Below are 47,193 nucleotides of genomic sequence, written 5' to 3' on the forward strand. Positions count from 1 at the left end.
GGTAATTTTTCCATTACATCGTCGATATCGGGCGCACCAATCGTCAAGTCATGCACATAACAACGTTCCATTCCCAATTCGTCGTATTTTTGACGAAGGCTGTTCGAATTTTCCTCAACGGCCTCGAGAATATTGTTTTTTTTGCTGGAAACCTTAACATTCACTATGCGGCCATCATTGGTTTTGAAGCGCGGCGGGTATTGGTTCACGTAAGAAATCTTCATGGTGATCCCTCTTTTCTGAAATCAAAACTGAAGATACACATGGGATGTAAAAATCCTTAGAATTAATCAGCTTAAAATGGCCGCTTAGCGAATATAATGAAATTTTCCGGGATCAGGAACGAACTCCAGAGCGGACGCATACAAGGGAATCCGGAGAGAGCTTGAATGTTCAGTATGGTCGCTCAACGACAAGCTGACCGAAATCAACCTTTGATTGAAGTGACATGCTAACTGGACCTTCCTAGAATTAGGCCGAATGTCCGCAAATGGTCATCAAGCGACTTGCTGCATCCACGAAGCTATGTGCTCCGTTCAATGTCAGTAAAAGGGTTCTCAATAACTCTCGCGAGCTAATTTGACCGGCAAGTGTTGGCACTTGGCGGTCAACCTGCCCTAGGTTTCAGGGTGACACTTTATTCTCATCTGACATGCGTAGGTAAAGTTGTCGATTGAAGTTACGGATAGAAGCGAAGCTGAATATCTTATGCGTCAGATATTGCGCATAATGTAGAAATGTGTGCTATATTAGGCTCATAGAAGGCACGCGTTTGCAACAGGCCGCTTCACCTCCATGAGTAATACGAGAATTTCATAAAGCCAAGCCGTCTATTCTTGTACTTAAAGCTCTCAAAAAAGCTGGGTAGTGATATCCATATCGCTCGCCGAAAGCGCAAGTTATCGGTTCTGATTTTGCGGAACGCATTGATGTGTCAAGAGCAACAGTCTCACGCTTGGAACGTGGGGACCTCGGTGTGAAGATCGAAACGTTGGTTGGTGTGCTACATATTCTCGGAGAGATAGAGAAGGTCACTAATCTGCTGGATGTAAGTCGCGATGCCACGGGTATGCTGTTGGATTTGCAGGGCCTTCCTAAACGTATTGCCTCTGAGAAAAGCCGCGCGAGAGTAAGAGCAGATGGGCCGATTGATCCAAAGGGGCTAGCCTTTTAAGAATGTATACTGACCTGCTAGAGCAGGAAAATGGCAGTAGTTTTAAGAACCAGCTTACCTAACTTCATCCACATTTGCATCACTGGTCAACAAAAATGGTATGGCACATGTAAAGGTCGCGAATGTAGCGTTTGAACCGTCCCAGGTTTGCCAGAGGTCGTTTTGTTAAAGTTATGCAGCTATGATAGGCTGATTCAGCATAGCATAACAGCGCTCTTCGGCTTTTGCTGGCGGAATGCCGCTTTCTCCTTGCTTCAAAGTCGCAATGATCTGTGCATCGCTGAAACGAGATTTCTTCGTAAAAATAGTCTTCAATATGATGCAGTAATATCTCTACCGTTGAACTCGATCAACATACGGGAGGATTGCTACCTATTGCCCTTATGTGCATGAGATTGTTCAACTTGTTTGAATAGAATGAGCAATATTGCTGAAGGGGTGAACACTGATTGTCAAAGTTTCTTATTCTTGGGAATGTTGCGCTAGTAATAAGATACATGCAACGGGCACTGCGCGTGGCCCTTTCGGCCTACGACATTTAGGGTCTTCGGCCTACAGGGTCACGCGCAGTGCCCGTTGCAATTGATGTTGACTGTTGTAACTATTGAACCTGACACAGCACACTTTCATGCCGGGGTGGAAATGAGTTCTAGTATTTGGATAACAGATAAGCTTGGACATTATGCTACGAAAATCGTCAGGGGTGACAAGGCTTTGACGTGAAGGTAATGCGCAAAATCGTTTCCTTGCGTAAACGCAAGCCGCATGAGCGTGAAGAAGAAGAGGCAATCCTCGATCTTTACCTGCATGCTCTCGGCATGGCAGGCCCAGTAATGGAAGACGCATAAGCGCTCCAACTGGTGAGAGCAACGCGTGTGTATGCGCGAGCTGCTTCTTAGCACGAATTCTGAAAGAGGCTCCTTACTGCGGTGAGGGGCCTTTTTTGTGTTTGCGAGGGGGCGTAGTTGAGCAGTACCTGAACGGGCAGTGCTGATTGGCTTTGTTGATATAGGCTGGGCTAACTGAGGGCGGGGGAATGCTTTCACGGCATTTAGATGCCGCGCTGCCGAGCATTCATTACAACGTGATTCCTATCTGGAGGAGACTTTCATCTCGCCTGTGTAGATTGAGTCCAGCCATGCGATTGCTGATCCGCGGTTGATCCGTTTGCGAATTGAGCGATATGGCGTTTGGGTCAGAGCGTCCTTTAAAACCGTTGTTACAGGGCTCATCAGAACTGCCAGTTGGTTCTGGTCTGGGTGCTGCATCGTGATGGTACGACGGTTTCTTGCTGTCCATGTTGGATCAAGCATCAGCACTGCGTTTGGCTCTGGAGCTGAATGGAAACCTACCAACGGTGATCCGTAGACCGGGGCCTTTGTCACAACAGTTTGTTGAGCTGGTTGTGATTTCGGCATCAAATCTGGCAGACGCTGCTCTGCGAAGAGTGCCTGTGCAGTGAGTGCAGTTTTTTTGTTGAACTTGCTCTTTGGTAGATCTGCAGTTGCGGCAGGAGAGGCGTAGGCAAGCTGTGCGCCTACAAGAGGACGTAGGCTGTCAGGTGTTTGCTCGCCAGTTGCTGCAATGATCGCTGCAATACCATCCTTTGGTGTTTCCACTTTTGGTGGAATGACTCGAGCCCGCTTTTGAACTGCAGGGGTGGCCGCCGGCAAAGCGGCGACCTGAAGGATTTGTTGCGGTTTTATGCGCGGACGAGCGGAGGCAAACAGATTGAGATTCTGCTCCGTTGGTGCAGGCGTAGCCTCACTCTCATCCTGTGGCTTTGCATATGGTGTTGCTGAAGCCAAAACAGTAGGAGAAGCTGCTTCTGGAACCGGGCTTGCTGCTGGCTGAGTTGCTAGCAATGCCACTTTAGGCTGCGGAATAGCGTTGAACTCGGTTTCTACCCGGCGGCTTGGATCTGGCTCACGCACTTTTGGTGCTTTTGTTGCCGGAGTTGGTGCCGGTTTGCTTTCTTCGTTACTGCCTGAATTGCTGAACAGGCGGGAGAAGAAGCTTCCGCCACTGTTGGACGAGCTTGCCCGGGCACTTGCTTTTGACGATGACGTGGAACGACTGGCAACGCTGGTTGAGCGGCCTGAATCTTTCCGTTTTACAGCAGCAAGTGTCTGCTTGTAACGCGCCATTGGTTTTCCATCGGAAGGGACATGAATGGTGTCACCCTTTGGAAATACCTTTGCCAGTTGAGAGCGACTCATGCGTGGCCAATGGCGTACAGAGCCGGTGTCCATGTGAACAAACGGCGTGTTTGAGCGCGGGTAGTAGCCAACGCCGCCAACATGCTGACGCAAACCAAGCGCACGTAGTTTGGCTGTGCTTACACCGGGAATGAAGAAGTCCATTGCGCGGCCTCTGGTGTGCTGGCTGTTTTTAGCCACACCGCTGGAGCGCTTACGGAGCATATTGTTGGTTTTAGGCGACCGATAAGCGGAGACAACATGGATGTACTTGCTTGTGCCTGCTTTCTGGTAAACTTCCCAGATGAGGTCAAACAGTTCAGGATCCATTTTCGTTGGCTCTTTTTGGCGCCAATCCCGAAGGAAATTGTTGAGCTTGCGAAGGCCTTCTTTGTCATAGCGGCCATTCCGCTTGAAGGTGATTTCCGCCCGCTCTTTCGTGTGGGTGAAGTACAGCTTGAGCGTGCGTGTGCTCGCACTGGCCGAAGCAATTGAGGTGAGGAAGAACGCACAAAGAACCGCTGCGACCAGCACTGAAATGCCAGGCAGACGTTTACCAAAGTCCGAGCGCCCGAATGCAATCATGTCACGCAATTGAATCTCGCTTTCGCGTTATCGGCTAAAACCTTACCCCAGAGCCCCACCTCTTTATCTAGTGCGGACAAGGTTAATGAGCCTTTACTTTAGTTACAATTAACGCGAACTAGTGACTTCACGGCAACAATCCAAGTTTTTTGCCAGAATCCGCTATTTACATGCGACAAATGCGCGCGAATCCGCACGCATAAGTCGTCATATTACTGTGGATACATGTGGATAGTGACAATTTTAAAGATTCAGAGCGTCGATCGTCGCCTGGTTATGTCCGTAGATATCCGGACGTCTTTGCAGCTTTCCAGCTTCATCCACAAATGCGGTGAAGTAGGAGATATGCACCGGGATATCCCTTTGCAAATTCACCTGGGTCTGCTTCTTGCCGACAAGTGAGCGGATGTAATTACCTGTCATCGTGTTTTGCGTGGCCATCAAGGCGTCAGCAAACTCAAACGGGTTCTGCACGCGGACACAGCCGTGTGAGAAGGCGCGCTCAGACCGGTTGAACAGCGATTTGGACGGTGTGTCGTGCAAGTACACGTTGTGCTTGTTCGGGAACATGAACTTGATTTTGCCTAGCGCGTTGCCGCGTCCCGGACGCTGACGGATGCGGATCTGCTTGAAGGTCACGGCATCCCAGTTCACACGGCGAGGATCAACGATCTTGCCGCCATACACGATCTCGTAGTTGCCCTTTTGCAGGTAGCTTTGTGGGTTGCTTGCGCGCAGTTCCGGCAAAAGCTCTTTTGATGCGATGGAGTATGGGACGTTCCAGTATGGATTTACGATCACATGCTGCATCTTGTCTGAAAAGACCGGTGTTTTGTTGGAGCGTTTTCCAACAACGACGCGGGTTTCATAAAGAACAAAGCCATCCATGTTCAAACGAACCATGAACTCTGGAATATTCACGCGCAGATGGGTTTCGCCCAGCTCGCGCGGCATCCAGCGCCAGCGTTCCATGTTTGCAATAACGTCATTGATTGGGTCACCGCTAACGCGCCCATTGAGGGCAAGCAGTGTGCGTGGGCCAACCGCGCCATCTGGATGCAAGCCGTTTGCAGCCTGGAAGGCTTCAACGGCATAAGCCAGATCCTGCGTATAGACGTTCATTTGAGATTCAACTGTCGGAACACTCAGGCGTTCGCGAAGAACGGCAACGCGGGAGCTTTTTACTCCAACTTTCAGGACTTTGCCGGCTGGAATGACAACTTGCTTTTCAAGGCTGCCATTTTCAGTGTGTTCTCTTAGTTCGGCAAGCTGCTTTTTCAGCGCTTTGTATTCTGGATGCGGAGGGTTGAAGGCCGCAAGAGTTTTTGCCGGAGCAACCGAGTGCGCTATGGATGTCAGCGCTTCAATCGGGTCTGGCCTTTCCGGACGAAGGGTAATGTCCTCGGAAATCGCATAGGGGCTGACGCGGCCAGCCTGGGCATCCTCTGCGTATTTGAGGATCGAGTGGGTCAGCTCAAGTTCTGCTTCCGCGATTTGCTCTGGGGTTGCTTTGCCATCTGCATTGAAGCCTGCTGCTGGCACCGGGTAGTCGGCGGCGTGCAGGCCTTCTTTATCGGCTGATTGCAGAGTTTCCATAACGGACAAAGCACTGGTGGAGAGCTTGCCTTTCAGGACCCAGGCGGGCTGGAAGCTTCTGTTTTCGTAGAACAGTTTTGCGGCAGCTGCTTCGCGTTTTGCATGGAAGTTCTGGCGGCGGTGTTTTTTGCTAAGCGCCTGCTGAATTTCCTGCGCAACAGGATTTGACTGAGCGAGGTTTACTTGCTCGAGCTGCTCGTCAAAATTGTCAGGAATTGCGGCTTGCGCAGAATACATAGTTGACGAAAGCGCAATAACTGCCCCTGCGAGCAATGCTGATGTGCTCGTTCTACCAAACATTTATGACTACCCACCTGATAACTCTTTGATCTTTATAGGCACAAGAAGAGTGCCTCAAAAATTAAGAGTGTTGTTTTGCCCAAACTTATATTTATTACGCATATACACTAATGCGTTTTGAGATAGCACGACAGCGTGATGTTTTAAATTCAAGGATCAGTGATATGAACTTAAACCCACGGTTTTTTGTTAGTCGCTATGCTTTATCGATTTATTGAGATGCACGCGTGCCTGTGGCTTGCGCGAGGCTTACTCATTCGCTTCCAACCATCCTGCAAACTAAGCTTTAGTGCGCAGTTTTGCTTTCCGGAGTTTCTTCCAGACCATATTCCTTCAGCTTGCGATAAAGCGTTGAGCGCCCGATGCCCAAACGCTTGGCAACCTCGGTCATGCGGCCTCCGTAATGGGAGATTGCTGTCCGGATCATTTCCTCTTCAACACTGATGAGCGTACGCACGTGGCCCTCGCCATCGAGTGATCGCATATATCCAAAGGGAGGTTGCTCCGCGTCGAAGGCTGAAACGGCCTCGACCTGAAGAAATCGTTCGTCCTGCTGTTCCTCCCATTTACTCGCTACACTTAGGGATGAAGAATAGACGTCAGCTTGCGGTTCTTTGTTTCCGGCAGGCGGTGCTGCCGCGTAACTCATTGGCGTATCAGTCGCTTGAGCTATTTGCGGGAAGTCATCGCATGTCAGGCTTGGACCATCGCACAGGACAACGGCGCGGAATACTGCGTTTTCAAGTTGGCGAATGTTGCCAGGCCAGTCATAACTCTTAAGCATATTGACCGTGTTAGATGTGATGCCCGTGACTTGAGGCTTGCTTTCTTCTGCAGCAAAACGCGCAAGGAAATGACGGGTAAGCTCAGGAATATCCTCACTACGATCTCGTAGGGGAGGGATCCAAATTGGGAAGACGTTGAGGCGATAATACAGATCTTCCCGGAACTTACCTTCTTTTACCTGATCGATCAGACGTCGGTTTGTTGCTGAGATCAGGCGGAAATCTACTTTTATCGGTTTGCGCGCACCAACTGGGTCAACTTCCCCTTCTTGCAGCGCGCGCAGGAGTTTTACCTGTACTTCCAGTGGGAGCTCGCCGACTTCGTCTAAGAAGAGAGTCCCGCCGCTGGCTTCCTGAAACTTGCCCATGTGTTTATCGACAGCGCCGGTGAATGCACCTTTCTCGTGACCGAAGAGAATGGATTCCACCAGATGATCTGGAATAGCGCCGCAGTTTACGGTGACAAACGGCTTGGACCGGCGCTCGCTGGAACCTTGAATAGCGCGCGCAATCAGCTCTTTACCAACACCAGACTCGCCTTCAATGAGGATCGGAATGTTGGAGGAGGCAGCTCTTTCGCCCAGCCGCAGGACACGATCCATCGGCTCAGACCGCGTGACGATATTATCGAAGGTGAGGGTGCCTTCTGTGTGCTTGCGGATGCGGGTGAGTTCACCTTCCAGCGTCGCAACTTTGAGTAGGTTGGTGATGGACACCTGCAAGCGCTCAGGACGGCTTGGTTTTACAACGAAATCCTGTGCACCAGCACGCATAGCTTCAATGACAGTTTCAATGCTGCCGTTGGCTGTTTGAACAATGACAGGTACTGCATTCTTAGCGTCGCGGGTTTCTTTCAGGACCTGAAAGCCGTCCACTTCTGGCATCATCAGATCAAGGATAACCAGATCGATTTCTGATTGGGCAGTTCCTGTAAGGATTTCCAGCGCTTCGCGACCATCGACACAGCTTTTGGAGCGGTATCCGAACCGCTTTACGGCTTCTTCCAGCAAGCGGCGTTGGACCGGATCGTCATCTACGATCAAAATGCGCTGTGCCATGGGAAATCCCTTCAAATCGATTGGGCAGTAATGCATAGTGTGCCAATTCAGGTCATCCTGCACCTAATTTGGTAAACAAATTGCCCACTTCATTTTGGGGATCTTGTTAAAAGACGCCATTGCATGTGTAAGGATTGGACGCATATTAAAACAGTGTACTGCAGAACTTGTTTTGCAGACCTCAGGTTTCTTTTCTGGCGCAATGCCATCCCATAATCGGACGCTCATATGACACTCAAGCACGTCACTCCATTTTCCATCACCTATCAAAGCGCTGATGCAGCCACGGCAGGCTCTGCCCTTGGTGAACTGCCGGAGTGGGACCTTTCAGTTTTTTACAGCTCTATTGATGATCCTGCGATTGATCAGGATATGGCGCGTGCGAAAGAACTGGCAGAGCAGTTTGAAGCAGACTGCAAAGGCAAGCTTGCTGAAATTGCAACACGTTCTGGCGATGAGCTCGCCGAAATTGTGCGTCGTTATGAGGAACTTGAAGATCTGATGGGGCGTATCGGCTCTTTTGCCGGTCTGGCTTACACCAGCATCACAACAGATCCAGCTCGTCAGAAATTTTATGGCGATGTGCAGGAAAAACTGACGACTGCGAGCCTTCATATGCTGTTCTTCTCGCTTGAGATGAACAAGATTGAAGACGAGGTTCTGGAAAAAGCGCTGAACTCTGAAAAGCTGGCGTATTATCGCCCCTGGCTGGAAGACCTGCGCAAAGAACGCCCGCATGAGCGCAGTGAGGAAATTGAGCAGCTGTTTCATGAGAAGCACGTGACCGGTGCTGCCGCCTGGAACCGGTTGTTTGATGAAACAATTTCTGGTTCTCGTTATGAGATTGATGGTGACGAGCTTTCCATTGAGCAGACCTTGAACTTGCTGCAAGGACCTGATGGGGACATGCGCAAGAAGGCTGCTGAAGCGCTTGCGAAAACGTTCGGCAAAAATCTGAGCATCTTTACGCTGATCATGAACACGCTGGCGAAAGATAAAGATACTTACGACCGCTGGCATAACTTTGATGATATTGCTGACAGCCGCCACCTTGCCAACCGTGTTGAGCGTGAAGTTGTTGATGCGCTGGTTGATGCAGTCCGCGCTGCTTATCCGCGTTTGTCGCACCGTTATTATGCGATGAAAGCCAAGTGGCTTGGCGTTGAGAAAATGAACTTCTGGGATCGTAACGCCCCGTTGCCGCAAGCTGATACGCGCGATATTCCATGGGATGAAGCAAAAGGCACGGTTCTGGACGCTTATGCGAAATTCTCGCCGGAGCTTTCTGAAATTGCAGGGCAGTTCTTCAATAAAAACTGGATTGATGCTGCATCCCGTCCGGGTAAGTCACCTGGTGCGTTTTCTCATCCGACCGTGCCAAGCGCACACCCGTTTGTGCTGATCAACTATCAAGGCAAAATTCGCGATGTGATGACACTGGCGCATGAACTTGGACATGGTGTTCATCAGGTTCTTGCAGCGCCAAATGGTGCGCTGATGGCGCCGACCCCGCTGACACTGGCTGAGACTGCTTCCGTGTTTGGTGAGATGCTGACCTTCAAGGACCTGCTCGCAAAGGCTGAGACACCTGAAAAACGTCAGATCATGCTGGCTGCCAAAGTGGAAGACATGCTGAACACGGTTGTGCGTCAGATTGCATTCTATACTTTTGAACGTCAGGTGCATGAGCTGCGTAAGGAAGGCGAGCTGACCGCTGAGCAGATATCTGCGATCTGGATGGGTGTTCAGGAAGAAAGCCTCGGTGAGGCGATTGACCTGGAAGGCGGCTATGAGAACTTCTGGACCTACATTCCGCATTTCATCCATTCGCCGTTCTATGTTTACGCCTATGCCTTCGGTGATTGCCTCGTGAACTCGCTCTATGCGGTTTACGAAGAAGCTGAGGATGGCTTCCAGCAGAAGTATTTTGATCTGCTGAAAGCGGGCGGCACCAAGCACCACAGTGAACTGCTGGCGCCATTCGGTCTGGACGCAACCGACCCAGCCTTCTGGCAGAAAGGCTTGGCAGTGATCGAACGGTTCATTGATGAACTGGAAGAGATGGATAAGGCCTAAGCTAAAACATTAAAGGTCATTTGTGCGGGAGATTTTTTGTCTCCCGTTACTTCATTAAAAGGTAGGTTATGACCACTAGCCCTGTTGATAGTCTAATCTTAAGTCAAGAACAAAGGGACTTTCTAAAAAATCTACTCGTAGAAAAAGAGCTGTCGTCCTTAGTTTTGAAGGACATCATTGGATATTTGAATACAAACAATTGCTGTATTAAACGCAAGAACGGACGATGGGTGATCTATGTCGGAAGCTCTTCGCGTACAGATCAGGAAGCTCATCAACTATTCACTGAAGTGCAGTGTTATCTAATTTCAATTCTTACCTGCTTGAAAAAACTGCAGAATGCAGAGTTGATTTTTTTTATTATCCGCTTCAAACGAACCCAAATAAAAAGGAAGATGGTTTTAGATTCGGGCAAGAAATTCAGTTTGATGGGCAGCATACGCCTCAATACCAATATGAGTCTGAGGTGTCCGATGAAGTAATTTCTCAGTTTTTTGAAGATTTATGTGATGCAGTTGCATATTTAAGTCCAGAGCTTAAGGAATATATTTCCGAAGGATTTGAAACTAAGAAAGAAAAACAATATCGTTTGCAAAGATTATTTACTGTTTTAGCATTAATTGCGGCATTTATTGCTCCATTGTGGATCGTATTTGTCGATGTCAGTGGGTTTACCGTGCAGACAATGCGACTGGATGAGCCGATTAGATTTGATCGCGACCAAATCTCGAAGAACAACTCAAAGCTAATAAGTGATATTGAAGGGCTCCTAACAAGTGGTTTGATTGCTACAACGCCAAGGCAGAGCATTTTTTTAATCAAAGATGAGTTGGTATGCGTTCGTAAAGATTAGCTTGCCAAAACCTCCGCTATATAAAGAATTTTCAGTTTGAGTTGTAGGTTTGTCGGGCGTTGAGAGAACTGCATATTGTGTTGTTTTGCAGAGTGTTAACCCATTAAGAAAGTGGTGGGATCCTGCAACGCCCTGCTATTGAGTCAACCTACTGGTGCAATGGTCTCGCATTGATTGAACGGCTGATTGATAAGCTGTAAGAAATGGAGCGGGCTTAAATTTTCTTAGGATGAGTTCTAAAGGCGGACCTTTGGCTTTCGCTTTTTTGCATGCCGAGACTTTCCTCTGTAAGACTGTAACATGAGAGATTGGTCGCCTAACTTAAGCCTTCACCTATTATTGGCTCAGCGCCCTTTCCCAGCTTCATTGCTGAACGTCGGCTCTGCCGCGGACGGACATCATGGTGCCTGATAGCGTGGCGACTTTCTTTTCAGTGCCGTCCTTGATTGCGTAGGCGGTGGCGTTGACGAAGGTGATTGTGCGGCCTGGTTTCTCGACCTTTGCGCGGAATACAAAATGCTCACCTGCAGCAGGGTTCATCAGATTGGTTTTAAGCTCGATTGTAAGCACGGCGGCGTCTTCGTCCATCAGCGAGAAGGCTGCGTATCCGGCTGCGCTGTCGAGGGCTGTGGTGACGATGCCAGCGTGAAGGAAGCCGTGTTGCTGGGCAAAATCTTTGTTGTACGGCATGGTCAGCTCGACGATGCCGGGTTCTACTCTGGCGATTTCAATACTCAATGAGGCCATGGCTGGCTGGCGGGCAAAGCTGTCTCTTACTTTCTTCTCATAGCCTGCAAACCGAGGCGTAAACTCACTCATTTTATCTCCGAAAATGTTTATCTGAATGTGTCAGATGGCGATTATGCCAAGTCTTAATGCGTTATGTTCGAACCGTAGCGAAGTATAGGGAGAGGCGGAATTGACCTTGCTTTGGGCAGAGAAGATTCCATCGTCGTGGATGAAAAATGTACTTTCGATGAAATGCGCTTGCCTGTCCGGGGTGTCGGACTCCAGGTAACAGGCTTTGGTATTGGCTAATTCACTTGAAGGCACAGTCACTCACAAACCTCACTGGATTATTGAGAGGAGTTTAGAGGGAACTGAGTAGCTTACTGAAGCTCAACGTTTGTCGGAGTTATAATATGACTTTGCTGGCTCTCTTGTTTGCTGCTGACCCTTTGCCCACTAGCGGTGTTGGTCTATCAGGATAGGGTTTCCATCCGGATCAATCACAGTGAAGCTCGCTGGACCTGATGTGGTCTCGTCTGCTTCTTGTCCGTGAACTTCAATGCCATCAGCTTTCAATCGCTTTTGGAGTTCCCTCACATCGAGGAATTTATCGAGGGCTTGTGCTTGCTGATCCCAGCCTGGATTGAAGGTGAGCATGTTCTTTTCAAACATTCCCTGAAACAGCCCGATGATTGTCTCGCCATTTTTCATGATCGCCCAGCCATCTGTACCATCACAACCGGGATCGCATGCGAAGCCGAGCTTTTGATAGAACGAGATTGATGCTTTGATGTCTTTAACCGTCAGGCTGATTGAAAATGCACCCAGTTGCATGTGACTTCCCCCTCAAGAACCACTTTGAAACGTCTTAGATGCTCAGCATAAGGAAAGTTTTGCAGAGCTCAAGTTGGTTATAAATTAGTATGCAACAGATGCCACCCAAGGGGGATTTCCATTCTGGATTTGATTGTGTTTCGTTGCAGACAAGTTGACTGAAAATTGCAGGTTCTTTTTTCGGGTGATGAAGAAATATTCATAGTGCGCATAGCAACGTTGAATTCTCTAAAAAACGCGTTTTTTCGGCATTGCCGGAGCTTTCTGGCATTGTTCTAGAGAGCCTGTCCTGCTACATCCTGCGACAGAATTGTAACGCATACGAGGACTGGCATGATCCCGCGCTATTCGCGTCCTGACATGGTCGCTATTTGGTCTCCTGAAACGAAATTCCGCATCTGGTTTGAGATTGAAGCTCATGCTTGTGATGCTCTGGCAGAGCTGGGTGTGATCCCAAAAGAATCTGCTGAGAAGATTTGGGAGAAAGGTGGTCCAGCTACCTTCGACATTGCGCGGATTGATGAGATCGAGCGTGAAACCAAGCATGATGTGATTGCGTTCCTGACGCATCTTGCTGAAATCGTTGGTCCGGAAGCACGCTTTGTGCACCAGGGCATGACCTCTTCTGACGTTCTGGACACTTGCTTCAACGTTCAGCTGGTTCGCGCTGCAGACCTTCTGCTGGCCGACATGGAAAAGCTGCTGGCTGCTTTGAAGCGCCGTGCTTATGAGCACAAAGACACCGTAACTATCGGTCGTTCCCACGGTATTCATGCTGAACCAGTGACCTTTGGTCTGAAAATGGCGCAGGCGTATGCTGAGTTTGACCGTTGTAAGAAGCGTCTTGAATTGGCTCGTGAAGAGATCGCGACCTGTGCTATTTCCGGTGCAGTTGGCACATTTGCAAACATTGACCCGCGTGTTGAAGAGCATGTTGCTGAGAAGCTGGGCCTTGGTGCAGAACCTGTTTCCACTCAGGTTGTTCCTCGTGATCGTCATGCCATGTTCTTCGCAGTTCTGGGTGTGATTGCGTCTTCCGTTGAGCGTCTGGCGACTGAAGTTCGTCATTTGCAGCGCACAGAAGTTCTGGAAGTTGAGGAGTTCTTCTCCAAAGGCCAGAAGGGTTCTTCTGCTATGCCGCATAAGCGGAACCCGGTGCTGACCGAGAACCTGACTGGTCTTGCTCGTATGGTTCGCTCTTACGCATTGCCAGCGATGGAGAACGTTGCACTGTGGCATGAGCGCGATATCTCGCACTCTTCCGTTGAGCGTATGATCGGTCCTGATGCGACTGTAACGCTGGACTTTGCTTTGGCACGCCTGACAAACGTTATGGAAAATCTGATGGTTTACCCAGAGCGTATGATGGGTAACATGGATCGCCTTGGTGGTCTGGTGCACTCACAGCGCATTTTGCTAGCACTGACTCAGGCCGGTGCGTCTCGTGAAGACAGCTATCGTCTTGTTCAGCGCAATGCGATGAAGGTCTGGGACAGCTATCAGGTTTCTGGTGATGCTAAGGTGGACTTCCTGACTGAATTGCTGGCGGATGAAGACGTTCGCAAGCATCTTTCTGAAGAACAAATTCGTGAGCGCTTTGACCTTGGTTACCACACCAAGAATGTAGATGTGATCTTCAAGCGGGTCTTTGGCGAAGCCTAAGTCGCCCGTGCACAGGAGTGGAGGGGAAGATGAAGCTTTATGGTCTGCGGATTTTCGTGAGAGATATCGAAAAGGCCAGGGAGTTTTATGCCGAAACGCTCGACCTTCCTCTTAACTGGGATATGCCAGAGCTTGGCGCGTTTGGTGCCAAGCTCGACAATGCAGAGCTCATCATCGAGCAAGCACACAACGAGGAAGACCAAGAATACATTGGTCGTTTTCTCGGCGCGTCTCTTCAGGTTGATGACATTGTCGATACTTATGAGCGCCTTTGTGAAAAAGGCGTTGCCTTTACCAACCCGCCTGAAAAGCAGGTGTGGGGCGGAGTTCTTGCACATTTTCATGATCCGTTTGGCAATGTTTTGACACTGCTGGGCGAACCTCGCTGACAACATAGTCCTTCTTAGTTTTTAATGGGACTAATGCCGATCAGGAGTCATGACTATGAGAATTGCGGTTATCTCGGACATTCACGGTAACCTGCCTGCTCTGGAAGCTGTTCATCGCGACATAAAGCGGAAGTCTCCGGATCTGGTGTTTAATCTGGGTGATTGTGTTTCGGGGCCGTTGTGGCCAGAAGAAACGGCTCAGTATCTCATTGCGGAAAACTGGCTGACTGTGCGCGGCAATCATGACCGACATTTGGTGGACCATGTCCAATCCAAAATGGGTCCAAGTGATGCGCATGCTTATTCGCTGCTTTCTGACGAATCCAAAGCGTGGCTGAAGCAACTGCCGACGCAAATGGAGCATGTCGAGAATGTGTTCCTGTGCCATGGGACGCCGTCAGCTGATAATGTTTATCTCACTGAAGAACTTTGTGGGGACCACACCAAAATTGCATCGCCGGAATACGTGTTAGAGCACGTTGGAAATGTGGCGTCTCCACTGGTTGTTTGTGGGCACTCCCACATCCCTCGGGTCATCTGGTTGGAAACGACCGGACAAATCGTGATGAACGCAGGCAGTGTTGGGCTGCCAGCCTATGATGATGACAAGCCTCATGCACATACGATGGAAGTTGGAAGCCCCCATGCGCGGTACATGATTGTGACCCGTGTCGGGACGCGATGGTCCTTTGAAGAGCGGATGGTGAACTACGATTGGGACCATGCCAGTAGAAAAGCTGCGCGTAATCAACGTGGAGATTGGGCTGGCGCTTTGAAAACTGGGTATTTTCGTCCTATTAAGCTGCCAGACTTTTTAGCACGACCACGTATTGAGGAACCTTATGAAGATTTCTGAGGCGGACATTCTCATTGTCCCCGGCCTGCATGGCTCCGACGCAAACCACTGGCAAAGCCGTTGGGAAACAAAATTCTCCACTGGTCGGCGCGTTGAGCAGAGCAGTTGGAGCAAGCCAGACCTTGAGGAATGGGTGAATGCCGTTGTGAAAGCGGTCGAGGAAGCTACGCGTCCGGTGGTGCTTGTTGCACATTCCGCTGGTGTTGCTGCAGTGGTTCATGCTGCGCCTCGCATCAAGAACTGGGTGAAGGGTGCTTATCTGGTTGCGCCTGCAGATGTTGATGACAGCTCATGCGTGCCTGCTGAGTTGCATAGCTTTGGTCCGTTTCCAACCTCTCCGCTGCCGTTCCATGCCAAGGTTGTGGCGAGCCGCAATGATCCGTACTGCACTTATGAGCGTGCTGAGCAGCTTGCCAAGCTCTGGAATGCACGTTTGCAAGATGCTGGTGAAAGTGGCCATATCAATTCTGAAAGCGGTCAGGGGCCGTGGCCAGAAGGCATCATTTCGTTTGCTCATTTCATGAAAGAGCTCGGGTAACTCGTATAGGTTGATGAACGCCCTCCTTCCGGTGCATGTTTTGTGCGGGGAGGGTGTTTTATGTCGCGATTTGCTTACACACCTTATGATGGCTCTAAGAGGCCGTTTACCGTTGGGCTCGAGCCTCATGATTTGAGAGAGTGGATTGAGCCCGATGAGTTTTTAGCTGTGTACCTTGATGAAAAAGAGCGACTCATCACTGACCCTAAAGCCTTCGTGTTTGCTGCAGAGGCGGATACAGAGGCAGCTCAGCGCGAAGTAGCAGACCTTCTTGCTGTCCATCTGCCTGATCAATTCCCCACCCTTTATGAGCTTCACTCGGATAACTCTCTTTGCGTGAAGAATGCAGGAAAGCGTGTTCAGCTATCGTTTTGTGCTGAACCGCCACTACTAGCTATCTCCCGTGTCGTTCAGGAAGATCTGGTGCTGATGCGTAAAGGCGATGACGGGTATAGGCTTGTTGCAGCAAGCCTTTGTTTCCCTTCCAGTTGGTCTTTGGCGGAAAAGTTCGGCGGTTCAATGAGTGCAATCCATGAAGGGGTACCGGATTTCAATGGACATCGCATGGGACACATGGTTCAGCGGATCTTTGAAAGGTTGGAGGCAGATAAGCCCGTTTGGCGACTGAACTGGTCTTTGTACACGGACGCTGAGCTTCATCATCCGATTCCGGGTTTGTGCGGTGATGTTCTTTGTGAGGCTGATCAGGCATTTGAGCAGCTTTATGTGCGCGTTGAGAAGCAGACATTGCGACGTCTGCCTAACAGTGGAGATATCCTCTTCACTATCAGGGTTCATCATGATCCCGTTCATGGCCTGTTAGAGCATCCGGATGGTGATCAACTAGCCCAAGGCCTAAAGACACAGTTGCTTGAGTTAACTGATGAGCAGTTGGACTACAAAGGCATCAAAACGCACGCATCAACTATCGCACGAGCGCTTGATATGATCGCTGAGGAACGTGTTTAGGAAGGCTGAGACGCTGGTAGGTAATGACTTGGTGTGTGGCCTGTTAGTTTCTTGAAGGCGTTGTTGAAATGGGATTGGTCGAAGTAGCCGAGGGAGTGGGCCAAGTCTGTTAGGTTGAGGTCTTGTCCGTTGTTGATCGCATCAACCGCGGCCAGCATGCGGTAGCGTTCGATCACCCATTTGGGATTAACGCCGACGTGGCTATGGAAGAGTCGTTGGATTGTTCTTGGCTGGAAACCTGAGATCCTGGAAAGATCTTTCAGATTGTTAATTTCGTCTGTTATCGCAATGAGGTCTACGAGTGCACCGGCATCCTTCGCCTTAGAAGTTGAGGGATGTTTATGTGAAATCAGAAGGTTGTCCATCTGTACAGCGAATACTGTTGGATCATCAGCCGATTTTAACTTTGCTATCAGTTGCTGCTCGGAAATACTGAGGAACGGTTCAATATTTTCGTGAGTGTTGAGGAGCGAGGATGGGTTGTATCGGAAGAAATCTGCAAAGGCTCCAGGGCGAAACTTTACCCCAAATACGCGGCCTCTCAGTTGCAAGGTGTAATGGAAAACGCCTGTGTTAATGCCAAACACGCCTGTCGTCTGCAATGTGTCGATGACAATGTGTTGGGATGGGTGGGGCAGGTTAGCTTGCTTATATGGAGGCTTGCCTCGAAGATCCCATGTGATCAGCCAATAGAACTCGATGGCTTCCTGTAATGACTCAGCTGGAGTGAGCCAGTCCAGATTGAAGTGTTTGAGGCTGCGCTGCTGGTCTAGCAAGCCGCTGATCTGGTTTGAGGTGTCATCCTGATTTGGCATAGGCATAAAAGATAGCAGCTGTCGCGCTTTTACAAGCCCTTCTGGTTTTGACGCAGTAGGTGTTCGGCTCCCAATGCAAGGAGCTGAAAATGGCAAAGATTAAATGCACCTACAAAGTTGAAGAATGGAAAGAAGAGATCGCAGAAGCGCTTTCTATGGCGAGCAAGTTTGCATCAGTTCGCGCCCATGGACCCCTCAGCGGAGAAATCGTTGGGCAGGTGAACATGTTTTATCTTTTGGCCTATGTAACAGAGAAAGAGGGCAAATACTCGGGGTACACGCAGATTTCTGGTCGATATGGTTCGCATGAAGGCACGTTCCTTGTTGAGGAGAGCGGGGTGTTTGATGCGGAGACTGTTCGCTCTTCGATGACTGTAGTGCCCGGCTCCGGGACTGGAGGGTTTAAGAGTGTTTCTGGTTGGGGCGAGTATGTTGCCTCGCATGGTAATGCTGTTGAAAGCTTGCTTGAACTGGAGTTTGTGGAGAGAGTTGAGCAAGCCTGAGCAAATATGTGATTAGGTAATTTCTAAAAGCGCCCTTGGGTTCTCTGCGTTTTCTGCTAGGTTTTGCAGTGCACTATATATTGCAATAAGAGTGTGAGACGCAGGAACCCCATATGCCTTCATCTCGTGACCGGGAAGCAAACAGAATGACCGCCCGTCTTGGCCGCTATGCCAAGGTTGGTGGAAATATGAGTGGCATCGCAGCCAAGCTTGCAGCAGGTAAGCTGTTTGGTTGGGATCAAGACCCTGCGAAGAATGCGGCTTCTATCGCAGAATCTCTTGGTGAACTCAAAGGGCCACTGATGAAGGTGGCGCAACTTCTTTCGACGATTCCGGATGCCGTGCCTCCCGAATATGCAGCAGAACTGGCAAGCCTTCAGGCGAATGCACCTCCTATGGGGTGGGCTTTTGTTAAGAGGCGTATGCGAGCTGAGCTTGGCCCGGGCTGGCAAGGCAAGTTCGATAAGTTTGAGAAAGAGCCTGCAGCAGCGGCTTCTCTTGGTCAAGTGCACAGAGCTTATGATCAGGATGGGGCGATGCTGGCCTGTAAGCTGCAATATCCGGATATGGATAGTGCGGTTGAAGCTGACCTGAACCAATTTGACATGTTGCTTGCTCTGCATCGACGTTTCAGGCCTGCGATCGAGACTTCTGAAATTGCAAAGGAAGTTGGCGACCGACTGCGGGAAGAGTTGGATTATCGACGGGAAGCGCGACATTCAAAGCTCTATGCCAATGTTTTTGCTGCAGATGAGCAGATCCAGATTCCAGAAGTGTTTGAAGATCTGTCAACACGGCGTTTGCTTTCCATGAGCTGGCTGGAAGGGCGTCCACTGTTGGCTTATCGACAGGAGAAGCTGGAAGCGCGTAACAAGATTGCGCAAGTGATGTTCAAGGCATGGTGGCATCCGTTTGCGCATTATGGTGTGATCCATGGCGATCCCCATCTTGGGAATTACACGATCTTTGAGGATGGTGCGGAGCCTGCTGGTGTGAATTTGCTGGATTACGGATGCGTGCGCATCTTTCCGCCAGATTTTGTGCAAGGCGTGGTGGATCTGTATCACGGTTTGCTTGAAGATGATCAGGACCGTGTGGTTGCTGCTTATGAGACTTGGGGTTTTGCTGGGCTGACGACTGAGCTTATTGAGACCTTGAATATCTGGGCTAGCTTTATTTTTGGCCCGTTGCTCAGCGACAGAGTACGCTCGATTGCCGATGGTGTTTCTCCAGCGGCTTATGGACGACAAGAGGCGTTTCGTGTGCATCAGTCCCTTAAAGAACTGGGGCCGGTGAAAATACCTCGTTACTTTGTCTTTATGGACAGGGCGGCTATTGGGCTTGGATCTGTGTTCCTTCACTTGCGAGCTGAGCTTAACTTCCATCAACTGTTTAATGAGCAGATTGATGGGTTTGAGCTGGATACGTTGAACGCCCATCAAAAGCACCAACTGGACTTATGTGGTTTGTCTAGTGAGGATTGAGGCACATACTCGGGCCGTTGGAATTATCCCCGGAACCTGGGTTATCTTTTGAGTGGTTCTTTAGGGAAGTTGCGTCACCGGACCATGTGGTGTTAAAGACTGATATTAGGAAAACTACTTGTTTCGAGGGGGAAGCATGGCTGACGGGAGCGCGTCTGTTATGGACTATAAGGAACACGAGAAGACCTACAAGAACTTCATCAACTTCTCAAAGGTTGGAATTCTTGCAGCTCTCACATTTGTACTCGTTATTGCAATGATTGGATTTGGTGGTACTGCCGGGACGGTTTGGGCAAGCATCACCACAATCGCAACAGTGATTGCAGTTGGCGTTGGCATGGCATCTGGTGACAGGTCGCACATTGTACCGGGAATCGTATTCCTGCTTGCTTGTGTGGTAACAGCTGTGCTGACAGTCTAAGAAACCCTCAGGTTTCAAAGGTTTTGAGAATCGCAGGAGCAGCGTGCTTCTGCGATTTTTCGTTTCAACCCCGAAATTTGCCAGAGGCGCTGCCCTTTTCTGATCATTATTGAAGAATAGAGCCTTTAGTAAGAGTTGTTCTGAGTTCGGGTATCATATGTCTACTGCGCAAACTGTTCGCGTTCTTCTGCGCTGTTCCTTGCTGCTTGCAATCTTTATCGTGGTTGCAGTTGTCTCATCGCCATCTCATTCTGCTTCGACTGATCTTGGTTTCTCCCAGATTCTGAAGGAAGAAGGCGTTGCTGCGCGTGGCAGTAATTACGAGATTGTGCCGCCTGTTTTGCGGAACGGGACATTGCTGGTTTACAGCCTCAAAGTTCATGGCAAGACCTATAAAGTGCGCGGTACGGCGACATTGAAGAAGCGTATCAATGAACTTCATGCGCTGAAGGGCATTCAAGAACTGGATACGGTTTCTCAGGCAGGCGAGGGCGTTGTGACTGCGGTCGCCAAACCTCTGACGTTTCTCGGTAGCCTTGTAACCTCTCCCAAAGAGACACTGAGTTCCACGGCTGATGGCGTCGGCTTGTTGCTGAATGGTACTGTGAACACCATTACCGGAAATTCCGGAGCGACTGCCCCGTCTAAGGAAAGTGGAAAGAAGACCTCTGCGGTTGAGAGTGTTGCAGCGGCTGTTGTTGGGCGAGATAAAGCCCGGCGCTATATAGCTGTTGCGGCGAATGTTGACCCTTATACGACATTCCCTCCACTCTCTGACGCGCTTGATAAGGCTGCCTGGGCCTATGCAACGTCTAACCGTCTGACAAATCTCGCAACTGTGTTTATTCCGGGGGGCGTTGGTACGGCATTTAGTGGAGTTCTGGCGACAACCAATTTAAGCGAGGCTCTCAAGGCCAGCCCGACCGTTGCCGATGAGACGATGCGCGAGATGCTTGGTGATATGGCCATTCGCCAGCGTAGCACACGAGCATTCCTGAGCGCTACGTCTATGACGCGGGGTGAAAAGATGATTTTTGTTGCAAGCCTACACTCGTTGAAAGGTGTTCGTGGGCGAAGTGATCTGGTTGATCAGGTGAGCCGGCAGGGGCTTTCTCAAGAGGCGGGATATTATTACCTGTTGGGTCTGATGATGATCGCTGATTATCATATTGATACAGAGCGTCTTGCTTCTGTTGAGCTGTTTGACGGTATTCCGATTGGTACGACCAGAACGGGTCGTAAGGTTGCCTTTGTTGCTGGTGATCGAATTGGTTGGAGTGTTGATCAATCAACGACTACACTCAATATAGCAAGCCGTGTAAATCAAACCCATGCAGGCACTGGAGCGAGCGAGCTGCGCGTGTTGGGACTGGTTCATCCGACGTTAAAAGTAGAGCTTGGTGCGTTGAACTGGGTTATTCGCGAAAAAGCACCACTGGCTACTTTCAAAGAAATTGACGTAACAAGCTGATTAAAAAAGTGTTTGGGGTGAGCTCTGAAAGTGTCACCCCAAAACCCAAGGGGCAACATCCAAAATATCGGCGCTTATGGTGAGAGCGTGCTGGCTGTGATTTGGCCGCGGTTCACACTCTTTCATGATCGAGGTGGTCCATGAAAATTGCCGATATTCTTGAACAGGCTTCTATGCCGATTGCTTCTCCTGCTTATCCCAAGGGGCCATACAGGTTTATCGACCGCGAGTTTTTTGTGGTCTCCTATGAAAGTGACCCCGACGCTATTCGTGAAGCTTTGCCTGAGCCTTTGGAGCCGGATGGGTCCAATACGGTAATGTTCGAGGTGATCCGCATGCCGGATTCTGCTGGCTTTGGGGACTACACCGAGTCTGGTATCGTGATTCCGGCCAAGTTTGGTGATCATCCTGTGAACTTCACGCAACAAATGTTTCTTGATGATACGCCGCCGATTTTTGGTGGGCGCGAGATCTGGGGTTTCCCGAAGAAACTCGGCCTACCTGAGCTGAGTATATCAGGAGCGACATTGACCGGGCATTTGGTCTTTGATGATGTGACCATCGCTATTGCGACCATGGGTTATAAGTATCAGCACCTTCTTTATGATGTGGAACATGGCACGCAGTGTCACCCTGATGCGGTCCTCAAGAAACTTCAGAAAACCCAGGTGAATCTGAAGCTCATTCCAGATGTTGACGGTTCCTTGGCCATTGCTCAGTTGGTTGCCTATGAGGCGTCTGATGTGACGGTGAAGGGCGCGTGGTCTGGTCCAGCGAGCTTGCAATTGTTCCATCATGCCAATGCGCCAGTGGCTGAGCTACCAATGCTTAAATCACTCGGTGGGGTTCATTTCATTACGGACCTCACGCTACCTTATGGCCGGGTTATGTATGATTACCTAAAGCCATAAGTGATGCGTTATTTCGGAGGTGCTGCATGCGAGGCCACTTCAGGATCTTTGGGTATTTGTTAAGCAGCTTATTCATGTCAGCGCTGCTGGTCTCGAAGGCTGCTGGTTTTGAGCTGAGGCCTTATAAAGACGAATTGTTTGCCTATCCACGGGTTTTGGATCAAGCGATGGACGGGGCGTTCTTGCGGCTTGACTATCAGATCCAGCGTGACTTGCGGGACCGGGATAAAATACCAGAGCGGCGGGTTGAAGGGAGATATGTTTCCAGCAGGCCTGCCTGGTATGTGCGAGAGCGCTCAGTTGTGCTTGCGGGTAACAAGCGTAAGCATATCCGAGTTGGGAAACCTGACGCCGACACCAAACTGTTGCTGCTTTATCTGCATGGTAAGGGGGGCAATCGAAAGCAGGGGAATGCTGATTGGACGTTTGGCGGTAACTTCAATCGCTTGAAAAACCTGATGGTGCGCAATAATGGCGTTTATCTGTCTCCTGATGTGAAGCTCGAAAGCCCCAGAGGTACTCAGGAAATTCGTGAATTGATTGCACAATACCGGAAAGAAGCACCGCAGGCCAAAGTGATTGTGGCCTGTGGTTCCATGGGGTCACAGGTCTGCTATGGGCTTGCGGATCAGGCTGGTGTTGCTGGGCCGCTGTCCGGCCTCATATTATTGGGCGGAGCGACGGACCGGCGATTGTTGACGAGTGAAGCCTATAAGGCAGGCGTGCCGATTGTGTTTGGCCACGGTAGTGCTGACAGGGTTTACAGCTGGGAGAAGCAATATCAGTTGTTTAAGGCACTCACCGGCAAAACGAAGCGGTATCCGGTGCGCTTTCGGTTGTTCGAAACTGGCTCTCACGGGACGCCCATTCGCATGATTGACTGGCGTGATGAGATTAACTGGATGCTGTCTATATCTTCGGAAGCAAGACAATAAAAAAGGCCGGAGACCCGGCCTTTGGAAGTGATGTGGTTTGTGAGCTTAAGCTTGCGGAACGCCAGATGACGTTGATAGGCGCTGGGCGCCTTCCTTCGCAATCTGGTTTGTCGAAGAAACCTGCAGTGCTCTGCTGTAGGACTGGCGGGCTTCTGTAATCTGACCCAGAGCTTCTTCAGCGCGGCCACGGTTTGCCCAAGCAGATGCGGACTTGCCATTGAGTGCGATCGCAGCGTTAAAGTCTTTGAGTGCAGATTTTGGATCACTCAGAGAAAGGTAGGTTACTCCTCGCGCAATCAGAGGTGAATATGCGCGGGAGTTGAGGCCAACAGCCGATGAAAAGTCATTGAGGGCTGCTTCCTGTAAACCCTGCGCTTGATAGATGAGACCACGGTTGTGATAGGCCTGTGCATCGCCGGCGTTCAAACGAATGACTTCGTTGTAGTCACGAAGCGCTGCTGTGTTCTGTCCGATAGAGCGGTAGGTGTTGCCGCGTCCGTTCAGGGCCTTCACGTAATCTGGCTTTATAGAAAGTGCTGAGCTGTAATCTTGCACTGCCTGGGACGTGTTGCCCTTGCGGCGCTCCACCAAAGCTCGGTTTGCATAAGCCTGATAAGAGCTTGGTCTCAGCTGAAGAGACTTGTTGAAATCCTCAATAGCCTGATCAAGGCGTCCAGCTTTTGCGTATGCAATGCCGCGCTTGTTGTAGGCGTCAGCGTCGGTTGGGTTTGCGTCAACAACGGCACTCAGACTATCGATGTTGGAGGAAGAGCCAACAGCTTTGTCGATAGGCACATTCTGATAAACAAGGCCAGATGAGTTGGATTGGCATGCTGCAACGCCAAGTGCGAGCAGACACGCACAGATGCCTTTAGCCAGTTTATTGTTCACGAGAATGTGCCCCATTCTTAAAGAGTCCTTGCAATGACACGATAGCCTACACTTTAGTGTGGCAAAAAAAGGTCAAATGAACCAGCAAAAACAACAAACGGACCAACCGGTTCACCGGTTAGTCCGTTCTGAATTCTAGCTTCGGTCCGCTCACACGCTTTTCGTCAAACATAGTTGAGCCTTAGCTGCGTGATGTCCCGAGTGCCGCCGGATTAACGACGACCTTTGCCGACCAACAGGCCTTCACGCTGTGCTTTCTTGCGAGCCAGCTTGCGAGTGCGGCGGATTGCTTCAGCCTTTTCGCGAGCCTTCTTTTCAGATGGCTTTTCGTAGTGGCCACGAAGCTTCATTTCACGGAAGATGCCTTCACGCTGCATCTTTTTCTTAAGCGCTTTAAGCGCCTGATCGACGTTATTATCGCGAACGAGAACCTGCACGCGTTTATCCTTACCTTCGAGCATTCTGGATTACGTATCCAGAACGACATAGATGAAATGATTGATAGCAACGCTTAGCGCATATGCACGGGTCACAAGAACTCCGTCGCCGCTGATGCGTCGCTTCTTGACGGGGTAACTAACAGACTGCGTGGGGGCTGTCTACCTCCTTACTTGAGAATCTATGTTAATTTATAGATGGGAAAGGGGGGAATACCTCTTGTGGGACAAGGCAATCTCAGCAGCATGCGCTTATTTTCTTCAAATTGGGGCATTGGCATGTTCGTGAGTGAAGTAAAATATAAGTAAAAAAAGCTTTCAAAATGAATTTTAACTTTGTATGTGAAATTATTTTTTCAAAATACAACCTTTGATTGTATTTGATTGAGTCTCTCTTGCGCCGCCGAAAAAAGTCACAGGAGCTTTTCTGAACAGTGGAAATCGAGGTGGAAATTTACATGTAATTCGCTTCAAACACTGTTCGTCATATCCGACTTCGGAGATGAGTCGAGTGAGTTCATTCGACTCGCGAGAGCTGCGATTGAGAGACTCTCTTTAGATCCACGGAACGTTCACTGAGAAAACTCGTTACTCTAGTTCTAGGTAAGGGGTTTATACGTGCTGATGGATCATGCATACTCTAGTGACCTCATTTGGGTAATCGACCAGAAGAAAGAATAATGTAATGTGCCGCTGGCTTGCGTACCGTGGAGCTCCCATTTTCATGGAAGAGCTGATTTCAATGCCCAATCATTCTCTGATTGCGCAGAGCCTGCATTGTGCGGAAGCCAAGGTGAACACCAATGGTGATGGCTTTGGGATTGGTTGGTACGGTCACAAATCAGAGCCGGGTCTTTATCGTGATACGCAGCCTGCGTGGGGTGATGAGAACCTTCTGAGTATCACCAAGCACCTCAAGTCCTCTTTATTCTTTGCTCATGTGCGCGCATCGACAGGCACTGCGACCTCTCGTTCAAACTGCCATCCGTTTGCTGTCGGCAAATGGATGTTTATGCATAACGGGCAGATTGGAGGGTATGATGATATCCGCCGCCAGATTGAGAGTTTGATCAGCGACGACTTTTATCGTTATCGGCAGGGTACAACGGACAGTGAAGCGCTGTTTCTTGCCATGTTAAGTCATGGTCTGGATGTTGATCCTGTGGGGGCTGTGCAACAGGTCCTAACGAAAACACTTGAGATTATGCGTTGCAATGATGTCATTGCTCCATTGCGCGTAGCGATGGCCTTGACTGATGGTGAGCGCCTTTATGCTGTGCGTTGCTCTAGTGATAAGATTGTTCCGAGCCTATATTATCGCTTACATAACAGCAGCTTGAGTGTTGTCTCAGAGCCTTTGGAAAAGGGCGGGCAAGGTTGGTATGAAGTGCCTTGCGGACACATTATGGTTTATGGTGGTGATAATGCGCCTTGCTTTATTCCTCTGGACATTCCCGAAGAGTTTTGCAAAGTAGCGTAATCGGCATTTTCACTAGCGGTATTGCTTAGGCAAGAAGCCACTGGGATTTTGTCGATCTGTTTCTACGATAGGAAGTTTCCTCCCAGCGAGGCACTGTGGTCAATTGCAGGACCCAGCCTTGTTTATGTTCTTGAGAGGCTCAAGTTCTGGAGGGGCTCCATGCCCTTTTCTTCAGGAGCTTATGATGACGCGGGTTGAAAGCACCAGCGTTGCCAAACCCACATCCATGTCTGCATGGTGGGGGGAGTCCAATGCAACGCTTATTTTGGGATTGCCGTTGATCGGTGCGCAACTTGCGCAGATGGCAATCAATGCCACCGATGCATTGATGATCGGTTGGCTTGGCGCAACAGAGCTGGCAGCATCCGTGCTGGCTTTACAGTTGTTCTTTCTGACATGGCTGGCAGGACTTGGGTTCTTGCAAGCCGTTATGCCATTGGCATCCAGAGCCGAAGGTAAAGGCGACATACGTAATGTGCGGCGTGCTTCGCGCATGGGCCTTTGGATTTCGCTCATTTATACGACTTTTGCGATGGTCGTGCTGTGGAACGGTGAGAGCCTCTTGCTGGCTCTTGGGCAGGAAGCAGAAGTTTCTGCGATTGCTGCGAATTATCTGCGCATTGTGCAGTGGTCGATGTATCCATCGTTATTTGTGGCGGCGCTTCGCAGCTTCCTCACCAGCATTGAACGTTCGCAAATTGTGTTGTGGGCGACTGTCGTGAGCGCTGTGGTCAATGCACTTCTCGATTATGTGCTGATCTTTGGCTATTACGGCTTTCCTCAACTTGGCATTCTAGGTGCCGGGATTGCGTCTGTTGTGACTGCGTTGGCATCCTGTGTGATTTTGATTGCCTATGTGTTTTGGGAAGAGAAATCTCGCAAGTATGAGGTGTTTGTTCGCTTCTGGCGTGCTGACTGGCCTGCGTTCTTTGAAATCCTTCGTCTCGGTTGGCCGATTTCCCTCATGCTGGTCGCTGAAGTAGGCTTGTTCTCTGCTGCTGCTTTGATGATGGGCTGGATTGGGACGCTGGAACTTGCAGCTCACGGTATTGCGGTTCAGCTCTCTGGTATTGCGTTCATGATTCCGCTTGGTTTTGCTAACGCCGCTGTTGTGCGTGTTGGCATTGCATCTGGTCGTGGCGATGCTGATGGCATTACACGTGCTGGCTGGGTGGCTCTGATCTGGTCCATTGTGATTGGTCTGCTTGGTGCGGTCTTGTTTGTTGCGATTCCTGATACGCTGATTTCCTTCTATCTGGACAGCAGTAATCCAGATGCAGCGGATGTGATCCGCCTTGGTGTACCGCTGGTCTTTATTGCAGCGGTGTACATGGTGGTTGATGGTATTCAGGTGGTTGCTGGTGGTGTTCTGCGCGGTCTTTCAGATACGCGAGTGCCGATGGTGATTGCGGTGATTGGTTACTGGATTATTGGTGTGCCGCTTTCCTACGTGATGGCGTTCACCTTTAACTGGGGCCCAGAAGGGATCTGGGTTGGTTTGGCCAGTGGTCTATTTATCACTGGAATCCTGTTGCTGATCCGGTTCCAGAAACGCGATCAACTTGGTCTGGTTAGGCTAGGATAGTCTGGTTCAATTAAATGAAAGCCCCCGAAGATGATCAGACCTTCGGGGGCTTTTTCTTTGTAGGATAACGCGATCAGGATTTTGGGGAGAGGCGGTTGATGTGGCCCATCTTGCGGCCTTCCCGTGTCTCTGCTTTACCGTAGAGCGTCAGACGAGCGTTTGGCTCCAGCAGTGCTGATTCCCATGAGTTCACATCATCACCAATCAGGTTTTCCATGATGACGTTGTGTGCTCGGGTTGGCCTGCCAAGTGGCCAGCCTGCAACAGCGCGAACATGCTGTTCAAATTGAGAAACCGGACAAGCGTCTTCTGTCCAGTGACCTGAATTGTGAACGCGTGGCGCTATTTCGTTGACCTTCAACTCTGTAGCCTCGCCGTCTCTGACGACAAACAGTTCTACGCCCATCACTCCGATATAATCGAGCGCAACAGCGATGCGGGTTGCCATATCGATGGCTTCCTGAGCGGTTTCTGCCGGGATGTCTGCAGGTACGCTAGAGGTCTTCAGAATGTGGTTCTTGTGGTAGTTGTCCGCCGGATCATAGCATTTGACCGTTCCATCCACGCCACGCGCGACGATGATGGAAATCTCTTTTTCAAACGGAACGATGCCTTCAAGGATAGATGGCTGATTGCCAAGCTTGCTCATGGCGCCTTCGATGTCCTCAGGTGTACGGATCATGATCTGGCCTTTGCCATCATATCCAAAACGGCGCGTTTTCAGTACACCCTGACCGCCCAACTCCATGAGCGCAGCTTCCAGCTCTGCCTGCGTGTCGACCTTTATAAAGGGAGCGACCTGCGTTGCCGCTTCTTCTGAAAGGAATGTCTTTTCTGCCAGGCGATCCTGGGAAACTTTCAGTGCATGTGGGCCGGGGCGAACTGGAACAAACTGCTCCAGAATGCGGGCTGTCTCGCCGGGGACATTTTCGAACTCATAAGTGACGACTGAAACGCTTTTCGCAAACTGGGTGAGTGCTTGTTCGTCTTCGTAGGCCGCAACGGTCTTCTTTTCTGAGACCTCAAAAGCGGGGCTGTTTTCATCCGGGCAATAGATATGGCACTTCAGGCCCATCCTGCTGGCAGCTTGCGCGATCATGCGGCCAAGCTGGCCTCCACCCAAAATACCAATCGTGTCGCCAGGACGTAGTGTGGAACCCATTTCGAAAACTTTCCAGATGTTAGGGGCCAGATGTTAGGGGCGGCTTGAAACAAATGAGGCGCTTGCAAGTGGGCGCCTCTGAATCTCTTACTCTTCCGGGTTGACTGGCTTCTCAGCCACAGCCTGACTTTGCTTTTCGCGCCAGTCATCCAAATTGGCGGCGATCTCCGGATTGTTGAGTGCCAAAACAGCGGCAGCCATTAATGCTGCGTTGACAGCACCTGCACGACCAATGGCAAGAGTGCCAACGGGAATGCCTGCTGGCATTTGAACGATGGAAAGGAGGCTGTCCTGTCCTTTAAGAGCGCGCGACTCAATTGGAACACCAAACACTGGCAGCGGTGTCATGGATGCAGCCATACCCGGAAGGTGGGCTGCTCCGCCAGCGCCAGCGATAACAACCTTGAAGCCGTTCTCTCTTGCTGTTTTGGAAAACTCTACCAGACGGTCCGGGGTGCGGTGGGCTGAGACGATGCGAGCATCATAGGAAACTCCCAGTGCTTCTAGCGTATCTGCAGCATTTTTCATGGTTGGCCAATCGGATTGGCTTCCCATGATGATAGCGACTTCTGGCTGGTCTGTGCGGTTCATAAAACGGGCACCCTCTGAGCGTCTGGGAAGAAAGCGCGGATTATAGAAATAACACGGCGTGTTTCAAGCCAATTACAACAAGAAATGCCAATAGTATACGAAGGTTAGAGCTCTGCCTCTAATTTAGGCAATAATGTCAGGTAAGAGCTGTGTTTCCAGCACCTGAATCTGGTCTCTTAGCATCAGTTTTTTCTTCTTTAAGCGTTGCAGCTGGAGAACATCTGCCCGTCCCGTTTCAATGAGCGCTTCGATGGAATGATCAAGATCCCGATGCTCCTGTCGCAACTCAGCGAGCTCGGAACGCTTGCTATCCTGATCGAGAGTATCTTCCGTCATCGTTTTGTCCTCACATGACACATATCGGTCTGTGTGCAACGAGACCCATCAATGATCAAATCTGGTGGAGCGCGTTGTCGCAATTCACCGCTCGGCAACAGTATACCGAATGTGCAGCGGTGATGAACAAGAGTCTCTCGATTTTTACAGGAAGTGTTGTCTCATGACGGATTTACGCAGCGTATATATAGGGTTGAATACTTAGTGAAGTTCTCTTTTGAGTGGAATATGAAACCCATTAAATTTACTGGGTCATTTATAAGTTCCCTAAGTTTTTCATGAATTAGCGATCTCGCGTTGTAGAGGCCCCAAAAAAACAGCTAATCATAGTTCGACAACTCAATAAAATGGTGCCATCATCCACCTGTAACAGAGACAATGTAGGAGGATCAAAACCTATGTCCATCCGTGAGCATTTGACTGAGCTGGAACGCCGCCATGCTACCATTGAGAGGGAGCTGGAAACAGCCAAGCACCATCCTTCGATGGATGAGATCGAACTAGGCAATCTAAAAAGGCAAAAGTTGAAGCTTAAGGATGAGATCTCGCGAATACGAGTGACAGGGTAGCTTCCTTTTTCTTAACCGAATAGAGAATGCGTCGCTTTTAGCGGCGCATTTTTTGTTTAGGGTCAGCCGATCTTTTTTGCTTCCTCGCGCAGTACGAACTTCTGGATCTTGCCTGTTGAGGTTTTCGGCAGGTCTGTGAAGACAACAGTTCTTGGTGATTTGAAGCTGGCCAGATGCTGTTTGCAGTAGGTTACGATATCGTCTTCCGTCACACTGCTGTTCTCTTTCAGCTCCACAAATGCACAGGGAGTTTCCCCCCACTTGTCATCGGGACGCGCAACCACTGCTGCTGATGAGATTTCCGGGTGTTTGTAGAGGACTTCCTCGATCTCAATGGATGAGATGTTTTCACCTCCTGAGATGATGATGTCTTTGGAACGGTCTTTGAGTTGGACGTATCCATCTTCATGCTGAACGCCCAAGTCACCTGAGTGGAACCAACCGCCGTTGAAGGCTTCCTGTGTTGCGGAGGGGTTCTTCAGGTACCCTTTCATTACGACATTGCCTTTGAACATGACCTCGCCAATGGTTTCTCCATCAGCAGGGACTGGCTTCATGGTTTCAGGGTCGAGAACAGCAAGATCCTGCAAAGCGACGTAATTGACGCCTTGTCTGGCTTTCAATGCAGCTTGTTCTGATGCCGGAAGTTCACTCCAATGATCATGCCATTCGTTGACGACGGCTGGGCCATAGACTTCTGTCAACCCATAGAGATGGGTAACATTGAAGCCTTCTTCTGCCATCGCTGCAAGAACAGCTTCAGGTGGCGGCGCTGCGGCGGTGAAAAACTCGACATCATGGGTGAGTTTGCGCTTTTGGTCCTTGGGGGGGGGTGAGCAGCGTGGACATCACGATTGGAGCACCGCAGAGGTGCGTGACTTTCTCATCTGCCAAGGCATTCCAAATAGGGGCTTGTCGTACTTGACGGAGGCAGACATGCGTTCCGGCAACGAGGGACAAGGCCCATGGGAAACACCAGCCATTGCAGTGGAACATTGGCAGTGTCCAGAGATAGACCGGCTTTTTGCCCATGGCTGCGGTGATGATGTTTGCTTGCGCAAGAAGGTAAGCACCACGATGATGATAAACGACACCTTTCGGGTTTCCTGTTGTACCCGACGTGTAGTTGAGTGTGATTGCATCCCATTCATCCGCGGGAAGTTGCCAGTCAAAATCAGCGGAACCGCGTGCAATCAGCTCCTCGTACTCCAACTCTCCAATTGCGGGCGTTGATTGAGGGAATTCTTTGTCGTCGTAAAGCACCACTTCCGGCTTCACCGTTGCCAGTTCCAATGCTTCGGCAATGACTTTCGAGAACTCGCGGTCCACGATCACCAGCTTGCTCTCTGCATGGTCCAGCTGGAATGCAATGACAGCGGCATCGAGACGGGTGTTGAGTGCATGGAGTACTGCACCAGCCATAGGTACGCCGTAATGAGCTTCAAGCATCGGTGGTGTGTTGGGCAGCATGACAGACACGCAGTCATTCTTGCCTATACCACGCTTTTCCAGGGCGCTCGCGAGTTTAATAGAGCGCTCATAGAACTCCTTATAGGACCTACGAATCTTGCCGTGAATGATGGCTGTGTGGCTTGGAAAAACTTTTGCAGCTCTCTCCAAAAAACTGAGTGGGCTTAATGGTGTGTAATTTGCTTCAGTTTTTGGGAGGTCTTTGTCGAAATATGATGTGTTTGGACTATTGTTTTTCATGAAATTCCCCAGGCATTCAACTTCCGCTCAAGAGAACTGCGAAGATCCGTTGAACTGGCTATCAGCTTTCCCAAGATAGTTATTGGCTCCGATGAAGAGCTTGGAATTAAGAGTGTCGCATATTTTGATATATCTGAGTATAGGCGTAGGGGGTAGTTCAGATGACTTAGATGTTAGTCTGAGGATCTTCTTGTTATTAGACTTTCAACTATAAGTATTTTTGAGATGTTTTGTGGATTGGTGTCGATATATTCGGCGAATTTAAATGCGGTGGTTGCAACTGGTGCCTTAACTTAACGGCAAAGGTGAAATCTTGTTGCGTTTTTGGGCAAGACAAACGCTCGCGACAATTTGCAACACCTCAGAAGTCTTCCCCGTTTGCCTTTCGATTTGTAATGTAGACCTGTCTGATAAAAGAATAAATCGCGACCCGTTTGATACGGCGAGTGATGAACAAGCAGGGCTCGCATGACCGTAGTGACACCAAATCGACAGGGGAAGATCGCCTTATTCTTTGGCGTGGTTTTCTGCGCGATTACCGTGGCTCTGACGGGTTATATTTTCACCCTCGGACCACAACGATCACAGGATGCGCAGTGGTTTGTGTTGTTGGTGGCATTCCCTGTTCTGATCCAGCTGTATCTCAATCGCGCAGTCATTCTGAGTCACTTCCGCGATCATTGGTATCTTTGGGCCATATCGACAGCTGTTTGTCTGGTTGTCGGGCTCCAACTCAACTTTGGTCAGCTCAATTCGACAGGTAGTATGGCAGATCAGCTGCGTACCTATTTCTTCTCGTGGGTCGAAGGGCAGCCGCCAAGCTCAGAATATGCGGGTAATCCATCAGATACCTATAACGCAAAGCAAGTTCGATATCGGATTGTTTCGCCCGCGCGTGGGGATCTGGATCTGACCGATCCCTCTGGTTTCTTTCATAACCGAGTGACCTGGAAGACAATGCCGGATGCTGCTTTCGAGGTCGACGGGCCGTTTGGTCTGATCAAGCGCGTGCTTTATGATGGCTTGGGTGAGCGCGACTGAGATCCGTAAATTGCTCAACGCAAAGCAACGAAGTCATTGAGTGAGCTAGCTGCTGGCTTGCGCTTTGTTCTATTTCTGCATCGCATTAGAAACCTGATGCGCCATCCCAAATCAGTTTGAGTGCGATAACAAACAGGGCTGTATACGTGATCTTGTAGAACAGCACTTTGTTGATGTGTTTTACGATCTTGATTCCCGCCAATGTCGCCAGAGGGGTAAGCGGGAGCAATACAAGAGATGTTGCGATGTTCTTGGCGTCAAACTGGCCAAGGGCGAAGTAAGGCAGCACTTTTGAGAAATTTACGACCGAAAAGAAGATAACCGCGGTGCCTGCCATGACTGGTGGTGCCAGTCTGAGTGGCAGGACATACATCTGAAAAGGGGCGCCGCCTGCGTGTGCGATGAAACTGGTGACACCAGAAACAGTGCCCCAGAACCCTCCTAAAAGCACATTCTGAGGCTTTGGCGGTTTGTTGGCTTTATTGTTGAACCAATAATCGAGCACAAAGACCAAAGCGATTGCACCAGTGACCAGTCTGATGTGGGTTTCAGAGATGTAGGCTGCAGCGAAATAGCCGATCAGGGTTCCTGTCAGGCCAGCTGGTATGAGAATGGCCAGTGTTTTCCTGCAAAAGATGGCCCGGTAAGAGATAAGACCGACTGCATCCATGACTAGCAAGATCGGGAGGAGTATTCCTGCTGCCTGCACAGGTGGAATTGCCAATGACATAAGCGGCACACCGACAAGGGCGAGGCCGCCTCCGAATCCTCCTTTGGCCATGCCAACAATGAAAACAGCGGGTATTGCACAGAGGTAGAAGAAGGGATCAGTAATTGGCAGCATGATTTGTTTCCCGCAGTGGTGCAGGCAAGTCCTTTTTATTTAAGAGGAAACTAAGAAATAGGCGGGTTGAAAACTATAGGGTCATCTTTAGTTATAAGCCGATTTTCTAATATAGCAAAACTTGCCTTTAGGGCATTCAGGGCCCAGTCTTAGCCGAACCTGTGGACAGGTACTATGCAGGGGTGCATAGGAGGAGAGCAGCTATGACGAGCCGATACCACGACATCTACAATGGATGGAAAGAAAACAAAGAAGCCTTCTGGGATGAAGCTGCTAAGGGCATTGACTGGTTCTCGCCCTACACCAAGACATTCGATGCTTCGCAAGGAACATATGGACGATGGTTTGTCGGCGGTGAGTGCAACACCTGCTACAACTGTGTTGATCGCCACGTAGAGCATGGCCGCCCAGGACAGCCAGCGATCATCTACGACAGTGCTGTGACTGGTGAGAAGCGCACCTACACGTATCTTGAAGTGCAGGAGCAAGTGGGCGCCATGGCTGCGCTGCTGCGTGAGAAGGGCGTTGAAAAAGGCACTATGGTGCTGATCTATATGCCCATGATCCCTGAAGCGACGTTTGCAATGCTCGCCTGCGCGCGGCTTGGTGCGATCCACTCTGTTGTATTTGGCGGTTTTGCGGCTCAAGAGCTTGCTGTTCGTATTGAAGATTGTAAGCCTCAAGCTATCATCAGTGCGTCTTGCGGCATCGAGCCGGGGCGTGTGGTTGAATATAAGCCGCTGCTGGATCGCGCCATTGAACTGTCCTCCCATAAACCTGATTTCTGTTTTATTCAGCAACGCGAGCAAAAGGTTGCTGGCCTCTTTGAAGGCCGTGACTTTGATCTGGGCGAGCTGATGGAAACTGCGGTGGCAGAGAAGATGACCACTGAATGTGTTCCTGTTGCTGCGACTGATCCACTTTACGTGCTCTATACTTCTGGTACGACCGGACAGCCGAAAGGTGTGGTGCGTGACAACGGCGGGCACATGGTTGCGCTCAAGTGGTCTATGGAGAACCTTTACGGCATTGATCCGGGTGAAGTGTTCTGGGCTGCGTCTGATGTGGGCTGGGTGGTTGGCCACTCTTACATAGTTTATGCGCCGCTGCTTCATGGGGCCGCGACTATTCTTTATGAAGGTAAGCCGGTTGGAACACCGGATGCTGGCGCGTTCTGGCGGGTGATCTCAGAGCATTCCGTGGTTTCGCTGTTCACTGCGCCGACCGCTTTCCGGGCGATCAAGAAAGAAGATCCGGAAGGTAAGGAGCTGGCGAAGTACAGCATTGCTGGGCTGCGGTCGCTGTTCCTTGCGGGAGAGCGAGCCGATCCAGATACCATTTTGTGGGCAGAGAACCTGCTCGGTGTACCTGTCATCGATCATTGGTGGCAGACAGAGACTGGCTGGTGCATCGCTGGTAACCCTCTTGGCCTTGGTAAGCTGCCCATCAAGTTGGGCAGTTCCACTGTCCCGATGCCGGGATATGATATGCATGTGCTGGACGACGAAGGTAATGAGCTTGGAGCGGGTGAACTTGGCAACATTGTCGTGAAACTGCCGATGCCACCGGGATCGCTGCCAACACTTTGGAATGCTGATGACCGGTTCAAGGAAGCGTATCTCACAGAGTTCCCCGGCTATTACAAGACGGCAGATGCTGGTCTTATGGATGATGACGGCTATCTCTTCATCATGGCTCGTACCGATGACATTATCAACGTGGCTGGGCACCGCTTGTCTACGGGTGGCATGGAGGAAGTTCTTTCTGAGCACCCGGATGTGGCTGAGTGTGCCGTGATCGGGATTGCCGACAATCTCAAGGGCCAGTTGCCATGTGGTTTTGTCGTTCTGAAGAGTGGTGTTGAAAAACAAACTGCTGTGATTGAGAAAGAGCTGGTTGCTCTGGTGCGTGAAAAGGTTGGTCCTGTTGCTGCCTTTAAGCTGGCGATTACCGTTGAGCGCCTTCCCAAAACGCGGTCTGGCAAGATCCTTCGAGCGACCATGCGGAAGATTGCAGATGGTGAAGAGTTCAAGATGCCAGCAACAATTGATGATCCTGCTATTCTCGAGGAAATTGCTGAAGCGATCTCTGTTCGCGGAGTGGCATCTGTTAGCTAAATTCAGAGGAGCTAAGCAGTTTTACTGGAGAAGTGCATCGACATGTTTAGGCTTTGAGATTATGGTCGGCGAAATTTCGGCATTGCCAGAGGTAACTTCAAAGTGAAACTAGAGAAGAAAGTTGCGATTGTAACCGGTGGCGCTCAAGGCATCGGCTACGCTATTGCGCAGCGTTTTTTGCAAGATGGCGCCAAAGTCATGATCTCCGACTCCGATGAGCGGGCCGGTGAAGCGGCTCAGGAAGCTCTTTCCGAGTTTGGGCATGTGGCGTTCTGCCATTGCGACGTCAGCGTTCGCCTTGATGTGCGCAATATGGTTGCAAACACTCTGGATGAGTTTGGCGACATTGATGTGCTGGTTAATAACGCTGGCATTACAGCAGCTGGTGATTTTCTTCAGCTTTCTGAAGATGATTTTGACCGGGTTTTACGTGTCAACTTGAAGGGTGCATTCCTGTGCTCTCAAGCTGTTGCACGGCATATGGTCGAGAAAGTTGAAGAGGGCGGTTCTGCTGGCTCAATCATCAATATCAGCTCCGTAAACAGTGTTCTGGCGATCCCTGATCAGGTTCCTTATACGATCTCCAAGGGTGGCTTGAACCAGCTGACGCACGTTTCGGCTGTGGCGTTGGCAAAGCACGGCATTCGTGTGAACGGTATTGGGCCTGGTTCCATTGAGACACAGATGCTCAAGAGCGTTGTGCAGGATGCGAGCAAGATGGAAACGGTTCTTTCCCGGACGCCGCTTGGTCGTTTGGGACAACCTGCTGAAGTGGCGAGCATTGCTGCGTTCCTCGCTTCAGAAGATGCAAGTTATGTTTCCGGGCAGACCATTTTTGCTGATGGTGCGCGCATGCCGCTGAACTATACAGTGGATGTGAGTGAGCCTGAGTAAGCTTGTCAGATAGAATTGAAAAAGCCGCGCTTGATGAAAGCGCGGCTTTTTTTATGAGTGTTTTGTCTGAAAGCCAGATACGCTTTTCTGGAGTGCGTGCTAGCTTGCTTTTTCCTGAGAGTTGAGCGCTTCAGCTCCAATCTCAAATTGCATTCTGGCGAGTTTTGCATAAAGGCCGTTTTGAGCGACCAGTGTGTCGTGGGTGCCCTCTTCCACGATCTTCCCACCGTCCATCACAACGATACGATCTGCTTTGAGGACCGTTGCCAGACGGTGTGCGATAATCAGTGTGGTCCGGCCTTCCATAAGCTTATCGAGGGCTTTTTGGACAATGGTTTCGCTTTCGGCATCCAGTGCGCTGGTGGCTTCGTCCAGCAGCAAAACAGGGGCGTCTTTCAGAATGGCACGAGCGATCGCGATGCGCTGTCGTTGGCCTCCTGAGAGAGTTACTCCGCGCTCGCCAATGAGTGTGTCATAACCGTTCTTCATGTTGTTGATGAAGTCATCAGCCAAGGCGAACTTCGCAGCTTCAACAATTTGCTCTCTGGACGCGATCTCTTTGCCAAATGCGATGTTTTCTGCAATTGAGCTGCCGAAAATAGCGGTGTCCTGAGGGACCAGAGCGATGTGCTCGCGTAAATCTCGTGGATCAGCAGAGTTCAGTTCGATGCCGTCGAGTGTGACTTTACCTGCAACCGGATCATAATATCGCATCAAGAGCTGGAACAGCGTGGACTTACCTGCGCCGCTCGGGCCGACAATAGCAACTGTTTCGCCCTTCTTGACGGAGAGGTTCAAGCCTTCCAGGACGCCAGCTTCTTTTGCTGTTGGGTAATGGAAGTCGACATCATCAAACTCAAGCTCGCCAATGGCAGGAGAGGGGAGAGTGACTGGATTGGCTGGTGCATTGATTTCGGATGGAACATGCAACAGTCCTGTAATGCGGTCTGCTGCGCCAGCGGCTTTTGCCAGTTCGCCCCATACCTGAGAGAGTTCGCTCATAGCCCCCGCAGCAATGATGGAATAGATGAGGAACTGTGTGAGCTGACCGCCACTCATACGGCCATCAATCACGTCCAGTGCGCCAACCCAGAGTACTGCCACAATGCTTGAGGCGATGATCAGGATGATTGTCGCAATCAGGAATGCGCGAGCGCGGGTGGCAATGAGAGCAACTTCATAGGTTGTCTCGATATCTCCTGCAAAGCGATCTGAAACGCTCTTTTCATTGGTGAAAGCCTGCAGCGTGCGAATGGAACCAAGTGCTTCTGTTGCGTAAGCAATTGCATTTGCCAAAGTGGATTGTGCATGGCTGGTTCTGTTGCGAACCGCACGGCCAAAGCCAAGCAGAGGCAAGACAATGAGTGGGATCGCAAGCAGCACAAATAATGAGAGGCGCGGGCTGGTGATGACCATCAGGGTCGTCGAACCAGCGAACATCAGCAGGTGTCGAAGAGCAATAGATGCGCTGGCTCCGAATGCTGACTGAATGAGGGTTGTATCGGCTGTCAGGCGCGAAATGATCTCACCGGACTTTGTTTTGTCGTAGAATGAGGGGGATAAATAAGTGAGGTGACGGAACACGTCAGAGCGTAAGTCCGCTACGACTCGCTCACCAATCATCATGACCATGTAGTAACGAAGAGAGCTGGTGAGGGCGAGTAGCGCGATTACAAAAATAATGACAATGAAATAATCGTCAATCAAGTTGGGGTTGTCGCCGGTAAAACCGTAGTCAACCATGTAGCGGACGGCAATTGGCAGTACCAAAGTGAGGCCAGCTGCCGCCAGCAGAGCAAAGGTTGCCAGAACCAGACGGGCTTTGTGCCTTAAAAGATAAGGGAAAAGTGTTGCGAGTGGACGCAAGGTCTTTTCCCGATTGTTTGAGTCCCGCTGGCTCATGCCACCCCCGGATATCTGCGAAATCATTTAAGTTTATCGTATGATGCAGTAGATGTGTCCCGATAGTTTTAATTGCAAGCGCTTTCTCTGGTTTTCTGCGGGCTGTGCCCTCTTGTTTCCTCGGTTTGGATGGGGTATAGACCCCTTCACAATTGTGCCGTTCTTGGAAAAGTGCGGCTTCTTTCTACCGATGCTTCAGGCCAGCCCTAAGCCCATCTTTTGATTGAGGCGGCTCAGCCGTTGCTGACAGGACAGTTTAGTCATGAAACAGGACATTCATCCAGATTACCACACCATCACTGTAAAACTCGTTGATGGTTCCGAATTCACCACCCGTTCTACTTACGGTAAAGAAGGTGACACCCTGCAGCTCGACATCGATCCGAGCTCCCACCCAGCATGGACTGGTGGTGACCGTCAGCTCATGGACCGTGGCGGTCGCGTGTCCCGCTTCACCAACAAGTTTGGTGGCTTCCTGGGCAAATAATTGCTCTGAAGTTTGCGAAATTAAAAAAACCGAAGCGTTTGCTTCGGTTTTTTTTGTGCGCGTTTGAGGAGTGCGCAGGGTTGCTAGCGGAGTTCGACGCTAGCGAAACTTATCAGGCTATTTAAATGCTGCTGTGATTTGAGAGAGCTGATCACCCACTGGATTGGAGGTGTTTGCCGCTTGCTCGCGCAGGAGCTCCTCCTTGAGCATGCTATCGACGTGCTTGATGCGTCTTTGCAGGTGGAATGAGGTCTCGATCAGGGTGCGAAGTGTTTCAGGCAGGTCTGGCCAGGCCGGGTTCTGCATTTCCTTGGTCGCATTATCGACGCGGATTTTGTTTTTCTCATTCTGAGCTTCTGCTTGTACAATCTCACCGTCATTGACTGCCCGTTGCAGCAGAAGCCAGGAGGCCATCTGCATGAGGCGTGTGGTGAGGCGCATGGACTCGGTTGCGTAAGCTAGAGACGCGGCGGAGCCAAGAGCTTTGCTCTGTTTCCTGCCCGGGCCATCAAGATAGGATGCAGTGTCTTCAATAAGGCCCATTCCTTCGCGGAAAAGCTCCGTGAAGTTTTGGGAGGACATGAGCCGTTGAGCGAAGTTGAAGGTGTTCTCTGGCCCTGTTTCAGTTTTGAATTCACCCATCTTAAAAATCCCTTCAATAACTGCGTTAGGTTTCTCTCACTCGCGTCCTTTAAAATCCCAGTCTGAAACAATTAAGGCTCGAAAATTGAAGTGAGCCTTTTGGAAAGAATAAAACTGTCTCGAAATGGAGCAAGAGATCTTACTTCAATCTGAGCGGAGCAAAGCCCGTGCCAACTCATGGTTGTGAATAGAGTGATTAAACCGGGGCAGGGTGTTGCCTGAGCAGAAAAAAAGAGCCGCATCGGTGCGGCTCTGAGGTGTTTTAACAGGGAGGCGTCAAGCAGAGTGAATGTTCACTCTGGTTCCAGATCAACTGGAATAACTAAGTTCTAATTTAAAATGGTTAACGATACGTAAACTACAAGTATCCAATTTATATATTGGCAATTTGCATCTTGCATTTATATGAATTTGAGTAAGTTTTTGTTTTAAATTTTGTTTGATTACTTGAAGAAGCTTTCTGCGGATGAGCTGGCGCTTGATTTTGTTTCAAGCTCATTCTCAACGCGCACAATCTCTGCCTTAAGCTGCTCAAGGCGCTCGTTTAATTCGTGGATTGAAAGGTTCGTGAGGGGCTCTCCCACCATTACTCCGGAGGTTGCTGGGCGAGGTGTGTCATCATCATTGAATAAACCCATAGCGTTTATGAACTCCTTGTGTTGGCCTTTGGGGTATTCTCTTCATCACAAAAGCGAGAATTCACCTTTGGTGGGGTAGACGGGCACTTGTTGGCTACTATTCTTTACCTAATTGAGAAGGTGAGCAAGCAGCAGTTTCGCTATTTGCAAAAATCGAGGCAGCTTATGACAATAGATGATCGTTCAGCACAAATGAAAGCCGTTGTAATGAACGGTGTCGGGGGTTCGGAAGTCCTTGAAATTGCAGAGGTTGAAGTCCCCAGGCCTGGTGTCGGCGAGGTGCTGATCAAGGTTCATGCAGCGGGGGTAAATCGTCCGGATGTCATTCAGCGGACGGGAGCATATCCGCCACCTCCCGGGGCTTCTCCTTTGCTGGGATTGGAAGTTTCTGGTGAAGTTGTGGAGTTGGGAGAAGGTGTTGCTTCTCACAGCTTGGGAGAGCGGGTTTGTGCGCTGACGCCGGGTGGTGGGTATGCGCAGTATTGTGTTGCGCCTGCTGCGCATGTTCTGCATGTGCCTGCGGGGATATCTATGGAGGAAGCTGCCGGCATTCCGGAGACTTTCTTTACGGTGTGGTCCAATGCGTTTGACCGTTTGGGGCTTCAGTCTGGTGAGAAGTTCCTTGTTCATGGCGGGTCTTCCGGGATCGGGACAACAGCCATTCAATTGGCAAAGGCCTTCGGTGCTGAGGTGTTTACGACGGTTGGGTCTGATGAGAAGGCACAGGCGGTTCGCGAGCTTGGGGCGGACTATGTGATCAACTACCGGACGACCGATTTTGTGAAAGAGATTGGTAACATCACATCTAAGCAGGGGGTTGAAGTGATCCTTGATATGGTTGGTGGTGATTATGTTGAGAAGAACTGGATTGTTGCAGCAGTTGACGGGCGTATCTGCCAGATTGCGACGCTTCATGGGCCTTCGGAGAATGTCAACTTTAGCCGATTAATGATGAAGCGGCTGACGCACACCGGTTCAACACTGCGACCACGGACCAACGCGTATAAAGGTCAGATCGCTGATGCTCTTCGTGAGAAGGTCTGGCCATTGCTGGAGACCAGCCGCGTTAAGGTGGTTTTGGATAAGGTCTTTGATATCAGCGATGTAAAGGCCGCGCATGACAGGATGGAAGGTTCCGGCCATATCGGAAAGATCATCCTCAAGGTTGCTTAGGGAAAGTGCATAGGCCGGTTTTGAATTCTCACAGGTTTCCTAAAGATGGTGGAGGCCCGTGTTGATCTGGTTTGCTTTTGGGAAAATGTGAGCGTATAGTGCGCTCAAGTTTCCCAAAAACTCTTATGGAATTCGGCTTCGCCACCTTTGATTAGGCTGTGGAGCACTCAGGAGGGATTTATACAATGTCCAACGCGCCGCTTATGCCAAAGGCAACAGCCGTATGGTTGGTAGATAACACCGCTCTTGGCTTTGATCAGATTGCTGCGTTTTGTAAGCTGCATCCGCTTGAAGTGAAGGCGATCGCTGATGGTGAAGCTGCTCAGGGCATCAAGGGTATGGACCCTGTTCTGGCAGGTCAGCTGACCCGTGACGAAATTGAAAAAGCGTCGAACGATCCGCGCTACCGTATGCAGATTTTCGAGTCCAAAGTGCGTGTTCCTGAGAACAAGCGCAAAGGTCCTCGTTACACCCCTGTTTCGCGTCGACAGGATCGCCCGAACGCAATTTTGTGGCTTGTACGTTACCATCCTGAGCTGCTTGATGCTCAGATCATGCGTCTTGTTGGCACAACCAAGCCGACGATTGAAGCAATCCGTACGAGAACGCATTGGAACTCTGCGCATCTTGATCCGATGGATCCGGTCACTCTGGGTTTGAGTTCTCAGATAGAGCTGGACATCGAAGTTGAGAAAGCTGCGAAGAACGCTCCGAAACCGATTGAGGGTGAAGAGCCGCAATCCCTTCTGCCTGTTGATGAAACAACAAGCGAAGAAGCAATGGCTGCTGCGTTTGCGACACCTGCGCCGAAGACCCGTGAAGTTGAAGAAGCCGTGGATGCAGATGCTGTGTTCGCGAACTTCAAATCCACTGGTGACAGCGATGAGGACGAAGACGAGCGCTAAGAGCGCCTTTAGAGTGAATTCTTATCACTTGATTGAACTCAATCAAATGGAACGCGCTTTGAAGGGGCATAACTCTAAAAGAGCTTGCCCTGCCTTTGTTGGATAACATGAAAAGCCGCTGCCTGCCGGGGAGCGGCTTTTTTCGTGTTTGCGTTGCTATGTGAAACTTTGCGTTATTTTGCGTTTTTTACGTTCTGGCCGCGTTGCTGTGTTGATTGGCTTCAGACTGGACGGGGGCTGAGTTTTCGCTGGTAGAATGCAGCTAACTGCTACCGGGGAAGTTATTCCCGTTGCTAAGGGTTATGCTATAACTTCAATATGGCTTGTGATTTTGTCTGGCTTGAGTGTGTGTTCGTAGCGAGGCTAACGCTTTCAAAGCTGTAATAAGGATCGTTTGTTTTTAATCTGGATCACAATATCTGCATCCATCAATGCAACGATTTTAACCAACGCTAAAACCTAAGCCTCATATGTACTACCCGACGAGTTCAAAACTGCGCCCTAAATCTGTTTAGAAGGCAGATCTAAGTCGGTATCGATGCTAGTCGTACTATCGCGCTTGCTACTTGTTGCTTGTGTTGCGTTGCCATTCTCGCAGTTAATATTCGGCTCGCGGACCTGAGGTTGTTTTTTCTTCCGTGTGCGCCGAGCCTTTAGGTAAGCTGAAAAAGCATGCGCTATCGCTAACTCGGATAGGAACATGAACTTGATATACTTTTGTGCTGACATGGCGCTCGCTGGTCCTCCTAAGTTCCTCGTAAGTTTATAGGAGTTTCTGTAAGACACAAGAAGAGCGCTTGCCAGGAAAGGAGCGTGAGAATGGCTACGAGTTTGGCCTCTTCCTTACCAGCTGCACCACCACGCCAGCTTCCAAAAGTGAGACAGTGCTGACCAAAGCTTTGCTGGGCAATGACAGCACCTACTTTGTCATCAAGTCCTGGCGCTCAAAGGTGGGTAAGGCAGAGATTGTGAAGTGGGCGTGTTATCTGTCCGGTGTGAAGGTGTGTGATAGCCGGATTGAGGGAAGAAAGTGTCCGTGAGCGCAGTGAGGTGGGCTTTGCGTATCAATTTGGCGGAGGCTGGCAAGAAAGTATCTTTTGTGAAAGCCTGAGCGTAAGAAGTCAGCGGGCTTTTGAGATCTTCAGTTTTTCTTGCTTCGCTCTATTCTTGGTGGATTCTTCAGAACGCGTGAGAGCTTTGGCTATGGCCTTTAAACTCATCCCCTTTGTCGCCAGCAAATGCAGCTTCCGAATTTCCTCAGGGGTCCACGCTTGGCGGTGGGCCTCAATGTTGCAATAGGTTCTGATTGCTCTAGATCATGGTCCCCATTGCTCCAACCAGCGGCCAAGTGCAGCTTCGCAGGCAAATCGGTTGAACGGTACGTCGGGTGTTTTCAATGCTCTGGGCAACCCGCCCTGCCCATCAGTTAGCCACTTTTGGTATGGGACATTATAAACATTGCCTCTATATTTTAGCACAGCGCTGATGTTGGCCTCATCCACGCCATCACTATCACAATGCAATAGTAGCGGATACTTGGCTATGCCGTCTCGAATAACTGTTCGTGTCAAATCACGAACCTCCACTTCCGCCCCAAATAACTTCGCTTCAACAGAAATACAGGCATCTAGCTTCATGCTGTAGAACGTCTCGACCTTATATAGACGGTAATCTCTGTTGAATGGTGGTTCGGACTGCCACTTAATCAGGTCGTCGAATAATGCGTCACAGATCGCGTCTCTTTCCTGTGCCTCACCTATTACAGGAAAAAGAACAGAGACTAAGAAAATCCAATTAAAGTATCGTGCTATGTGATTAGTCATTCTGAGCCTAATGCTTCAATGCTAGCTCGGAACCTACTGGAAAGGAATGTATAAGCTTCATCAGATATAGCCTTAAACTCAGCATTGATAATATCCGTTCCATCAACAATTTGCGAAATACGCGGTTTGTCAAGGCGTGGCAAGGTCACGCCCATTGGAGTTTCACAATCACCCGCTGTGTTGTTGCGGGTAATCTCAAAAAACTCCTTCGTTTCAAAGTTGAGGCTAAGTTGGTTGGTGCGGCAAGCTGTATTGTCTAAAGGGATGGCGTCGATCTGGTTTCCGTCCCAACGCGTGATCGAATAAGTTTCATCTTTGACATTCCCAACATAATAGCTTTGGGACCAAGAATTCTCATCCGGAAGAAGTAACGCTATTTGGCGATAGTCGCACGTACCTTCTCTCCGGCTGCATTTAATAACGACATGATTAATAGGGTATGCAATTCTATCGCCCAATAATTTAACTGTGCCTTTCACGGAAGCTAGGGTCCCCGCGACCATCATCCCATGAAAATTTGATGGAAAGAATTGAGTGTGTGTCATGTTCATTCGCGAAGCGCGGTAATTCAGCTGTCGAATCTGCCATACTGTAAGCTCACCGGTGGGCTTCTCAGCCAGATCAAATTGAAATCTTCGCTTGGCACCTTCGTAATCAGCTAAGCCGTTATACATTAGTGTATTCAGGCTATACTTTAAATTGAGATCGCCTGCAGGAGATGCCATCAAGTTGGCAGCCCAGTTAAAAACAATGGGAACTGAGCTTTTGCGTTCGTCGTTGGACAAAGCTAGAATTTGCCTAGGTAGATAATCTCGGTATTTAGCAACCGATGCACCAGTATCGTTTTCTTCCTTGGCTTTGCTGATAGATTGAAGGTTTTCACCATGCGCAGAATGACAGGTTGCAAAGAGCGTAAGTACGACAAAAGTCCATAGGGAAGGTTTGGCAAATAGAAACTGCATGTATACCTCTTTTTCTGGGAATGTTTAGCTGAGAGGGATGACTGAACAACAATAATAATGATCGCTGGTTGCAATTCTTAGCCATGAACTGGCGGCATAATTCTACGCAAAACTCCTCCATTAATCGGGGATTACGACCACACTACCATCTTATGAATATTACCAATATTTACGCAGTTTGGAGTTGCTACACCTCCGCAAATAGAAGTGCTGCTGCTTATGTGGACAGTCCCAGCTCTCTTCTTAAGTAGAATTCAACTGATTAAGCAGCTACCAAAACTCAATGATCAGCACAAATCAATAGTAGTAGTGCTGATTTAGTGGAAGGCGCTGTCCTAAGAATGCCGGTTGCAGCTTAGGGGCAGTGCAGATTATCCCTTTCTCGCAAGGAAAAAGAAGCCCCTTCGCTCATTGATAGGCCAGCAAGAGAGCTAAAATAAACTGGGCTCTAGCCTCGATGGAAATAGCTCGACTGCATGAGCAATAACTTGATGTTGATCTGATTTACCTTGTTGCAACGATCGTCTGCAATGTCTGCATAATGGTTGCTCAGCACCTTGAAGGCTAGTTGTTTTGCGTCAGTTAAGCCTTTCCCATTGAGCGCATTTGATAAGCTTAGAGGGATAAATAATGTTCTGGATCCCTGATCAAGTGTTTGTCCCGGAGAGATGGTTGACGTTTGTTCGGGGACATGGGTGACGGTCATGTTATGATGTTAAGTCGATTTTTGCGACTGTGTTTGCTGCAAAACATACGTTGAAGATCTCAGGTTTGTCTGAGGGACGTATGGCGAGAGTGTAGCCACGGAAGCATTTGGGGACATACCAGAGCCTTCCTTTAAAGCTGATTTCCGCTCTTGTTCTGGGCACCTTTCGGACCATTGTTCCTTTGGGATAGCTGATATCTGGAAGGTGTTTGGGAAAGATTTGCTGTGAGATTGTATAGCGACTGATAGGTGGCGCTAATCCAAGTGCTTCATGCGGGCGATGGAAATTATAAATCCGCCTCCATTGATCAAAGGCCGATTGCATAGTGCGGTGACTGCGAAATGTTCTGTATGCCAGAACCTCCTCTTTCAGGGTTCGGTTAAACCGCTCATTCTTGCCTTTGGTTTGAGGATGAAAAGGTCTGGCATGGATCAGGCGGACACCAAGATGAGCCAACCAGATCCGCAATGGTGTCCAACGCTGATCGGTAAGAGCAGTCCCCCATGGGGAACCGTTGTCAACCAGAAAGGCTCTCGGCAAGCCGTAGAGCTTAAAGCTCTCTTCTAAAGCCGTTTTAACTGTATTGGTGCGTTGGTCTGGGCAAGCCTTAAGGCAGATCGCAAACCGGGAGTGGTCGTCGACAACCGTGAGAGGATGGCAACGAGTGTTATCTTCCAGCCTGATCCAACCTTTAAAATCCATTTGCCAGAGTTGATTAGGAAGAGGAGCTTCAAATCGCTGCCAATCCGGGGACCTTGGGGTTGATTTCGGTTCAATACGGTCATGGCGCTGTAAAATGGAGTGCACCGTGGAGCTTGCTGGAACTGTAATGCCTTTATGCTGCAGATAAGCGCGGATCTTTCGAGCACCCCAAGCCGGGTAAGTATCACGCACTGATAAAATCCTCTGCTCCACCTCCTGTGGTGAACGTCCAGGAGATATTCTGGGCCGGCGGGAGAGATCATTCAAGTCTTCTCCCCCACGCCACCGCCTTAGCCATTTATAGCCTGTTTGTGGGCTGATACCGAACCGGCGACACAAGGCACGCCGATTAGCATTGTCCTGATCTGCAAGTCGGACAAACTCTTCTCGAAGTTTCATTGTTGAACACTCTTGCCAAGGCATCCCGGTCCCTCCCTGAATGCCATGTTAATG

At 49.9% G+C, this 47,193-nt stretch carries 42 protein-coding genes and 3 pseudogenes; 25 read left to right on the top strand and 20 right to left on the bottom strand.

Features of this window, described 5'->3' with window-relative positions:
• A partial coding sequence (locus tag PsWM33_RS27415) for a hypothetical protein (RefSeq protein WP_193778416.1) occupies positions 1-224 on the bottom strand: 224 nt, incomplete at its 3' end.
• A gap of 677 nt (positions 225-901) precedes the next feature.
• Between PsWM33_RS27415 and PsWM33_RS17280 the strand changes: the two genes are divergently transcribed.
• Together PsWM33_RS17280 and PsWM33_RS26875 are read left to right on the top strand one after the other, a co-directional pair.
• On the top strand, positions 902-1,174 hold the full coding sequence (locus PsWM33_RS17280; protein ID WP_082827048.1) for a helix-turn-helix domain-containing protein: 273 nt from the start codon (positions 902-904) through the stop codon (positions 1,172-1,174).
• Between the two features lie 710 nt (positions 1,175-1,884).
• Positions 1,885-2,022: pseudogene (locus tag PsWM33_RS26875) on the top strand (DUF2312 domain-containing protein); the annotation flags it as partial.
• Between the two features lie 243 nt (positions 2,023-2,265).
• On the opposite strand, the gene PsWM33_RS17285 reads toward PsWM33_RS26875, so the two are convergent.
• From PsWM33_RS17285 to PsWM33_RS17295, 3 genes are all read right to left on the bottom strand, one after another.
• Positions 2,266-3,957 (bottom strand): DUF882 domain-containing protein, encoded by a 1,692-nt coding sequence (locus PsWM33_RS17285; protein WP_063301030.1) that lies wholly within the window; start codon positions 3,955-3,957, stop codon positions 2,266-2,268.
• Positions 3,958-4,200: 243 nt separating this feature from the next.
• Positions 4,201-5,853 carry a L,D-transpeptidase family protein gene (locus PsWM33_RS17290; protein WP_208994609.1) on the bottom strand — a complete coding sequence of 551 codons (1,653 nt, stop codon included), beginning with the start codon at positions 5,851-5,853 and terminating at the stop codon, positions 4,201-4,203.
• 286 nt (positions 5,854-6,139) lie between these two features.
• The gene (locus PsWM33_RS17295; RefSeq protein ID WP_063301032.1) at positions 6,140-7,696 is read right to left on the bottom strand and encodes a sigma-54-dependent transcriptional regulator; all 1,557 of its coding nucleotides are present in this window, start codon (positions 7,694-7,696) and stop codon (positions 6,140-6,142) included.
• A gap of 228 nt (positions 7,697-7,924) precedes the next feature.
• On the opposite strand from PsWM33_RS17295, the gene PsWM33_RS17300 reads away from it, so the two are divergent.
• Both PsWM33_RS17300 and PsWM33_RS17305 read left to right on the top strand, forming a co-directional pair.
• Positions 7,925-9,772 carry a M3 family oligoendopeptidase gene (locus tag PsWM33_RS17300; protein WP_063301033.1) on the top strand — a complete coding sequence of 616 codons (1,848 nt, stop codon included), beginning with the start codon at positions 7,925-7,927 and terminating at the stop codon, positions 9,770-9,772.
• 295 nt (positions 9,773-10,067) lie between these two features.
• Positions 10,068-10,625: a hypothetical protein gene (locus PsWM33_RS17305; RefSeq protein WP_063301034.1), complete on the top strand. Its 558-nt coding sequence runs from the start codon at positions 10,068-10,070 to the stop codon at positions 10,623-10,625.
• A gap of 363 nt (positions 10,626-10,988) precedes the next feature.
• Here the strand turns inward: PsWM33_RS17305 and PsWM33_RS17310 are convergent, their stop codons facing one another.
• On the bottom strand, positions 10,989-11,444 hold the full coding sequence (locus tag PsWM33_RS17310; RefSeq protein ID WP_063301035.1) for a PaaI family thioesterase: 456 nt from the start codon (positions 11,442-11,444) through the stop codon (positions 10,989-10,991).
• A 366-nt stretch (positions 11,445-11,810) separates the two neighbouring features.
• Positions 11,811-12,188 (bottom strand): VOC family protein, encoded by a 378-nt coding sequence (locus PsWM33_RS17315; RefSeq protein ID WP_063301036.1) that lies wholly within the window; start codon positions 12,186-12,188, stop codon positions 11,811-11,813.
• A gap of 333 nt (positions 12,189-12,521) precedes the next feature.
• Here PsWM33_RS17315 and purB point away from each other — a divergent pair, with 333 nt between their 5' ends.
• The 5 genes from purB to PsWM33_RS17340 are packed head-to-tail and all read left to right on the top strand — an operon-like array spanning position 12,522 to position 16,602.
• The gene (gene purB / locus PsWM33_RS17320) at positions 12,522-13,850 is read left to right on the top strand and encodes an adenylosuccinate lyase (protein WP_057462039.1); all 1,329 of its coding nucleotides are present in this window, start codon (positions 12,522-12,524) and stop codon (positions 13,848-13,850) included.
• 29 nt (positions 13,851-13,879) lie between these two features.
• Positions 13,880-14,239: a VOC family protein gene (locus tag PsWM33_RS17325; protein WP_063298514.1), complete on the top strand. Its 360-nt coding sequence runs from the start codon at positions 13,880-13,882 to the stop codon at positions 14,237-14,239.
• Positions 14,240-14,294: 55 nt separating this feature from the next.
• Positions 14,295-15,095 carry a metallophosphoesterase family protein gene (locus PsWM33_RS17330; RefSeq protein ID WP_063301037.1) on the top strand — a complete coding sequence of 267 codons (801 nt, stop codon included), beginning with the start codon at positions 14,295-14,297 and terminating at the stop codon, positions 15,093-15,095.
• Positions 15,082-15,633 (top strand): RBBP9/YdeN family alpha/beta hydrolase, encoded by a 552-nt coding sequence (locus tag PsWM33_RS17335; protein ID WP_063290258.1) that lies wholly within the window; start codon positions 15,082-15,084, stop codon positions 15,631-15,633. The genes PsWM33_RS17330 and PsWM33_RS17335 overlap by 14 nt, the downstream gene beginning before the upstream one ends.
• Before the next feature lie 60 nt (positions 15,634-15,693).
• Positions 15,694-16,602, top strand: coding sequence for a heme-dependent oxidative N-demethylase family protein (locus PsWM33_RS17340; RefSeq protein ID WP_063298512.1), 909 nt, complete (start codon positions 15,694-15,696; stop codon positions 16,600-16,602).
• Here PsWM33_RS17340 and PsWM33_RS17345 read toward each other — a convergent pair.
• Complete coding sequence (locus PsWM33_RS17345; protein WP_063301038.1) at positions 16,599-17,423, bottom strand: helix-turn-helix domain-containing protein; 825 nt, start codon at positions 17,421-17,423, stop codon at positions 16,599-16,601. The two genes, PsWM33_RS17340 and PsWM33_RS17345, sit on opposite strands and share 4 nt — an antisense overlap.
• An 83-nt stretch (positions 17,424-17,506) precedes the next feature.
• On the opposite strand from PsWM33_RS17345, the gene PsWM33_RS17350 reads away from it, so the two are divergent.
• The 6 genes from PsWM33_RS17350 to PsWM33_RS17375 all read left to right on the top strand — a co-directional run bounded on the left by PsWM33_RS17350 (position 17,507) and on the right by PsWM33_RS17375 (position 23,142).
• Positions 17,507-17,920 (top strand): DUF3224 domain-containing protein, encoded by a 414-nt coding sequence (locus PsWM33_RS17350; RefSeq protein WP_063301039.1) that lies wholly within the window; start codon positions 17,507-17,509, stop codon positions 17,918-17,920.
• Positions 17,921-18,033: 113 nt separating this feature from the next.
• A complete protein-coding gene (locus PsWM33_RS17355; RefSeq protein WP_063301040.1) occupies positions 18,034-19,404 on the top strand; it encodes an ABC1 kinase family protein in 1,371 nt (456 codons plus the stop codon).
• A gap of 136 nt (positions 19,405-19,540) precedes the next feature.
• On the top strand, positions 19,541-19,825 hold the full coding sequence (locus PsWM33_RS17360) for an aa3-type cytochrome c oxidase subunit IV (protein WP_208994610.1): 285 nt from the start codon (positions 19,541-19,543) through the stop codon (positions 19,823-19,825).
• Between the two features lie 157 nt (positions 19,826-19,982).
• Positions 19,983-21,296 (top strand): hypothetical protein, encoded by a 1,314-nt coding sequence (locus tag PsWM33_RS17365; protein WP_063301041.1) that lies wholly within the window; start codon positions 19,983-19,985, stop codon positions 21,294-21,296.
• 140 nt (positions 21,297-21,436) lie between these two features.
• Positions 21,437-22,207 carry an acetoacetate decarboxylase gene (locus PsWM33_RS17370; RefSeq protein ID WP_063301042.1) on the top strand — a complete coding sequence of 257 codons (771 nt, stop codon included), beginning with the start codon at positions 21,437-21,439 and terminating at the stop codon, positions 22,205-22,207.
• Between the two features lie 74 nt (positions 22,208-22,281).
• Positions 22,282-23,142, top strand: coding sequence for an alpha/beta hydrolase (locus PsWM33_RS17375; RefSeq protein ID WP_153039963.1), 861 nt, complete (start codon positions 22,282-22,284; stop codon positions 23,140-23,142).
• 45 nt (positions 23,143-23,187) lie between these two features.
• Here the strand turns inward: PsWM33_RS17375 and PsWM33_RS17380 are convergent, their stop codons facing one another.
• Together PsWM33_RS17380 and rpsU are read right to left on the bottom strand one after the other, a co-directional pair.
• A complete protein-coding gene (locus PsWM33_RS17380) occupies positions 23,188-24,048 on the bottom strand; it encodes a tetratricopeptide repeat protein (RefSeq protein ID WP_063301044.1) in 861 nt (286 codons plus the stop codon).
• A 197-nt stretch (positions 24,049-24,245) separates the two neighbouring features.
• Positions 24,246-24,470: a 30S ribosomal protein S21 gene (gene rpsU / locus PsWM33_RS17385; protein ID WP_063298527.1), complete on the bottom strand. Its 225-nt coding sequence runs from the start codon at positions 24,468-24,470 to the stop codon at positions 24,246-24,248.
• Positions 24,471-25,212: 742 nt separating this feature from the next.
• On the opposite strand from rpsU, the gene PsWM33_RS17390 reads away from it, so the two are divergent.
• Together PsWM33_RS17390 and PsWM33_RS17395 are read left to right on the top strand one after the other, a co-directional pair.
• Entirely contained in the window at positions 25,213-25,950 is a 738-nt protein-coding gene (locus PsWM33_RS17390) for a class II glutamine amidotransferase (RefSeq protein WP_244276707.1), read from the top strand.
• Positions 25,951-26,134: 184 nt separating this feature from the next.
• Complete coding sequence (locus tag PsWM33_RS17395) at positions 26,135-27,535, top strand: MATE family efflux transporter (RefSeq protein ID WP_208992090.1); 1,401 nt, start codon at positions 26,135-26,137, stop codon at positions 27,533-27,535.
• Between the two features lie 73 nt (positions 27,536-27,608).
• On the opposite strand, the gene PsWM33_RS17400 is transcribed toward PsWM33_RS17395, so the two are convergent.
• From PsWM33_RS17400 to PsWM33_RS17410, 3 genes are all read right to left on the bottom strand, one after another.
• Positions 27,609-28,697 (bottom strand): 5-(carboxyamino)imidazole ribonucleotide synthase, encoded by a 1,089-nt coding sequence (locus tag PsWM33_RS17400; RefSeq protein WP_063298503.1) that lies wholly within the window; start codon positions 28,695-28,697, stop codon positions 27,609-27,611.
• A gap of 87 nt (positions 28,698-28,784) precedes the next feature.
• A complete protein-coding gene (gene purE, locus PsWM33_RS17405) occupies positions 28,785-29,288 on the bottom strand; it encodes a 5-(carboxyamino)imidazole ribonucleotide mutase (protein ID WP_063301045.1) in 504 nt (167 codons plus the stop codon).
• 123 nt (positions 29,289-29,411) lie between these two features.
• A complete protein-coding gene (locus PsWM33_RS17410) occupies positions 29,412-29,624 on the bottom strand; it encodes a YdcH family protein (protein WP_057462025.1) in 213 nt (70 codons plus the stop codon).
• A 398-nt stretch (positions 29,625-30,022) separates the two neighbouring features.
• On the opposite strand from PsWM33_RS17410, the gene PsWM33_RS26880 reads away from it, so the two are divergent.
• Positions 30,023-30,193, top strand: a complete 171-nt coding sequence (locus tag PsWM33_RS26880; RefSeq protein WP_082596622.1) for a YdcH family protein — start codon at positions 30,023-30,025, stop codon at positions 30,191-30,193.
• Between the two features lie 62 nt (positions 30,194-30,255).
• Here the strand turns inward: PsWM33_RS26880 and PsWM33_RS17415 are convergent.
• Positions 30,256-31,903 (bottom strand): annotated as a pseudogene (locus PsWM33_RS17415) (acyl-CoA synthetase).
• A gap of 468 nt (positions 31,904-32,371) precedes the next feature.
• Here PsWM33_RS17415 and PsWM33_RS17420 point away from each other — a divergent pair.
• Entirely contained in the window at positions 32,372-32,944 is a 573-nt protein-coding gene (locus tag PsWM33_RS17420; protein WP_063298500.1) for a hypothetical protein, read from the top strand.
• Between the two features lie 85 nt (positions 32,945-33,029).
• Here PsWM33_RS17420 and PsWM33_RS17425 read toward each other — a convergent pair whose 3' ends face one another.
• The gene (locus PsWM33_RS17425) at positions 33,030-33,788 is read right to left on the bottom strand and encodes a sulfite exporter TauE/SafE family protein (RefSeq protein WP_063301046.1); all 759 of its coding nucleotides are present in this window, start codon (positions 33,786-33,788) and stop codon (positions 33,030-33,032) included.
• A 203-nt stretch (positions 33,789-33,991) separates the two neighbouring features.
• Between PsWM33_RS17425 and PsWM33_RS17430 the strand changes: the two genes are divergently transcribed.
• Together PsWM33_RS17430 and PsWM33_RS17435 are read left to right on the top strand one after the other, a co-directional pair.
• Positions 33,992-35,905 carry a propionyl-CoA synthetase gene (locus PsWM33_RS17430; protein ID WP_063298498.1) on the top strand — a complete coding sequence of 638 codons (1,914 nt, stop codon included), beginning with the start codon at positions 33,992-33,994 and terminating at the stop codon, positions 35,903-35,905.
• Positions 35,906-36,007: 102 nt separating this feature from the next.
• Positions 36,008-36,799 (top strand): SDR family NAD(P)-dependent oxidoreductase, encoded by a 792-nt coding sequence (locus tag PsWM33_RS17435; RefSeq protein WP_057462020.1) that lies wholly within the window; start codon positions 36,008-36,010, stop codon positions 36,797-36,799.
• A 99-nt stretch (positions 36,800-36,898) separates the two neighbouring features.
• Here the strand turns inward: PsWM33_RS17435 and PsWM33_RS17440 are convergent, their stop codons facing one another.
• On the bottom strand, positions 36,899-38,701 hold the full coding sequence (locus PsWM33_RS17440) for an ABC transporter transmembrane domain-containing protein (protein ID WP_208994611.1): 1,803 nt from the start codon (positions 38,699-38,701) through the stop codon (positions 36,899-36,901).
• 262 nt (positions 38,702-38,963) lie between these two features.
• Between PsWM33_RS17440 and rpmE the strand changes: the two genes are divergently transcribed.
• Positions 38,964-39,188 (top strand): 50S ribosomal protein L31, encoded by a 225-nt coding sequence (rpmE, locus tag PsWM33_RS17445; protein WP_008551475.1) that lies wholly within the window; start codon positions 38,964-38,966, stop codon positions 39,186-39,188.
• Between the two features lie 117 nt (positions 39,189-39,305).
• On the opposite strand, the gene rcdA is transcribed toward rpmE, so the two are convergent.
• Both rcdA and PsWM33_RS17455 read right to left on the bottom strand, forming a co-directional pair.
• Positions 39,306-39,830, bottom strand: a complete 525-nt coding sequence (gene rcdA, locus PsWM33_RS17450; RefSeq protein WP_057462019.1) for a protease adaptor protein RcdA — start codon at positions 39,828-39,830, stop codon at positions 39,306-39,308.
• A 443-nt stretch (positions 39,831-40,273) separates the two neighbouring features.
• Positions 40,274-40,468 carry a DUF1192 domain-containing protein gene (locus PsWM33_RS17455; protein ID WP_063301047.1) on the bottom strand — a complete coding sequence of 65 codons (195 nt, stop codon included), beginning with the start codon at positions 40,466-40,468 and terminating at the stop codon, positions 40,274-40,276.
• A gap of 165 nt (positions 40,469-40,633) precedes the next feature.
• Here PsWM33_RS17455 and PsWM33_RS17460 point away from each other — a divergent pair, with 165 nt between their 5' ends.
• From PsWM33_RS17460 to PsWM33_RS17475, 3 genes are all read left to right on the top strand, one after another.
• Positions 40,634-41,641, top strand: a complete 1,008-nt coding sequence (locus PsWM33_RS17460; protein WP_063301048.1) for an NAD(P)H-quinone oxidoreductase — start codon at positions 40,634-40,636, stop codon at positions 41,639-41,641.
• 185 nt (positions 41,642-41,826) lie between these two features.
• Positions 41,827-42,546, top strand: coding sequence for a DUF1013 domain-containing protein (locus tag PsWM33_RS17465; protein WP_057462016.1), 720 nt, complete (start codon positions 41,827-41,829; stop codon positions 42,544-42,546).
• A gap of 797 nt (positions 42,547-43,343) precedes the next feature.
• Positions 43,344-43,586, top strand: coding sequence for a hypothetical protein (locus PsWM33_RS17475; RefSeq protein WP_063298493.1), 243 nt, complete (start codon positions 43,344-43,346; stop codon positions 43,584-43,586).
• Positions 43,587-43,862: 276 nt separating this feature from the next.
• Here the strand turns inward: PsWM33_RS17475 and PsWM33_RS17480 are convergent, their stop codons facing one another.
• The 3 genes and pseudogenes from PsWM33_RS17480 to PsWM33_RS17490 form a co-directional block, all read right to left on the bottom strand.
• Entirely contained in the window at positions 43,863-44,369 is a 507-nt protein-coding gene (locus PsWM33_RS17480; protein ID WP_063301049.1) for a hypothetical protein, read from the bottom strand.
• Entirely contained in the window at positions 44,366-45,331 is a 966-nt protein-coding gene (locus tag PsWM33_RS17485; RefSeq protein ID WP_063301050.1) for a hypothetical protein, read from the bottom strand. The genes PsWM33_RS17480 and PsWM33_RS17485 overlap by 4 nt, the downstream gene beginning before the upstream one ends.
• A 658-nt stretch (positions 45,332-45,989) precedes the next feature.
• A pseudogene (locus PsWM33_RS17490) lies at positions 45,990-47,163 on the bottom strand (IS481 family transposase); the annotation flags it as partial.
• Positions 47,164-47,193 lie beyond the last annotated feature (30 nt).

Origin of the sequence: Pseudovibrio sp. WM33, from assembly GCF_001623165.1 — a bacterium.
Taxonomy (GTDB): Bacteria; Pseudomonadota; Alphaproteobacteria; order Rhizobiales; family Stappiaceae; genus Pseudovibrio.

What these genes read in the sequence shown, in the direction of transcription:
- PsWM33_RS17285 (WP_063301030.1), bottom strand. Translation starts at nt 3,957, where the DNA reads ATGATTGCATTCGGGCGCTCGGACTTTGGTAAACGTCTGCCTGGCATT.
- PsWM33_RS17290 (WP_208994609.1), bottom strand. Translation starts at nt 5,853, where the DNA reads ATGTTTGGTAGAACGAGCACATCAGCATTGCTCGCAGGGGCAGTTATT.
- PsWM33_RS17295 (WP_063301032.1), bottom strand. Translation starts at nt 7,696, where the DNA reads ATGGCACAGCGCATTTTGATCGTAGATGACGATCCGGTCCAACGCCGC.
- PsWM33_RS17300 (WP_063301033.1), top strand. Translation starts at nt 7,925, where the DNA reads ATGACACTCAAGCACGTCACTCCATTTTCCATCACCTATCAAAGCGCT.
- PsWM33_RS17310 (WP_063301035.1), bottom strand. Translation starts at nt 11,444, where the DNA reads ATGAGTGAGTTTACGCCTCGGTTTGCAGGCTATGAGAAGAAAGTAAGA.
- PsWM33_RS17315 (WP_063301036.1), bottom strand. Translation starts at nt 12,188, where the DNA reads ATGCAACTGGGTGCATTTTCAATCAGCCTGACGGTTAAAGACATCAAA.
- purB (WP_057462039.1), top strand. Translation starts at nt 12,522, where the DNA reads ATGATCCCGCGCTATTCGCGTCCTGACATGGTCGCTATTTGGTCTCCT.
- PsWM33_RS17325 (WP_063298514.1), top strand. Translation starts at nt 13,880, where the DNA reads ATGAAGCTTTATGGTCTGCGGATTTTCGTGAGAGATATCGAAAAGGCC.
- PsWM33_RS17330 (WP_063301037.1), top strand. Translation starts at nt 14,295, where the DNA reads ATGAGAATTGCGGTTATCTCGGACATTCACGGTAACCTGCCTGCTCTG.
- PsWM33_RS17335 (WP_063290258.1), top strand. Translation starts at nt 15,082, where the DNA reads ATGAAGATTTCTGAGGCGGACATTCTCATTGTCCCCGGCCTGCATGGC.
- PsWM33_RS17340 (WP_063298512.1), top strand. Translation starts at nt 15,694, where the DNA reads ATGTCGCGATTTGCTTACACACCTTATGATGGCTCTAAGAGGCCGTTT.
- PsWM33_RS17345 (WP_063301038.1), bottom strand. Translation starts at nt 17,423, where the DNA reads ATGCCTATGCCAAATCAGGATGACACCTCAAACCAGATCAGCGGCTTG.
- PsWM33_RS17350 (WP_063301039.1), top strand. Translation starts at nt 17,507, where the DNA reads ATGGCAAAGATTAAATGCACCTACAAAGTTGAAGAATGGAAAGAAGAG.
- PsWM33_RS17355 (WP_063301040.1), top strand. Translation starts at nt 18,034, where the DNA reads ATGCCTTCATCTCGTGACCGGGAAGCAAACAGAATGACCGCCCGTCTT.
- PsWM33_RS17360 (WP_208994610.1), top strand. Translation starts at nt 19,541, where the DNA reads ATGGCTGACGGGAGCGCGTCTGTTATGGACTATAAGGAACACGAGAAG.
- PsWM33_RS17365 (WP_063301041.1), top strand. Translation starts at nt 19,983, where the DNA reads ATGTCTACTGCGCAAACTGTTCGCGTTCTTCTGCGCTGTTCCTTGCTG.
- PsWM33_RS17370 (WP_063301042.1), top strand. Translation starts at nt 21,437, where the DNA reads ATGAAAATTGCCGATATTCTTGAACAGGCTTCTATGCCGATTGCTTCT.
- PsWM33_RS17375 (WP_153039963.1), top strand. Translation starts at nt 22,282, where the DNA reads ATGTCAGCGCTGCTGGTCTCGAAGGCTGCTGGTTTTGAGCTGAGGCCT.
- PsWM33_RS17380 (WP_063301044.1), bottom strand. Translation starts at nt 24,048, where the DNA reads ATGGGGCACATTCTCGTGAACAATAAACTGGCTAAAGGCATCTGTGCG.
- PsWM33_RS17390 (WP_244276707.1), top strand. Translation starts at nt 25,213, where the DNA reads ATGCCCAATCATTCTCTGATTGCGCAGAGCCTGCATTGTGCGGAAGCC.
- PsWM33_RS17395 (WP_208992090.1), top strand. Translation starts at nt 26,135, where the DNA reads ATGACGCGGGTTGAAAGCACCAGCGTTGCCAAACCCACATCCATGTCT.
- PsWM33_RS17400 (WP_063298503.1), bottom strand. Translation starts at nt 28,697, where the DNA reads ATGGGTTCCACACTACGTCCTGGCGACACGATTGGTATTTTGGGTGGA.
- purE (WP_063301045.1), bottom strand. Translation starts at nt 29,288, where the DNA reads ATGAACCGCACAGACCAGCCAGAAGTCGCTATCATCATGGGAAGCCAA.
- PsWM33_RS17410 (WP_057462025.1), bottom strand. Translation starts at nt 29,624, where the DNA reads ATGACGGAAGATACTCTCGATCAGGATAGCAAGCGTTCCGAGCTCGCT.
- PsWM33_RS26880 (WP_082596622.1), top strand. Translation starts at nt 30,023, where the DNA reads ATGTCCATCCGTGAGCATTTGACTGAGCTGGAACGCCGCCATGCTACC.
- PsWM33_RS17420 (WP_063298500.1), top strand. Translation starts at nt 32,372, where the DNA reads ATGACCGTAGTGACACCAAATCGACAGGGGAAGATCGCCTTATTCTTT.
- PsWM33_RS17425 (WP_063301046.1), bottom strand. Translation starts at nt 33,788, where the DNA reads ATGCTGCCAATTACTGATCCCTTCTTCTACCTCTGTGCAATACCCGCT.
- PsWM33_RS17430 (WP_063298498.1), top strand. Translation starts at nt 33,992, where the DNA reads ATGACGAGCCGATACCACGACATCTACAATGGATGGAAAGAAAACAAA.
- PsWM33_RS17440 (WP_208994611.1), bottom strand. Translation starts at nt 38,701, where the DNA reads ATGAGCCAGCGGGACTCAAACAATCGGGAAAAGACCTTGCGTCCACTC.
- rpmE (WP_008551475.1), top strand. Translation starts at nt 38,964, where the DNA reads ATGAAACAGGACATTCATCCAGATTACCACACCATCACTGTAAAACTC.
- rcdA (WP_057462019.1), bottom strand. Translation starts at nt 39,830, where the DNA reads ATGGGTGAATTCAAAACTGAAACAGGGCCAGAGAACACCTTCAACTTC.
- PsWM33_RS17455 (WP_063301047.1), bottom strand. Translation starts at nt 40,468, where the DNA reads ATGGGTTTATTCAATGATGATGACACACCTCGCCCAGCAACCTCCGGA.
- PsWM33_RS17460 (WP_063301048.1), top strand. Translation starts at nt 40,634, where the DNA reads ATGACAATAGATGATCGTTCAGCACAAATGAAAGCCGTTGTAATGAAC.
- PsWM33_RS17465 (WP_057462016.1), top strand. Translation starts at nt 41,827, where the DNA reads ATGTCCAACGCGCCGCTTATGCCAAAGGCAACAGCCGTATGGTTGGTA.
- PsWM33_RS17480 (WP_063301049.1), bottom strand. Translation starts at nt 44,369, where the DNA reads ATGACTAATCACATAGCACGATACTTTAATTGGATTTTCTTAGTCTCT.
- PsWM33_RS17485 (WP_063301050.1), bottom strand. Translation starts at nt 45,331, where the DNA reads ATGCAGTTTCTATTTGCCAAACCTTCCCTATGGACTTTTGTCGTACTT.